Origin of the sequence: Duganella sp. CF458, assembly GCF_900113115.1 — a bacterium.
GTDB lineage: Bacteria > Pseudomonadota > Gammaproteobacteria > Burkholderiales > Burkholderiaceae_D > Rugamonas.
Window position 1 is genome coordinate 57,672 of the sequence record NZ_FOOF01000007.1, and the last position, 57,671, is coordinate 115,342.

Genomic DNA, 57,671 nt, shown 5'->3' on the forward strand with positions numbered 1-57,671 from the left:
TGGGTCGCGTGAAGACCGACGGTATCGACCTGAGCGCAACGGTCGGCTCGGGCCGCACCGAGTACGGCAGCTTCACCTTCACCCTGGACGGCACCTGGGTCCACAGCTACAAGTACCAGAACGAGCGTGACGGTGCCTTCCTGCAGAACGTCGGCACCTACGGCGACAGCGGCCCGATCATGCGCTGGCGCCACAACGCCTCGCTGACCTGGCGCAACGGCGACTGGAGCGCGACGCTGTCGCAAAACTTCAAGTCCGGCTACGTCGACCAGAACTTCGTGGAGCCAGAGTTCTTCAACAAGGTGGATGCCTACCAGTTGTGGAACCTGTCGGCCACCTACACCGGCTGGAAGGGCGTGACGCTGACAGGCGGGGTGAAGAACCTGCTGGACAAGGACCCGCCGTTCACCAACCAGGGGACCGTGTTCCAGAAAGGGTATGACCCGCGCTATTCGGACCCGATCGGCCGCGCAGTCTACCTGCGTGCCAGCTACTCCTTCTAAGCGCGCAGGCCAAAAGAAAACCGGGCCCAGGCCCGGTTTTTTTCATTCGCCCTTGATCAGGCTCGCCACTTTGGTGGTGATGATATCCACCGCCGGCCCGTTGGCGCCATGCGGCAGGATCACGTGCGCGTGGCGCTTGGTCGGTTCGATGAACTGCTTGTACATCGGCCGCACGGTTTCCATATACTGGTTGATCACGCTTTCCGTACTGCGCCCGCGCTCCGCGATATCGCGCTGCAGGCGGCGGATGAAGCGCACGTCGGCCGCGGTGTCGACGAAGATCTTCAGCGACATCTGCTTGCGCAGGTCGGCGTCATACAGCGCGAACAGGCCTTCGATCACGATCACGGGCGCCGGCTTGACGGTGATGGTCTGGGTGGTGCGGTTATCGATGGAAAAATCGTATACCGGCATCTCGATCGCCTCGCCTTCGCGCAGCCGGCGCACATGCTCCACCATCAGCGGCCAGTCGAAGGCTTCCGGATGGTCGTAATTGACCTTGCGCCGGTCTTCCGGCGACATATGGGTCTGGTCCAGGTAGTAGTCGTCCTGCAGGACAACGGACACCACCTCGGCGCCGAATGACTTCAGTACTTCGCGCGTGACCGTCGATTTGCCGCTGCCGCTGCCGCCTGCGACGCCAATCACGAAGGGTTTATTGTTCGAATTGTTCATGTGATTTCCGTCCCAGGCAAAAAAAACCGGGTATTTTACCCGGTCTTGGTACTGCAGCAGCGTTTAGGCGGTACCGCCGACTGTCACGCCATCCAGGCGCAGCGTCGGTTGGCCGACGCCGACCGGCACGCTCTGCCCTTCCTTGCCGCATACCCCGACGCCCGGGTCCAGCTTCATGTCGTTGCCGATCATGGTGATGCGGTTCATCACGTCAGGGCCGTTGCCGATCAGGGTAGCGCCCTTGACCGGGTAGCTCACCTTGCCGTTCTCGATCATGTACGCCTCGGAAGCCGAGAACACGAACTTGCCGTTGGTGATGTCGACCTGGCCGCCGCCGAAGTTGACCGCGTAGATGCCGTTCTTCACCGACGCCAGGATCTCCTCCGGATCCTTGTCGCCGCCCAGCATATAGGTGTTGGTCATGCGCGGCATCGGCAGGTGGGCGAACGATTCGCGGCGCGCGTTGCCGGTGACGTTCATCTTCATCAGGCGCGCGTTCATGGTGTCCTGGATATAGCCTTTCAGCACGCCGTCTTCGATCAGGGTGGTGCACTGGGTCGGGTTGCCCTCGTCGTCGATGTTCAGCGAGCCGCGGCGGTTGGCCAGCGTGCCGTCGTCGACCACGGTGACGCCCTTGGCCGCCACGCGTTCGCCGATGCGGCCGGAGAAAGTCGACGAGCCCTTGCGGTTGAAGTCGCCTTCCAGGCCATGGCCGATCGCTTCGTGCAGCAGGATGCCCGGCCAGCCGGGGCCCAGCACCACGGTCATCGGACCGGCCGGCGCCGGGCGCGCATCCAGGTTCACCAGGGCCGATTTGACGGCGTCGGTGGCGTACTGGTCCAGCAGCGCATCGGAGAAATAACCGTAGTCGTAACGGCCGCCACCGCCGGACGAGCCGACCTCGCGGCGGCCATCCTGTTCCACGATCACGGTCACCGACACGCGCACCAGCGGACGGATGTCGGCGGCCAGCACGCCATCGCTGCGCACCACCAGCACCACGTCGTATTCGCCGGCCAGGCCGGCCATCACCTGCACCACGCGCGGGTCCTTGGCGCGCGCCATCTTCTCAACGCGCTCCAGCAGCTTGACCTTGGACGCCGCGTCAAGCGACACCAGCGGGTCGTGCGGCATGTACAGCGAACGGCCGCCGACCGGCGTCATCTTGCCGGCCACCTTGATCTTGCCGGCGCCCGCGCGCGCGATGGTGCGCGTGGCAGCGGCAGCGTCCAGCAACGCCGCTTCGGAAATCTCGTCGGAGTAGGAGAAGGCGGTCTTGTCGCCCGACACGGCGCGCACGCCGACGCCCTGGTCGATCGAGAACGAACCGGTCTTGACGATGCCCTCTTCCAGGCTCCAGCCCTCGTTCTTGGTGAACTGGAAGTACAGGTCGGCGTAGTCGACCTTATGGGTGAACATGCTGCCCAGTGCTTTCAGCAGCTTGCCTTCGTCCAGGCCGAATGGGGTCAGCAGGATATCTTTCGCTGCGGCCATGGCGGACAGGTTGGGGTCGAATGGTTTCATATTAGAAAAATTCTTTTAAATGGGCTCTGAGCCGGATTTTAGAGGATTCGGTGCTTCAGCGCTGGCAAGCTTTCGCGCACGCCGTGCACGAAGGCCGGGTCCAGTTCGCCGGTAACGACGCCCTCGCCTTCCGCCAGCACCGCCTTGACCTCGCCCCACGGGTCGATCAGCATCGAATGGCCCCAGGTGCGGCGGCCGTTGAGGTGGCTGCCGCCCTGCGCCGCGGCCAGCACATAGCACTGGTTTTCGATGGCGCGCGCGCGCAACAGGATTTCCCAGTGCGCCTTGCCGGTGGTGTAGGTGAAGGCGGCCGGCACCACGATCAGGTCGAGCGGGCCCATGGCACGGTACAGCTCGGGGAAGCGCAGGTCGTAGCAGACCGACATGCCGACCTTGCCCACCGCGGTCTCGACCGTACCGACCGTCTTGCCCGGCACGATGGTGCGCGCCTCGTCGTAGGATTCGCTGCCCTTGGTGAAGCCGAACAGGTGGATCTTGTCGTAACGGCCAACATGCTTGCCCTGCGGATCATAGACCAGCGTGGTATTGATGACACGCTGAGGGTCGTCGGATGCCAGCGGCAGCGTGCCGCCCAGCAGCCAGATGCCGTGTTCGCGCGCCATCGCCGCCATGAAGTCCTGGATCGGGCCCTGGCCCAGCGCTTCCGCCTTCGACACCTTGTCGCTATCGCTCATGCCCATGATGGCCCAGTATTCGGGCAGCAGCACCAGCTTGGCGCCCTGCGCGGCAGCTTCCCCGATCAGGCGGCTGGCGCTGGCGATATTCTGTTCCACGACGGGGGTGGACACCATCTGGATCGCTGAGACTTTGGTCATGGCGCTGGCTCCTTTGGGTTCTCGATCTTGGTAATGACGGGGGCCTTCCACGGCCCGGTCACCTGCATCTGGTAGGTCAGCGCCTTCATCACCGGCGCGCTGAGGAATAACTGCGCCAGGTAGCTGCCGAGGCCAATCACCGGGTTGACGGCCAGCGCATACACCAGCGGCGCCGTGCCCAGGTTGACCTGCGGGATCACCACCACGCGCAGGTTGGTCGATTCGTTGGCAATGTCGGCGGTGCCGTCCATCAGCACCGTGGCCTGCACGCCGTGCATCTTCAGGTTGTCGGTCTTTACGATGCCCTGGTTGATGGTGGCGTTGGCGGTGATGCCGTCAAACTGCAAGCCTTCCGAGAACACGTCGGTAAATTCCAGCTTGAGCAGGCGCGGCAAGGCTTGCAGGCTCAGCACGCCGAGCAGCTTGGCGGCGCCCGGGTCCTGCTTCAGGAACTGGCCCTTTTCCACGTTCAGCGCCAGCGTGCCGGACATGCTCGGCAAGTCCATATGGTAGGGCAAACCCTTCCAGGCGATATCGCCGCTCAGCTTGCCCTTGCCGCTACGCAGCGTGTCCTTGAAACCGAAACGCTCCAGCAGCTTGCCGGCGTCATGGATATCCATATTGAAGTTGAGCGCGGTGTTGTGCTGGCCATCCTTGGTTTGCCAGCGGCCGGTACCGTTCAGCTCGCCGTCGGCATTGCTCAGCGACAGCTTGCTGATGCGCCATTCGCGCGCCGAAGTGATCAGCGCATTATAGGCATGCAGCTCCAGTTGACCCAGCGGGCGGTTGAACCATTCAAAGCGCTGCACTTCAATATCCAGGGCCGGAATGGTGGGTGCGTTGGTCGAGCTTTCCAGCAAGTCCTTGACCGCCGCGGCCTGCGATTCGGGGATGATCAGCGACGACAGCCGCGCCGTCACCTTGCCCACGCCTTTGCCGGTGGCCGATTCGTTCCAGGTGATATAGCCGACCGCCTGCTGCGAATCGATGCTGGCCTGCCACACGCCCTTGCTATGGGTGACGCCAGCCACCACGTTATCGAGCTTGCGTTCGCCTACGATCAGTTCAGCGGCGCGCGCGGCCATGGTTTCCGGCACCACGTACTGCGCAATATCGGCGCCTTCGCCTGCGCCTTGCGCGGCCGCCTTGCCGGACGCGTCATGCTCGTCCTTGCCGGCGATCTCGCTCGCCAGGTCGATCCAGTCGTCGACGTTGAGCGACTTTAGGCTGGCCTGGATCATCATCCCGCTGTCCGGCTCCGGCGCCGGCACATTGACGCCGATGCCGCCGTTGACCAGCTTCCACGGGCCTTTGTTGACGCGCTGGCGATGGTAGCGCGCGGCATACGCGCTGCCCAAGGCGACGCGGATCTCGTCGCGCGCCACGCCCTGCTCATTGGCGCTGCCGCCATTCAGCTGGAAGTGCAGCAGCATGCTGTCGGCAGCAGCCTTCTTCAGCGGCGCCGGGAAGTCGAAGCTGGCGCCCTGCAGGCTCGAATCGATCGCCACTTCGTACTTATGATCCTTGGCGGTGATCAGGCCGGTGAACTTGCTGCCGCCACCGAGATGGTTGGCCAGGCGCTGCACCGCCGCTGTCGGGTATTGCTTGCGCAGGCCATCGACCGTCGCCACGCCGGCCAGGCGCACCTGGATGCCGCCGTCCTTCTGGCTGCCGCCGGTGACCGACAGCGGGCCGCCCAGCAGAGTACCGGCCAGGTTGTTCAGGTTGACGCCTTTTTCATTGAATTCGATCTTGCCGGTGGCGCCGGCGACGGTCGGCATGTCGTGCCACAGCGTCACGTCGTTGCCTTGCAATTGCAGGCTGCCCTGGACCTTGGCATCGATGATGTGCGACAGCGGCAGGTGCAGGCTGAGCGCCAGCCTGGCGTTGCCGCTCGCCGTGGTGTCGTCGGTGAAGTGGCCGATCCACTCCGGCACCGGGCTGGCGCTCACGTACTTGAGGAACTCCTGCATGGCGCCGGCGGCAGTGCCGTCGATGTCGAGCATGCTGTCGTGGCTGCCCAGGTCGGCAATCACCGCCTTCACATTGCTCAGCGCAACGCCCAGGGTGCGCGCGGTATCCGCCTTGATTTCCATGCGCGCGCGATCGAACACGATGCTGCCGCGGATCTTTTCCGCCAACGGCCACACCGGCGTCTTGCCATCCTTGGCGAAATAACCGGGTTCGTAATTCAGGCGTCCGTCCACGATGCGGCCGGCCACGCGGAATTCACCCTTGGCCTTGTCCGGCGCGCCCTCCCTGAACGGGAAATGCGACAGGTCGCCGCGCAAGCGCAGCGAAGTCTCGCGCAGCATGCCGTCTTCCAGCGCGCCCACCAGCCAGCGGCGGGTGTGTTCCGGCGTCTGCTTCGGCAGGTAGCGGCCGATGCGGTTGATGGTGAAATCGTCGATGCTGCCGCTGAAGTCGGCCACGCCCGGGCCCTTGGCGCCGGGACCGCGCGGCAGCGTGTGGCTGCCGGCCAGCTTGAACTTCATGCCATCCTGCACCAGGTCCAGTTGCTCCAGCTTGACCGCCACCTGCCTGGCATCGGCCAGCGACCAGCTGCCATTCAGCTTGAACTGCTCGAATGCCATCGGTTCGTCGTCGAACCAGGCCGGCATCGCCAGCGTGAGGCCGGGCGCGTCGAGCGCCACGCTGCCGCCCTGCTCACCGGCCTCCACATGGCCGCTCAAATTGTCGAAGCCGGGGATGTTCGGCAGCGCCGGCATCGGCAAGGCCTTGGCCGAACGCGGCACGGCCGGGCGTGCCGCCAGCGGCTCCATCCCCAGCGCGTCGAGGTCGGCAGTCAGCTTGTAATCCTTGGCTGCCGACAGCGGGCCGCGCCATCCGGCCACCAGGTTGCGCACGCGGCCGCGCGGCGCGGCCTCCGCCAGCAGGTCGCGCTGCACCTGCGGCAGCGGCAGGCGGGTCGCCAGTTCGGACAGGATCTTCAAGTCCAGCGCGGCGGCCTTCACTTCGGTCCAGGTCGGCTGGTTGGCGGCCGCCACGTGGCGTGCCGACGCGGTGGTCGGCGCCAGTTCGACGCCGTCGCGCGTGCGCAGCGTCACGTCCTGCAGTTGCAGCGTGCGCGTGATGGCGGGCGGCGTGCCGGGCGTGGGCACCAGGGTGGCGGCAATTTCTTCGCCGGCCATCACGCGGCCGCGCAGGGCCGCCACGTCCAGTTGCGGCAGGTCGTTGCCAAGGGTCGCCACCACGTTATCCAGCGCCACGTCGGCCGTCACCGCGGTCGGGCGCGCATTGTCGATGCTCAACCATGCGCGCACGCCGCCGCTGGCCGATTTCACGTCGAGCTTGCCCGGCAGGTAGGGCTTCCAGCCCGCCAGGTCGGCACGCCGCAGTTCGGCGTAGACCTCGCCCTTCCACAGCTTGAGGTCGGACACACGGGCAAACGGCTGGTGGCTGAAATCGGCGCGCACATCGAGCGGCGCTGCCATCGTGGCGGGTGGCGTGGCCTGGAGGGCGAACTGGTGGCGGCGCCACTTGTTCAGCATCAGGGCCGTGACATTTTCAAGCTGCAGCGGCGCGCTGCCGCGCTGCATATCGGTCCAGGTGATGCGGCCTTCGCGCACCACCACTTCGCGTTGCGACAGCAGCCAGTCGGCGCTCTTGCCATCGCCTTTCTTATCCAGGTCGATATAGATGCCGGCGGCGTACAGCTTGCCATCGGCCTCGCGCCGCACGGCGACTTCGGGACGGTGGAATTCCAGCGATTCGAAGCGCAGGCCGCCGGCCGGCACGCTCCACCACGACAGCGTGGCCGACACGCTGGGCAGGTGCAGCGCCTGCTGGCCGCGCGCATCGCGCATCACCACGTCGCCCAATATCAGTTGCGGACGCAGGCCCTTCCAGGAAGCGTAGACGCGGTCGACGACCACCTGGTTGCCAACCGCGCGGCTGGCCAGGCGTTCGATATCGCCTTTGTAATGGTCGATATTCGGCAGGATCACCCAGCGCAGCGCCAGGAACAGGATGGTGAAGGCAAAGTACAGCAGCAACGCCAGCTTGATGGTGAAGCCGAGGAGATGATGGGTGGCGAGGTTCCAGAAACGATAGGCGGCCTGCAGGCGATGCCAGCGCTCTTTGAGCGGGGCCTCGACTGCCTCGATCTGCTCCACCAGGTTGTCCTTCAATACGCTCAAGCCAGGCCTTTATCAATACAGCATTTTACCGCACCGCCCCGTTAAACTATGTTCCAATAGGCACGGTTTCGCAGGCTTTTTACACTCTCTAACATCTGTCAATGAGCACTCCCGCACTCGTTTCCGCTTCCCGCTTTTACCAGCGCTGGCTGGCCGCCGATCCCGCCCGCCAGGCCAAAATAGATGCTTTAGCGCAATTATCGCTTGCCTCGCTTAACTTTGCCGATGTTTTGGCAAGCGAGCAGGGTGAGCTGCCGCTGGCGCGCGGCATGCGCCGCCTGCGCAACCTGGTGCTGGCCACCCTGATCCGGCGCGACCTGGAAGGCAAGGCCGACCTGGATGAGGTGGTGACCACCATGACCCGGCTGGCCGATTTCGTGATCCAGCGCCACCTGGCGGAGCTGGATGCGGCCATGCGGGCAGCGCACGGGGTGCCCGTCGGCGCCGACTCGGGCAGCGCGCAGCAAATGATGGTGCTGTCGATGGGCAAAGGCGGTGGCGGCGAACTGAATGTGTCGTCCGACATCGACCTGATCTTCGTCTATCCGGAAGACGGCGAAACCGCGGCCGGCCCCGGCCAGCGCCAGCTCTCCAACCACGAGTACTTTGTGCGCCTCGGCAAGCAGCTGATTGCCGCCATTGCGGAAATCACGGAAGACGGCTTTACCTTCCGCGTCGACATGGCCTTGCGCCCGAACGGCGCTTCCGGCCCGCTGGCGGCCAGCCTGGGCATGGTGGAAAATTACCTGATCGTGCAAGGCCGCGAATGGGAACGCTACGCCTGGGTCAAGGCGCGCGCCGTGACCGGCCGCCCGGAAGACATCGCGGCGCTGGACGCCATCGTGCGCCCGTTCTGCTTCCGCCGTTACCTCGACTTCGGCGTGATCGACGCCATCCGCTCCATGCACGCCCAGATCCGTGCCGAAGTGGCGCGCCAGGAAAGGCTGCATCCGGAGCGCAGCCACAACGTCAAGCTGGGCCGCGGCGGTATCCGCGAGATCGAATTCCTGGCCCAGGTTTTCCAGCTCATCCGCGGCGGGCGCGATCCCGAGCTGCGCGGCCGTTCCACCCGCGGCACCCTGCGCCAGCTGCCGGATAAGGGATTGCTGGGCGCCGACGTGGTGGCGCGCCTGATGGACGCCTACACCTTCCTGCGCAACCTGGAACATCGCCTGCAATACATCGACGACGCCCAGACCCACACCCTGCCGCCCAACGAAGCCGACCGCCTGGCGGTGGCGCAGATGATGGGCTTGCCCGACGTCGCCACCATGTTGGCCGAAATGGATGCTCATCGCCAGTACGTGGCCGAGCAATTCGACGCCATCTTCGCCGATAAGAGTGGCAACGGCAGCGAAGATGTCGACCCGGCCACCAGCAACGAGTGCGCCGATCCCGACAACCGCGAAGCCATCGAAGCGCGCTTCACCAGCCTGGGTTATGAAGACCCGGCCGCCGCTGCCCAGCGCCTGATCGCCACCTGGCAGGCACCCAAGCTGGCCAGCCTGCCCGACGCCAGCCGCCAGCGCCTGGTGGCCCTGGTCAACGCCGCCCTGCCCCAGATCGCCCGCGCTGCCGAGCGCAATAGCGCGGGCAGCAAACTGGGCACGCTGGGCCGCCTGCTCGACTTCCTGGAAGCGATCTCGCGCCGTTCCTCCTACCTGTCGCTGCTGACCGAATACCCGCATACGCTGGAACGCGTGATCACCATGATGCACGCCAGTGGCTGGGCCGCCAAATTCCTGACCCTGCACCCGATCCTGCTGGACGAGCTGCTGGACGACCGCATCCTGAGCGCCAGCTTCGACCCGGAAGCCGCGGCAGCCGAACTGGAGCGCCAATTGGCCACCGCCCCCGGCGATACCGAACGCCAGCTGGACATCCTGCGCGAAGTGCACCACGCCCAGTTGTTCCACCTGCTGGCGCAAGACCTGGCCGGCTCGCTGACAGTGGAAAAACTGGCCGACCACCTGTCCGCCCTGGCCGACGTGATCGTCGCCGCGGTGGTGAAAGCCGCCTGGCAGACGGTCGCCAAGCGCCACTTGGAAGTGCCCAGGTTCGCCGTCATCGCGTACGGCAAGCTGGGCGGCAAGGAACTCGGCTATGTATCCGACCTCGACGTGATTTTCCTGTTCGACGACGAAGACCAGGACGCGCCCGGCTTGTACGCCAAGCTGGCACAGCGCTTCATCACCTGGATGACCTCGCACACCCCGGCCGGCATCCTGTTCGACATCGATACCGCGCTGCGGCCGGACGGCGCCAGCGGCATGCTGGTGTCCAGCGTCGGCTCCTTCGACAAATACCAGCAGGGCTCGGCCTGGCTGTGGGAACACCAGGCCCTGACCCGGGCCCGTTTCTGCGCCGGCGATGCCGCCATCGGCCAGCGCTTCGAGCAGATCCGCTGCCAGGTGCTGCGCCAGGCGCGCCCCGATGCCGCCGCCCTGAAACAGGAAGTCCTGGCCATGCGCCAGAAGATGCGCGACGCCCGCCCCAACCGCAGCGAACTGTTCGACCTCAAGCAGGACGAAGGCGGCATGATCGATATCGAATTCATCGTGCAATACCTGGTCTTGCAGCACGCCGCGCATTACCAGGAACTGACCGGCAATATCGGCAACATCGCCCTGCTGCACCTGGCCGGCCAGCTCGGCCTGGTGGACGCAGTGCTGGCCGGCTCGGTAGCCGACGCCTATCGCGACATGCGCAGGTGGCAACACCAGCTGCGCCTGCAAGGCCAGGACCAGTCGCGCGTGCCGCAGGAGAAAGCTGCACGGCACGCCAAAAACGTGCGCGACCTGTGGGAACGTATTTTCCACGCCACGCCTTAGGGCGGAAATCGCCGCAAATTCGCTGTTTATCCCACAAAGTTATTGAGCTATTAACTTTGTATCACTAGATTGTAGCCTGCGGGTCGTGCAGAACATGCATGACCCTCATCAGTGATAACAATGGGAGAATAAATAGTGAAGCGAATCCTGCCAAAACGCAGTGTCATCGCAGTAGCGTTGACCCTGCCTGTATCGCCTTTCCTGCTGGCCCAGGAAGCTACCGACAAACCGATCCCGAAAGTCGTCGTGACCGGTTCGAACATCGCACGCATCGAGTCCGAGACCTCGCAACCGGTGCAAGTCATCCGTCAGCAGGACATCAAACGCCTCGGCGTCAGTTCGGTCAAAGAACTGATGGACACCCTGACCTCGTCCGACCGCTCGGCCCTGACCGATGCCGGCGGCAGCAATTCCTTTGCCGGCGGCGCTTCCTCCGTGTCGCTGCGCGCCCTCGGCAAGCAATCGACCCTGGTGCTGCTGAACTCGCGGCGCGTGGCGCCTTATCCGCTGGCCGACTACAACGAAGTCTTCACCAACCTCGACTCGCTGCCGCTTGACGCGGTGGAACGCGTCGAAATCCTGCGCAACGGCGGTTCCGCCATTTACGGTTCCGACGCCGTGGCCGGCGTGATCAACGTCATCACCCGTTCCGACTATCGCGGCCTGACCGTCAGCGGCAGCTTCACCCGCTCCGTCGAGCAGCAGATGATCCGCAATGGCACCGTCAGCGTGACCGGCGGCATGGGCGACCTCGACACCGACCGCTTCAATGTCCTGGCCAACGTCGAGTACTACAAGCGCAACGGCGTGTTCTGGCGCGAGATTGTGGACGATATCAACCCGACTTATGGCGATTACTTTGGCGCGCTGGCGCCGAAGAGCGGCCAGATGTTCGGCAACCGCGGCCTGCCTTCCACCTTCAGCTTCCCCGGCAACCTGATCAACCAAGGCCCGCTGCCGGGCTGCACCACCTTGAATGCAGGCGGCCTGTGTATCTATGACCGCTTCAGCCGCTTCCAGGCCCAACCGGCCGCCGAGCGTGTCAACAGCCTGATTTCCGGCCGCTTCAAGATCAACGAGAGCACCGAAGGCTTTGCCGAAGTGCTGTATTCGCACACCACCACCGACTACGGCGGCGCGTTCGCCACTTACGGCTCGACCAATCCAGTTGCGGTATGGGGCGACCCAAGCACCGGCCAGCAACGCAAGTTCTTCTTCCGCATGCTGCCGGACACCCATCCGCTCAATACCAGCGGCGTGGAACGCGAACTGCGTTACCGCTTCGCCGACGATCCGTCCTACCGCAAATCGACCAGCGACCAATACCGTGCGCTGACCGGCATCAAAGGCACGCTGCCGAACAAATGGGATTGGGAGGGTGCCCTGGGCGTGATGGGCGGCAAGACCAAGGACCGCAGCCGCGGCGGCTTCTTCAGCGTCAGCGGTTTCAGGCAGGTCATCGGTGAAGACCGCAATCCGGACGACTTCCCTGACCCTGCCTTCTTCAACCGCGATTACAAGCTGGGCCAGATGAACTCGCCCGACGTGATCGCCAAGCTGTTCCCGGAGAACGGCTATGACGGCAAGATCACCCAGACCTTTATCGACCTGAAAGCCAACGGACAGGTCGGCAGCATCGGCAACCGCCCTGTCAGTGTCGCAGTAGGGGGCGATGTACGGCACGAAAAAATCCGCATCATGCCAACCGCCAACTTGTTGGCCGGCGATATCGTCAGCAATGGTGCTTCCGCTGCCAATGCCAGCCGCACCAATGAGTCGCTGTTCGCCGAAATCAGCCTGCCGGTGCTGGAAAAACTTGAGCTGATCGGCGCCGCGCGTTACGACAAATTCCCTGGTTTCGCCGGGCGCTTCTCACCAAAGGTGGCGGCGCGCTGGCAAGCCGCGGATTCCTTCCTGGTACGAGCGACCCTGGAATCGGGCTTCCGCGCACCGAACCTGACCGAAAGCGCGCAATCGAGCAAGTTCGCCTTCGATAACGGCGTCACCGATCCGAAACGCTGCAACCAGGCACAGGCACTGGCAAACGACTTGCGTGCACAGGCCGATGCGCTCCCACCGACCGATCCGCAAGTGGCGATTAATCTTGCGCGTGCCGATACTGTGGAAGGAAACGAGTGCGCCGCCGGCGTGGCGTCCATCGTGCGCAACAATCCGAACCTGAAGCCGGAAACATCGCAAAGCGCCACCGTGGGCTTCGTGTTGGAGCCGGTGAAGGGTACCTCTCTTGCGCTCGACTACTTCCGCATCGAACGCAAGAACGAGATCGGCTTGAAAAACACCTCCGAGCTGTTGTCGGCGGAAGACTCCCTGCCTCTGGGGACCATTGAACGCCTGCCACTCGCAGAAGACACGACCTTCACTGCCGCCGAACGCACGTTATATGGCGTAGGTGCCGGCCCGCTGGCATCCACCAACGGCATGTTCGAGAACGTGTCGAAGACCAAGACCAGCGGCGTCGACCTGGGCCTGGCTTCGCGCTTCACGGTGCCGGTCGGCCGCCTCGACATCAACGGCAATGCCACCTACCTGATCGACTTGCGCAACTTTGCACCGACGCGCAATGGCGGCAGCTGGGGTGACAACCTGGCCGGGCGCTATGGCTACTCCAAGTTCACCGCCAACCTGATGGCGGCGCTGACCACCGGCGCCTTCACCAACAGCCTGCGCGCGGTGTATTTCAGCCCGCAAAAGCTGCAGGGTGACTACTTTGACGAGGAATACACTAAGGAAGCTTGCGAAGCGAACGAATGGGGCTCGGGTGTATGCCGGGTCGGTTCCGAAGTGCGTTGGGACTACAACTTCACCTATACCGGCATCAAGAACCTGACGCTGTCGGTGAATATCCGCAACCTGTTCGACCAGCGCCCGCCGCTTGACCTGAAGGCCATCAACCGCGACGGCGGCGGCATCATCCCGCAAAACCTGGATGACGTGGCCGGCCGCCGCATCCGCCTGACCGCAGAGTACCGCTTCTTCTGATCAGGCAGCCATGGGCAGCGCATCGACCGATGCGCTGCCCAGGTAGCGGCCGCTGCTCACCGCTGGCCGCTGCGTTTCAATCGCATCCGCAAAGAACACGGCAGGATCCGCATGCAGCTCCATCACATGGCGCTGCAATGCCGGATACGCCGCCAGCTCCAGTCCCGCCTCGCGCTGCGCCCAGCGTACCGCCGCCACCAGGCAGGCATCGGCCACGGTGCGCTTGCTGCCGTCGATCCATTCCTGGCTGGCCAGTACTTCATCCAGCGCAGCACAGCTCAGCGCCATGCGCGCCGGGCCGCCATCGAAACCTTCATGCAGGTAGTCGAGCAGGGTGTCGAGCCTGCGCGCCTCCGCCGTGCCGGCGCGGTAGCCCAGCAGGTAGCGGCGCTGCTGGCCGATATGGCGCAGGATGCCGCGGCAATCGCGCAGCAGCTTGCCGCCCGCCTGCAGCACCGGTACCGGCAAGCCCGGCAGGTCGACCTGCACCAGGCGGTACGGCCGGCATAGCCATTCGAGAGCGACGATCACGCCGAATGCACAGCCCTGCGGTGCGCGGTGGTACAGGATGGTTTCCATGTGCTTGCCTCATTGTTCTTGTTGGGGATGAGGCATTGTCCAAGCAATATAGGACAATATCCGCCCTGTTTTCATGCAATGATGGCAGCATCATGTCAAAACCCGCCATCAAAGCCCTTTCCATCCTCGAACTGCTGCAGAGCCAGCGGCAGATCTCAGGCGCCGAGTTGTCGGAGCGCCTCGGCATCGACCGCCGCACGCTGCGCCGCTATATCGCCATGCTGGAAGAACTGGGCATCCCGATCATGGCCGAACGCGGCCGCTATGGCGGCTACATGCTGGTGCCCGGTTTCAAGCTGCCGCCCCTGATGTTCACCAACGACGAAGCATCGGCTGTGGCGCTGGGACTGATGGCGGTGCGCTCGCTGCGCCTGGCCGATACCGCGCCCTCGGTGGCCAGTGCGCAGGCCAAGCTGGAACGCGTGATGCCGCCGGCGCTGCAAGGCAGCGTGCAGGCGCTGCGCGAGACTGCGGTGCTCGACACGCCCGAGCAGCGCTGGACGTATTCGGGCACGGCCCGCCCTGCCCTGACCGGCGAGCTGACAGCGCTGGCGCTGGCGGCGCAGACCCAGCACCGCGTACGCTTCCGCTACACGCCGCAGGACGGCGAGTCAATGCAGCGCGAGTTCGATCCTTACGGGCTGGTGTTCAGCCATACGCGCTGGTATGTGGTGGGACTATGCCGCTTGCGGCTGGCGATCCGCTCGTTCCGGCTGGACCGCATCGCGGAAGTGGCCGAAACCGGCGCCGTGTTCGACAAGCCCGACAGCTTTGACGCCGCCGCGCAACTGCAGCACGCCATGGCGACCTTGCCCCGCCCCTTGTCGGTGCAGGTGCTGTTGCACACCGACCTGGCCAGCGCCGCGCGTGAAGTGGGACGCTATATCGGCCCGCTGGCCGCAGTGGAAGGCGGCGTGCGGCTGAAGACCACCACCACCAGCTATCGCTGGTTCGCGCGCATGCTGGCCTCATTCAACTTCGACTTCACCATCGAAGGCCCGGAAGAATTGCGCGAGGCCATAAAAGAAGAGGCGCGCCGGTTGGCGCGCCTCGCTAGCTAGCTAAACTGCTCCAGCTATTACCAGAACTTGTACTCGGCCGACAGGCGCAGTACGCGGCCGCGCAGCGGCAGGCCGAGGGTACGCACGTTGACGACAGACTGGCGGTTGAACACGTTGTCCACGTTGACGTAGATGCCCAGGTCCTTGATGCCGGTGTAGCCGAAGTTCGCGTCAAATACCACGTCCTTCTTGATGCGGCAGTAGTCAGCCGGGATATCACGTGCTTCGCAACCTTCCGCCGTGTTGTTCTCGTCGTACTTGTTGCTGATCAACTGGGTACCCGGACGGTAGGTCATGGCGCCACCGGCTTTCCATGGACCGCTGTTCCAGTTCGAGGTCGCGCGCACGGTGTAACGCGGGTTGCCGTACAGGCCAGCCAGGTTCTCCGTGAAGTCGTTCTCGACGGTGTCCCAGCTGCGGTAGTCGAGCTGGTAGTTGGCGCGCACAGTGTTGCGGAACTTGCCGTAGGAGCCCAGGTTGATCTGGTGGTTCAGCTCGAAGTCCAGGCCGGAAACCTTGGTGCGGTTCAGATTCTGGTAAGACATCGAGATGGCCGACATTGGACCGGTGGTATGTTCGATGCGCTTGCCCGACAGTTCGAACACGCGCTGCGACAGGTTGCGGTCGTCGTCGGTCACCGGCAGGCGGTTGACCAGGCCAGGTTTGCTGTCTTCCATGGCCAGGATCTGGTCGACGTCGAGGGTGCCGATTTCATTGCGGCGCTCGATGCGATAGTAGTCCAGGCTCATGGACAGGTCCTGGCTCGGCTGCCATACCACGCCGCCGTTCACGCTCTTCGACTTTTCCGGATCCAGGTCCGGGTTGCCGGCGATATCGACTGCGGCGCTGGCGGAGCAGCCTGCGTCGCGGGCACGAATCGCGTCGGCCTTGTCGACCGCGTTACCCTTCAGCAGTTCGTTGTACAGCTGGGTCGCGGTGGCGCAACGCTTCGGATCCTGGATGCGGTTCTGGAAGGCGGACAGCGCCACCTTGCCGGTTTCCGCAGCGTTCGGGGCGCGGAAGCCTTGCGACACGGTACCACGCACCATCAGGCTTGGGTGCAGCTGGTAGCGGGCGCTGAACTTCGGCACCACGTTGGCATCGGTCTTGCCGACCTTGTCCATGCGCAGCGCGCCGCTCAGTTCCAGGTCCTTGATCACGGGAGCCGACACCTCGGTGTAAGCGGCGTACATATTGCGGCCGCCGGTCACGTTGATCGAGCCGTAGCCGACCAGTTCCGCGTTGGCGATATTGTCGCTGACCCAGGAATCAAAGCTGTCACGGCGGTATTCCGCGCCAACCGCCACCTGCATCGGGCCGCCCGGCAATTGCATCACTTCACGCGATGCACGCAGATCGATGAAGGTTTGCTTCGACTTGCCGTTGAAGCTGTTGGTCGGGAACATGCGCTGCAGCAGCTCGTCGCTGTTCACCTGGCCGAATTTGTACTCGCCGCTCAGGACAGCAGCCAGGTAATTCTTGGCGTGCTTGGCGCCACGGCCTTCGGCATCCGAAGTGTTGGCCATGGTGCCGATGGCGCTGTTCCAGTCCCAACCGAAGTGGGTGCCTTCCAGGCCTGCCATGACGCGGTACTGGCGGGCATGCGCTTCGTTCTTGTACATTTCCAGCGAATCGGCATAGCGGTAGCGCAACTGGATCGGGAAGCTGTACGGGTTGTACGGGTGGCCCACCGGCAGCATCGGCTCGGTGAAGGACTCGAGCTGGCGGGTCTGGGCGTTGAACCAGCGCGACGGCGTGCCGGTGTACGACATGGTCGCCGGCGCATTGTAGAAGGTGGTCTTGGTATCCGACAGCGTGATTTCAGCGAAAGCGTTCAGGTTGTCGTTGATCTTCAAGCGTCCCGAGGACATGAAGTTGGCGCGATCGGCTTCGGCGTGCGCGCCAACGCGGGCCCATTGGTCGAATTTGCACAGGCCATCTTCCAGCAGCTCAGGCGCGCAGCCAGGTGCAGCGGTAGCGATCGACTTGCCGGCCAGCGAAGGGTTGGCTGGGTATGGGTTCGGGTATTTTCCGAAGTAGTTGCCTGGGGTCGAGTAAGTCGACTTCACGCCAAAAGTTGGGCTGACGTGGGTGATGTACCAGTCCGGCAGGCGGTTCTTGATCGCGCGGTCGTCATACGGGCTGCGGTGGAACAACTCCAGGTGGTTGAACACGTTCCAGCCTTGCGAGTTGAAGTCGCCCAGGCCCCAGGTGACGGAGGCAGTCTGATCACGATCCAGGTCGCCCTTGACCAGCGACTGGCGCGCACCGGCGCGCAGGGTCAGGCCGCTGAATTCTTTCTTGGTGATGATGTTGACCACGCCGGCAATGGCGTCCGAGCCGTAGATTGCCGATGCGCCATCCAGCAGCACTTCGACGCGTTCGATCACTTCGGACGGAATCGAATCGATGTTGACGAAGGTTTGCTGGCCGCCATCGGCGGTACCGAAGTTCGACACGCGGCGGCCGTTCAGCAGGGTCAGGGTCGAGCCCTTGCCCAGGTTGCGCAGGGACAGGCCGGTGGCGCCCGACGAGAACGAATTGCTGCTGGTGAGGTCGCTCAGGTCGCCGGTATTGGCGGTCAGGGTATCGACGATGTCCTTGACGGTGGACGCGCCCATGGCCTTGATCTCGTCACGGCCCAACACCTGCACCGGCGATGCGGTCTGCTCATTGATGCCGCGCTTGATGTTCGAGCCGGTCACAACCACTTTCTGGACAACTGGCTGGACGGTTGCGTCGGTTTGCGCGAACGCAAACTGCGAGCCTGCCAGGGTAAGCGCGACTGCGACTACGCTGCGCTTCAATACAAATTGCTTGTTCAACACATTCTCCCTAGATGTTTATTTATGCGTGCACCCTTTTGAGTTGCACCTTGGGAGTCTGCCATCGCGTTAATGTTTTTAGAAGGAATTGTTTAGCACAAAAGCAATATTGTGCGAGTTTGTTGGCAAATGACAACGAAAGTTTCGATAAGTGAAAGCTGGCCGATACAGAAACTTACGTTTTCCATACACAAAAAGCGCCCATATGGGCGCTTTTTGTGGTCGATGCAGGACGATCAGAAGGGATAGTGGTATCGGCTGCAGCCCATGAGGTCGAAGGTAGCGCAAGCCTCCTCGTCGCCGTACAGCGCGCAAGCTTCACGATAGCTGTAGCAGGTGTTGTAGTCAGGAATTGCAAGGGCCGTGGCCGAAGCGCCGACACCAATACCGAAGATGGCCAGGGCGATGGCTTTTTTGAAGGAGAGCGCCATCAGATGTCCCACCACCAGCAGTCCAGGCGCTCGAAGTCATAGCATGCTTGCTGGTCGCCCTCGTTGCATTGCTCCCACCATGCTTTGCAGGTTTCGTAGCCGGGGCGCGCCAGTGCAGCCGCCGAGGCGCCCACGCCGATGCCAAACAGCACCACGGCAATGGCTTTTTTATACTTCAGCATTTCATGTTCCTTTCAAATTAATATTTTCTAGGATTATGTCTCCGCGATATTTTTATCGCTGCGCCATTGTGAGGAAGATATTATATTCGGTCAACATTAATTGAATAAAAAACAAAAAGGGCGCCCACAGGCGCCCTCTTTTCACAACGAAGTGCGGATTACTTGGCGTTCATCAGTGCCACGGTGGTGTCCAGCATGCGGTTGCTGAAGCCCCACTCGTTGTCGTACCAGGACGATACCTTGACCAGCTTGCCCGACACCTTGGTCAGGGTGGCGTCGAAGTTCGACGAAGCCGGGTTGTGGTTGAAGTCGACGGAGACCAGCGGCTCGGTCTGGTAGGTCAGCACGCCTTTCAGTGCGCCTTCCGATGCTTCCTTCATGATCTTGTTGATTTCTTCAACAGTGGTGTCGCGCTTGGCGATGAAGGACAGGTCGACGATCGACACGTTGATGGTCGGCACGCGGATGGCGTAGCCGTCCAGCTTGCCGTTCAGTTCCGGCAGCACCAGGCCAACCGCGGCAGCGGCGCCGGTCTTGGTCGGGATCATGGACTGGGTGGCGGAACGGGCGCGGCGCAGGTCTTCGTGCATCACGTCGGTCAGCACCTGGTCGTTGGTGTAAGCGTGCACAGTGGTCATCAGGCCGGTTTCCAGGCCGATGGCGTCGTTCAGCGGCTTGACCAGCGGGGCCAGGCAGTTGGTGGTGCAGGATGCGTTCGAGATCACGGTGTCCGAAGCTTTCAGCACGCCGTGGTTCACGCCGTACACGACGGTCGCGTCAACGTCCTTGCCCCCTGGTGCGGAGATGATCACTTTCTTGGCGCCGCCTTTCAGGTGGGCCGAAGCTTTTTCCTTGGTGGTGAAGAAGCCGGTGCACTCCAGCACCACGTCCACGCCCAGCTCGCCCCATGGGATTTCAGCAGGGTTGCGCTGTGCGAACACGCGGATCGAGTCGCCGTTCACGATCATGTTGTCGCCTTCCACCGTGACGGTGCCAGGGAACTTGCCGTGGGCGGTGTCGTAGCGGGTCAGGTGGGCGTTCGACTCGGCGTTGCCCAGGTCGTTAATCGCCACGATCTGGATGTCCTGCTTTTTGCCGCCTTCGTAGAAAGCACGCAGGACATTGCGGCCGATACGGCCATAACCGTTGATTGCTACTTTGATCGTCATACTCGTTACTCCTGATGATAGAAATTAGATGACTGCTTTGACTTTTGCCACGACATTGTCGACGGTGAAGCCGAAGTGCTTGAACAGCACGCCAGCCGGCGCCGATTCGCCGAAGGTGTCGATACCGACCACGGCGCCTTCCAGGCCAACATACTTGTACCAGAATGCGCTGACGCCTGCTTCAATCGCCACGCGTGGCAGGCCCTTGGTCAGCACGGATGCCTTGTAGGCTGCGTCCTGGCGGTCGAACACGTCGGTCGACGGCATGGAGACCACGCGTACCGGGGTGCCGGCTGCCTTCAGTTCGGCGGCCGCTTTCATGGCCAGTTCCACTTCGGAACCGGTGGCGATGATGATGGCTTTGGCGCCGGCTTCGTCGGACAGCACGTAGCCGCCTTTGGCGACATTGGCCAGGACTTCAGCCGAGCGCTCGATGAACGGCAGGTTCTGGCGCGAGAAGATCAGGGTCGAAGGGCCGTCGGCACGCTTCACGGATTCGCCCCATGCCACCATCGATTCGACGGTGTCGGCCGGACGCCAGTTGTCCAGGTTAGGGATCAGGCGCAGCGAGGAAACGTGCTCCACCGACTGGTGGGTCGGGCCGTCTTCGCCCAGGCCGATCGAGTCGTGGGTGAACACGAACAGGGCACGCTGCTTCATCAGCGCGGCCATGCGCAGTGCGTTGCGGCTGTAGTCGGCGAAGGTCAGGAAGGTCGCGCCGAACGGGATGTAGCCGCCGTGCAGGGCGACGCCGTTCATGATGGCGGACATGCCGAACTCGCGCACGCCGTAGTTGATGTGGTTGCCCGGCACGCCGGAACGAACGGCGATGCATTCCTTCCAGTTGGTCAGGTTGGAGCCGGTCAGGTCGGCCGAGCCGCCCAGGAATTCAGGCAGGATCGGTGCCAGCGCCTGGATCGCGTTCTGCGATGCCTTGCGGGTGGCAATGGTTTCTTTCTTCTCGACGCAGGCGGCGATGGCGGCGTCCAGGGTTGCCTGGAAGTTGCCTGGCAATTCGCCCTTCATGCGGCGGGTCAGTTCAGCGGCCTCGGTCGGGTACTGGGCCGAGTACTTGGCGAACATCTCGTTCCAGCCGGCTTCGAACTGCGCGCCTTGCTGTTTGAAGTCCCATGCTTCCTTCACATCGTGAGGAATGTCGAACGGCTCGGCGCCCCAGGAAATGTACTCGCGCACCGCGGCGATTTCCTTGTCGCCCAGCGGCGCACCGTGCACCTTGTCGCCGCCTTGCAGGTTCGGCGAACCCTTGCCGATGACGGTCTTGCAGCAGACCAGGGTTGGCTTGTCGGATTTCTTGGCTTGTTCGATGGCGGCGGACAGCGCGGCGACGTCATGGCCGTCCACGTTCTTGATCACGTTCCAGCCGTAGGATTCGAAGCGCTTAGGGGTGTCGTCGGTGAACCAGCCTTCAACCTTGCCGTCGATGGAGATGCCGTTGTCGTCGTACAGGGCGATCAGTTTTTTCAGGCCCAGGGTGCCGGCCAGCGAGCACACCTCGTGCGAGATGCCTTCCATCAGGCAGCCGTCGCCCAGGAAGGCGTAGGTGTAGTGGTCGACAACTTCGAAGCCTGGCTTGTTGAATTCGGATGCCAGCAGCCATTCAGCCAGCGCCATGCCGACTGCGTTGGCGATGCCTTGGCCCAGCGGACCGGTGGTGGTTTCCACGCCCGGGGTGTAGCCCACTTCCGGGTGGCCCGGAGTCTTCGAATGCAGCTGGCGGAAGTTCTTGATCTCCTCCATCGGCAGGTCGTAACCCGACAGGTGCAGCAGCGCGTAGTGCAGCATCGAGCCGTGGCCGTTGGACAGCAGGAAGCGGTCGCGGTTGACCCAGGCCGGGTTGGTCGGGTTGTGGCGGTGATGACCGCTCCACAGTGCTACTGCAATCTCGGCCATGCCCATTGGCATGCCTGGGTGGCCGGAGTTGGCCTTCTGCACAGCGTCCATTGCCAGCGCACGGATTGCGTTGGCCATTTTGGTGAAGGGGAGCGAAGTTTTCATCGTGTATCGAGGAAGGTTGAGTATTTGGTGCACTGCGGCAGACGCCGCTTTCGGAACCCGATATTTTACCAGAGCGTGACACCAACGCTTAAAATTGGTGCAATTCAACCTTTCTCAAGTGACCATATGCCCCGTTTCCACGTGCCACAGCCCCTTGCCGCAGGCCAGCAATTGGAGCTGCCAGCCGACGTTGCCCACCATATCAATGTGGTGCGCATGGAGCCGGGCGACACGCTCACCATATTCAATGGCGATGGCGGGGAGTATACGGCAGTGTTGACAGAAGTGCAAAAGAAAAAGGCGTGGGCGGAGCTCAAGCTGTTCGATCCGCGCGAAGTGGAACTGCCCTTTGCCGTGACCCTGGCCCAGGCCCTGCCCGAAGGGACCAAGATGGACTGGATCATCGAAAAGGCGGTGGAACTGGGCGTAGCAGGCATCCAGCCGCTGGCGGCGCGGCGCTGCGTGGTGCGGCTGTCGGCCGAACGGGCGGAGAAGAAGCTGGAGCACTGGAATGGGATCGTGGTGTCGGCTTCGGAACAGTGCGGGCGCAACCGGCTGGCGCCGGTGGCGCCGCCGCTGGAATTCCGTGAATGGATTGCGCGCCAGGATTTGCATAAGCGCGTCATCCTGACCCCGCGCGCGACGGCATCGCTGGCGGACTGGGCAAGGCACCAGCCGGCGCAGGCACTCAGCATCATGGTCGGGCCGGAAGGCGGCTTTTCCGATGAGGAGGAGGCTGAGGCTTTGCGGCATGGCGCCCTGCCCTTGTCGATCGGGCCAAGGGTGCTGCGGACGGAGACTGCGGCGCTGGCGGCAGTGTCGATTCTTGCTGCGGCTTGGGGCGGGATCTGAAACCGGAAACCCGGGGTCCGACCCGCAGGGTCAGACCCCGATACGCGGCTGCCGCAGGCCAGGCGTCAGACGCTGCGGGCCTGACCCCGCCCTACCGGTTTAGAACTTGTAATTCCCCACCAGGTACAACTGCCGCCCCAGCGGATCGGTATACCGCGCATCAAACCCCATCTGGTTGCCGCCGCCCGCAATGCGCTGCGAGAACGGCGGCTCGCGGTCGAACAGGTTCTTGATGCCACCAGTCAGGGTCAGGTTCGCGTTGAAGCGGTAACGCGTCTGCCAATCCCACACCAGGTAATCGTCCACCTTGCGGTTCAAGGCCACGAAGTTGCCCGCCTCATCGCGCACCGCCTGGTTGCCCTCGCTGATCGGCATATCCTGGTAGCCCGACTTGTACACCCCGGTCAGCGAATGGGTCAGCACATCCGATTGCTTCCAGCTCGCCACCACCTTGCTGATCCAGCGGAAGGTCACCGTGTTATACGAGTCGAAGCGGCCCACGCTGTTTTCCACCGGATCGGTCGCCAGCGTCTGGAAATCAGCCTTCTTCATATAGGTACCGGTCCAGTTGAACGACAGCTTGCCCTGCTTATACGTATGGTCCCAATCGATGCCCTGGTAGTGCGACTTGGCCAGGTTGAACGGCGTCAGCGAAGCGGCCAGGGTGTTCTGCTTCTGGATCGGATCGTAGTAGGAAACGAACAGGCCCATATACTTGGCCGGATTATTGAACACTTCGTTTTCCGGCAGCTTGGAAATCTGGTCGCTGATCTTCACGTCCCAGAAATCGAAGCCGATCGACAACGCGCGGGTAGGCTCCACGCGCAGTCCGATGGAAGCCTGCCTGGAAGTCTCGGGCTTCAAGCCCGATGCGCCTGAATAAGGGTTGCCGCCATTGAGCAGGTTGTACTCCGAGTTGCCGTTACACAGCGGCAGCAGCGGGCCGGAGGTGATCGGGCATGGGTGCGCGTTCGACGAACCGCCGCCTTGCAGCGGGTTGGTAATGTCGGTCATCACCGGCGCCTTGAAACCGGTGCCGTAGGAGCCGCGTACCAGCACGCTTTCGGCCGGCCGCCAGGCGGCAGCCAGCTTGTAGGTGGTCTTGCTCGCCTCATTGCCCTTGGTCGCTGGAGCAATCAGCTTGCCGGTGCTGTCGAAGTTCATCTTGTCCTTCACCGCATCGTAGCTGTCGTAGCGCAGGTCGCCGGTCAGCTCCAGCCCTTTCACCACCGGCACCACCAGTTCTGCAAACGCGCCCCAGTTCTTGCGCGAAGCGTCGGTCGGCAGCGCGCCCGAAATGCCGCCGATCGGGCTGTCGGTGAAGCCAGGTTGCAGGCTGTTGGCGCCCATCGTGATCGCGCTCGGGTCGTAGACGTAGTTCTGGCGCAGGAAGTCGCCTCCCAGGGCCAGCATGGCGGAACCGCCCGGTGCTTCGAATACCGAACGCGAGCCGCGCAGGTTCACCACATCGATCTTGGACTTGGTTTCGTCCAGCTTCTGGTGCAACACGGCCGAAGCCAGCGCCGCGCGGGTTTCCGCCGTCGGCACGATGAAGGGGTTATAGGCGCCGGATGCCATCAGGGCGTCCAGCTTGTCGCTGCTGGTGTAGCCCGAGACCGCGTGGTCTTGCGCCATGGTTTCCGAGTGGGTGAAGGAGGCGTTCAGGTCCCATCCGCCCAGGCGTCCTTCGACACCGAAGGCCAGGTGCTTGGCCTCGGTCTTCCAGTCGTCGGTACGGCCGCCGGCATCGACCAGGCGCAGGCTCATGGTGGCGGAATTCACGGTGGCAGGATCGACGCCCAGCTTGACCAGGGCCGGCACCACATTGGCCTGGTACAAGGCGGAGTTGATGTCCAGCGACAGCGGCTGTGCCGGCGGCGCATAGCGCGCCGTGCTGGTGAACTTCGAGTACAGGCCTTCGGCAAAGAAGGTCCAGTCGGCATTGAGCTTGATATTGGTGGAAGCGAACAAGCCGTCGCGCTTCAGCTCCGGCAGCAACTCGACCACCGAACCGTAGTTGTACATGCAACGGTCGCCGACCTTGAAGGTGTTGGGCGCGCCGCATGCGCCGGTGTTGATCAGGCTGGGGTTGAACAGTACATTGCCGTTGCTGGTGCGCGCATTGACGTTGCCCGGAATCGAATTGGCCGACACCTGGTACAGCGAATAGCGCTTGCCACCTTCACCGAATTCATGCACGCCGCCGGGCGCGGCGAAGCGGCGGTCGCTGGCGCTCAGCTCCTTCTGCGTATCGTGGCTGTAGGCCAGCAGCACATTGAAGCCGTCGGTCTCAAGCTCGCCAAAGCCCTTGGAGATGGCGACATTGGAGGTTGCGCCTGCGCTGCCCTTGGTGGGACGATTGTAGGTCAGCTCGAGGTGGGCGTCGGTCTGGTTTTTCTTCAGGATGAAGTTGACCACGCCGGCAATCGCATCGGAGCCGTACAGCGCGGAGGCGCCGTCGGTCAGGATTTCCACCCGCTCCACCGCCGCCAGCGGGATCGATGCCAGGTTGACCGCCGAACCCGAGCTGTAAGGGGCGATGCGGCGCCCGTTCAGCAGTACCAGCGTGTAGCCGGTGCCGATGGCGTGCACCGAAGCGGTTTGCACGCCGCCGCCGCCGCCGTTGATCGACGCCGCCGACGTGACAAAGCCCTGCATCGAGGGCAGCGTGGCGACCAGGTCGGCCACGGTGGTAGCGCCGGTCTGTTCGATCTGCGCCTTGGACAGGGTCTGCACCGGCAGCGCGCCTTCAACGGCAACACGCTTGATTGCAGAGCCGGTGATCTCGACCCGTTGGATGTTCTCCTCAGCCATCACCGGCAGCGCTGCAACGCCCAGGCCGGCCATGAACATCAGTCGCACCGAGCGCGACAGGATGGTTTCTTTCATCATCGTTTCCTCTTTGACTCTCTGTTTTTGTACTTGCCGCGGTTGCGGCTTGTTTATCAGAGCATGTCAATTGGGCAAGGAATAATGAAAAAAGCGAATTGTGCCGGAGTCGACAGGAAGGCAGCCGCTAATCGGCAAAGCCTTATGGCGTGCAACCAACATAAAAAAAGGGACGCCGAAGCGTCCCTTTCGTTTGCCACAACGTCGATTAGAAGGAGTAGCTCGCGCCGATGCTGAAGAAGCGGCCAACAGCGCCAGCCTGGTGCAGCGAGGCGTTGTACGAAGTCAGGTTACCCGAGTTGCCGTAGGTCGCAACGTCGATTGGAGGAGCCTTGTCGAACGCGTTGATGATCGAGCCGCGCAGGGTCAGGTTCTTGCTGACTTTGTACGTCACGTTCAGGTCGGTAGACGCGAACGATGGGATACGGCAGTAGCCTGCTGGTACGGTGCCGCCGAAGAAGTAGGTACGGCTCGACACGTTGGTAGCGTGTGCGCAATCCATGCCTTCGTCGTCAGGCAGCGAAGGATCCAGTGCCGAGTAGTTGCCAACCCAGTTGGTGGTGCTGGTCACGGTCATCGGGCCCTTTTCCCACGACAGGGTCAGCTGGCCACGGTTCTTCGGGTTACCGGTGTTGCCGGAGATTACCGATGGGCCGTGGGTGCCAGCCAGCGAGTACTCAACGCCGTTGGACTCCAGCTTGTAGTCGATCATGTGGTTGAACGACAGCGTGGTACGCAGCTTGCCGGCTTCGCCCATGTTGAGGCGGTAGGTCAGGTCCAGTTCCACACCCGAAGTCGAGGTGCCGCCGGAGTTCACATAACCCGAAGTCGCGTAGGCGATCGTACCCACCGACGGCAGGCCTTGCGACGTGGTGCCGTCGCCATTCGAGATCTCGACTGGAGCGATGGTGTTACGCACATAGGTCGGTACGAAGCCAGGCACGCCGGAGGCGGTGTTGATCTGGTTTTTCACCTCGATGTTGTAGTAGTCGATCGTGGCGCTCAGCGACTTGATCGGCTCCAGGACCAGGCCCAGGGTGAAGGACTTCGATTTTTCCGGTTCCAGGTTAGGGGTGGTGACCTGGACGAAAGCAGGACCGAATGCGCAAGCGCTTGGCACGTTGCCGGCAGTGTTCGGGTTGCCGTTGGCGCACAGGATCGGGTCATTGATCGAGTGGAAAGTGAAGAAGGACGAAGCAGTCCCCACTTCAGCCGAGTTCGGTGCACGGAAGCCGCGCGCGAAAGTACCGCGCAGCGACGCCATCGGAACCGGAGTCCACTTGAACTTGGCGCTCGGGGTGAACGAGTTGCCGTAGGTGTCGTAGTGGTCGTAACGGGCAGCAGCGCCCAGTTCCAGGCCCTTGATCGGCAGTGCGCCGAGTTCGGCGAACAGCGCCGAGTTGGTTTCCTTACCGAAGGTGTACGCTTCACCGGAGCCCACCACGCCCTGCGACAGCAGCGGCGAAGGCAGCGCGTTGATTTCCTTCTTGGTGACGCTGACGCCGGTTGCCAGGCTCAGTGGACCACCTGGCAGCTGTGCCAACTCGCGCTGGGCAACCAGGTTAGCGTAGTTCAGTTTGCTTTCCGACTCATTGGTCCAACGCGGCGAGATCGCGTCAATGTCAGCCTGCGAGTTGCCGCCCAGTGGGTTGAACGGATTCACAGCGCGCTTCAGTGCAGTGTACAGCGCGCCACGGTTGACGTAACCACTGTAGTCGATCTCGGTCTTGACCTTGGTCATGCCGACGCCCGCATCGATATCCCAGCCCATCGCCGAACCTTTGACGTCAGCGGCAAAACGGGTCGACGTTGCGGTATTTTCACGCGAGTTGGCTGGGTCGATGCCAGGAATGTAGCCATACAGGCGAGCGGTGGCGCCCAGCTTGTTAAGCGGATAGCTGGCTGGGAAGGTCGTTGCGCCGAGATTGTTGACAATCTGCGGATTCTGGCCTGGTACCAGCGAGGTGTTGCCAAGGAACGAAGTTGGCGAGAAGGTTGCAGGCACGCCGCGGTTGTTCTGGCTCTCACGCTTGAACATGGATGCCTTCAGGTTCAAGGTCCAGTCTTCGCCCAGGGTCTTGGCGAAGCCCGCGATCACGTTCAGGTTGCGGGACTCAGGCTGAATGTTCGACACCGTGTCGCGGATCGCACAGCCGCCAGCGCGGTACTTGTTGAAATCGCAATCATTGGTCAGGAACTGGTAGTTGGCCGGGTTGTTGGCTGCGGAGCCGTTCAGGGCCGGGCCGGTCGGGTTGTAGAAGAACGGCGTGTTGGTCGCGATCAGGCGCGAGTTCGACGCATTCGGCACACCGCGACGCAGGTCGATACCGCCGCGCGAAGTCCAGTTGCCGTTTGCCCAGATCTGGTCGTCACGCTGGGAGACCTTGATCGGGTCGGCATGGCGGTATTCCAGGGAGGCGAAGGCGTTGTAGCCATCGTTTGCCAGGTCACCGAAGCCGTGGGTCAGGGCGACCTTGTGATTCTGGCCGCCACCGTGCTGGGAATTGCCGGCATCGACTTTGATGTTGGTGCCATTGAAGGTCTTCTTCAGGATCACGTTGACCACGCCGGAGACCGCGTCGGAACCGTACATGGCGGAAGCGCCGTCTTTCAGCACTTCGACGCGTTCAACGGCATCAAACGGGATCGACGACACGTCGACGAACTGACGCTGAGCATCGTCCGACAGCGGGTACGGCGCCATGCGCTTGCCATCGATCAGCACCAGGGTCAGGCCGACGGTCAGGCCACGCAGCGAAACGCCGGAACCACCGTTAGCAAACGCGCCGGCAAAACCGGTGCCCAGTGCGCCCTGACCATTGGCGGACAGGTTGCTCAGCACTTCCGCAATGGAAGTCAGGCCGGACTTGGCCAGGTCATCAGCGGTCAGCACTTGCACTGGGGATGGGGTTTCCTTGTCAGTACGGCTGATCAGGGAGCCAGTCACCACCACGCGCTGAACATTTTGCTCAGGGGACTGCTGCGCCATGGCTGGCATTGCTGCAATCACCGCTGCGCCGCCGAACGCGGTAGCCAGCGAGCGAACAAGAATCGTCTTTTTCAACATTTTGGTTCCTAAAATATTTGTTTGTCCCGACTAAACCAAAAAAACATGATCGCCTTTTGGGCGATACCGAAGCCAATTGCATCAATTGATTTCAGCGTAGGATAAGACCATGACCAACTTGTCTATGTCAATAAAAGCACCAGCGGTATGATAAAAAACAACAGTATTAAAGCATTACAGCGCAGGATTACGTAGATGAGTGCATTTCCCCACCAAAGCGCTGTGATGGCAGGAAATGCGCGGGATTTGTAATTCGCATAGCCACTTTTAACGATTAAGTGGGAATTCGTGAATATTAATATTCGGAATTAGTCGCCAGAGTCATCGGCGACAATTAGACAGCCGCCAAGTTAATCGGCGAACTAATTGAATTATTGCTTGAGTTAATCCACTTGCATATAAGCAAGCTGCGCAATTTATCAACTATTGCACCCTTCACCGGCAAAGTACAGTAAACGTTTGTAGCCAGGCACTATCTCGTTGCGTGATTACAACCATTGAAAGCAGGTAAAATGTCGCCTTTGGGCCCGTTGCGCGCCCCATCTTGCAGAGAAAGACCACCATGTTGCGACTGAACGAAATCAAGCTCCCCCTCAACCACGAAGAAGCGGAGCTGGCCCAAGCCATCCTGGCCCGCTTGCAGATTTCACGAGAGCAAATGCTGGGCTTTACTGTCTACAAACGCAGCTATGATGCGCGAAAGAAGTCGAACATCTGGCTAATCTATTCGGTCGACGTAGAAACGACGGACGATGCCGGCATCTTGGCGAAGCGTGCAGAGGACAGGCACCTGATGCTCTCGCCGGAAATGGCGTATCAATTCGTGGCCCAAGGCGTCAATGCCGACGGCAAGCAGCCGCGCCCGGTGGTGATCGGGATGGGTCCCTGCGGCCTGTTCGCCGCCCTGATCCTGGCCCAGATGGGCTTGAAACCCATCGTCCTCGAGCGCGGCAAGACCGTGCGCGAGCGTACCAAGGATACGTTCGGTTTCTGGCGCAAGCGCGTACTGAACCCCGAATCGAACGTGCAATTCGGCGAGGGCGGTGCCGGCACCTTCTCGGACGGCAAGCTGTACAGCCAGATCAGCGACCCCAAACACTACGGCCGCAAGGTGCTGACCGAGTTTGTCAAATCCGGCGCACCGGAAGAGATCATTTACGTCAGCAAGCCGCACATCGGCACTTTCCGCCTGGTCAAGATGGTGGAGAACATGCGCGAAGAAATCACCGCCCTGGGCGGCGAAATCCGCTTCGAGCAACGCGTGACCGATTTCGACATCCGCGAGGAGGGCGGCGTGCGGCAGGTGCGCGGCCTGCACCTGGCCAGCGGCGACTATCTCGAAACCAGTCATGTGGTGCTGGCCATCGGCCACAGCGCGCGCGACACGTTTGAAACCTTGTACCAGCGCGGCGTGTACGTGGAAGCCAAGCCCTTCTCGATCGGCTTCCGCGTCGAACACCCGCAATCGCTGATCGACCAGTGCCGCTTCGGGCCGAATGCCGGCCACCCTATCCTGGGCGCTGCCGACTACAAGCTGGTGCACCATGCCAGCAACGGACGCGCCGTGTACAGCTTCTGCATGTGCCCGGGCGGCACCGTGGTGGCGGCGGCATCGGAGCCGGGCCGCGTGGTCACCAACGGCATGTCGCAATACTCGCGCGCCGAGCGCAACGCCAATAGCGCCATCGTGGTGTCGATCAGCCCCGAGGAGGATTATCCGGGCCACCCGCTGGCCGGCATCGAACTGCAGCGCCGCCTGGAAGAGAAAGCCTATGTGCTGGGCGGCTCCAACTATAATGCGCCGGGCCAGTTGATGGGCGATTTCGTGGCGGGCCGCGCGTCGAGCGACGTGGGTGCCGTAACGCCCTCGTTCAAGCCGGGCATCACCTGGACCGACCTGGCCACCATCTTGCCGGAATACGCGGTCGTGGCGCTGCGCGAGGCCTTCCCGGCCTTCGACAAGCAGGTCAAAGGCTACTTCAAGCACGACGCCGTGCTGACTGGCCTGGAAACCCGCACCTCGTCGCCGATCCGCATCAAGCGCAATAACGACGACCTGCAAAGCCTGAACACGCGCGGCCTGTTCCCGGCCGGCGAAGGCGCCGGCTATGCCGGCGGCATCCTGTCGGCCGGCGTGGACGGCATCAAGGTGGCCGAAGCTGTTGCGCTGTCTATGCAGGCGGCAGACAAGTCTTGACCTCGAACGGCATATGCAGGTGGAAGCGGCAGCCCTGCCCGGGCTTGCTGTGCACTTCCACCGCGCCGCCCATCTGCTGCATGATCGTGTAGACGATGTGCATGCCCAGTCCTGAACCGCCCTGTCCGCGCTTGGTGGTGAAGAAGGGCTCGAAAATCCTTTCCCGTACCCCGGGCGCCAGCCCCACGCCCTGGTCGATGAAATCCATGTCCAGCCAGCCGTCGGCCTCGCTGGCGCGCACCGTTACGCTGCCGCCCTGCCCGTCCGGATACGCGTGGCGCGCGGCGTTCATCAGGAGATTGGACAGCACCTGCGAGAACTTCCCGGGCGGCAGGCGCGGCCGCAGCAGGTGGTCCATCTCCACTTCAACCCTGATGCGGGCCTTGCGCAATTCGGGACTATGCGCCGATACCACGCCCTGCACATAGTCCTTCAGCGCCAGCGTGCTGACATGCTCGGTCCCCTGGTCCACCGCCAGCTGTTTGAAGTTGCCGATCAGGGCCGCTGCGCGGTGCAGGTTCTGCTCGATCAGCGCCGCCGCGTCGTTCAGGCGCGCCGCCAAGTTGACCAGGTCGGAGCGGCTGACTTTGGGCGCCTCCAGCGCCTGCACCAGTTGCGCCGTATAACTGCTCATGGCCGATGCCGCCGTCAGCGCCACCCCGACCGGCGTATTCACCTCATGCGCCACGCCGGCCACCAGCGAACCCAATGCCGCCAGCTTCTCCTGCTCCACCAGGCTGGCCTGCGCAGCGCGCAAGGCATCGGTGCGGCGCGACACCTTCTCTTCGAGCAGATGTTCGCGGTCCTGGTGCTGCAGCTCGGCCGCCGCGCGCGCGGTGAAGATCGACAGCAGCGACAGCGCCAGCAGGCGCTTGTTCTCGTCGATCGGCTTGGTGTCGATCGCCGACAGGATGCCCAGCGTCTTGCCTTCGGTGTCGACCATCGGCATGCCGACGTAGCTTTCCGCCTTCATGTCCACCAGCAGAGTGTCTAGCGGGTAATCCTGCTGGATGCTGCAGCCATGGAAGCACATGGTCTGGTCGGTGACGTTGTGGCAGGGAGTGTGCTCCAGGCTGTACTCCATATTGGGCAGGAATTCTTCGCCGCCCCATACCGCCAGCGTGCGGATGCCCTCCTGTCCGTCCGGCAGGTGGATCACGCGGCCGGCGATCACATAGGTCACGTCCAGCGCCGCCGCCAGGTCGCGCACCAGCACGCGGAAAAATTCGTCGCCGCGGGCGCGTGCGGTGGAATCGGTAATCGAGCGCAACGCCGCTTCGGCCAGGGTGCGCGCGTCGTTGGCATCGAATAGTTGCATCGCAGGCTCCTAATGGGGTGGGTGGCGCCGATACAGGTCTTGCAAGTCGTCCTGGTGCTGCAGCAGCAGGTTGGCCAGCGCAGGGTCGAAGCGCTTGCCGCTACCCTCGCGCACCGCATCCAGTGCGTGCTGCAGGGTGTGGGCCGGGCGATAGCTGCGCGGGCTCACCATGGCATCGACGAAATCGGCCAGCGCGGTAATCCGCGCCACCAGGCTGATATCGGCACCTTGCAAGCCTTGCGGATAACCGGCGCCATCCCAGCGTTCATGATGTTCGTGGGCGATGCGCGCGGCCAGTTGCAGCACCGGCTGCCTCGACCCGGACAGCATGTGCCAGCCGATATCGCTATGGCCCTGCATGCGCGTGCGCTGCGCCGCATCGAGCGGACCCGGCTGGTTGAGGATCTCGTCGGGGATGCCGGCATGGCCGATATCGTGCAGCGGCGCAGCCTGGCGCAACTGGCGCACGGCGTTGTCGGGCATGTCGACCGCTGCGCCCAGCATGGCGGCAATCTCGCCGACACGCTCGACGTGGCCGCCGGCGGCCGCCGAACGGCGCTCCAGCGCTTCGCCAAGGATATGGATGATGGCGTCCTGGGTCGCCTCCAGCTCCTCCCGTGCCAGCAATCTTTCATAGGTAATGGCGACGTTGGCCGAGAACAGGCCAAGCAGCTCACGCTCCTCGCCTTCCAGCGGCTCGCTGAAGGACATGTAGAGCAGGCTCTCATTGCCGTCGCGCGTGCGGTAGTAGCAGGCGTAGTACAGCGGACCGTAATGGTCCGCCTGCTCCGCCATGCAGCGCACGAAGGCGTCGCGCACCGGCGCCGGCAAATGATCCAGGGTTTCCTCGAGCGCCAGCTCGGCATAGGCGGTGGTCACTGCCAGCACTTGCAGGCGCCCCGGCTGGCGCGCGGCCGCGTAGGCGTTCATGCGGCTGGCGCATACCCCTTCCGCTTCGCGCCCCAATAACGCGGAGGCCTGTTCCAGCACGGCCGAACAGAAGTGGCGCAGGTTGTCCGAGTCGCAGACATGGGTGATGGCCTCGATCGAGCGCCGCAAGCCCAGGCGGGCGCGCTCCAGCCGCATCAGGTCGCGGTAGGCGCGCAGGCCGGAATAGAACACGGTGCTGAGCTTGGCGTGCGTCAGCTCGGTTTTTTCGCGGTAGTCGTTGATGTCGTACGTTTTCAGCACCAGGGCCTGCGGCGCCTGGCCCGGCTGGCCGGTGCGCAGCACAATGCGCACATTGCGGTCGCCCAGCTCTTCGCGGATGTAGCGCACCAGCTCCAGGCCGGCATGTTCCGACTCCATCACCACGTCGAGCAGGATCAGGGCAAACTGGCCGGGCTGCGCCAGGCGCACACGCGCCTCGCTGCCGGAATAGCAATGGGAGAAGTGGACGCGGCGGCCATCGAACTCAAAGTCCGACATCACCAGCTCAGTGACCTGGTGTACCGCTTGCTCGTCGTCAACGATCAGGATTTCCCAGGGCGGGAGGGCCGCAGCCGGGGCGGGCGACTCATCATCGTCGAACAACATTGCGTCATCAACCATGCCCAGCCCCACGAGAGCTTGTTTATTGTAAATTATATACCGCTACAGCCAGCCCACCTTCTTAAAGCGTCGATACAATGCGCCGCAAACAACAGCCATTAACGTCAGGGCGGCCGGATAGCCGAAACGCCAGTCCAGCTCGGGCATGTGCTTGAAATTCATGCCCCACAGGCCGGCAAACGCCGTCAGCACGGCGAAAATCGCGGCCCACGCCGCCAGCCGCTTATTCACTTCCCCCTCTTCCAGCGCCACCATCGACAGGTTGACCTGGATTGCCGTGCCGATGGTCTCGCGCATGGTATCGAGGGCGGAATTGATGCGAAGCAAGTGGTCATGAACGTCGCGGAAATATTCCTGCGTATTGCTGCAGACCGCAGGCACCCGGCCGCCGTGCAGCTTGCCAATTGCATCGAGCAAGGGAGCGACTGTGTGGCGCACGGTCATCACCTTGCGCTTGAGTTCGTACAGCCGCTCGATATTGTCCTGCTGCGAGCCGCGGATGAAGATGCGCTCCTCGATTTTCTCCAGTTCCAGTTCGAGCGTGTCGATGATCGGGAAATAACGATCGACCACGGCGTCCATCAAGGCGTACAGCACGAAGCCGGAGCCCTGCTGCAGCAGGTGCGGCTCACGCTCGGCGCGGGCACGCACGCCGAGGAAGTCCTTGGTGGAATTGGAGCGGTTGGACAGGACGTAGTTGGGGCCGACGAAGATATCGACTTCGCCCACGTGCAGCTCGTCCTCGCGCAGTTCCAGCATTTTGACGACCACGAACAGGGAGTCGCCGTACTCCTCGATTTTCGGACGTTGCTGGCCCCGGCCGGCGTCTTCCACCGCCAGCTCGTGCAGGCCGAACTCCTCCTGCATCACTTCGAGTTCGGCCGGCGAGGCATCGCGCAGCGCCACCCAGACAAAGGCGTCTTCACGCGCCACGTAATCGCTGATGTCCTCCACCGGGATATCAGCCAGCTTGCGCCCATCCTGGTAGGCGACGCAGTTAATCAGCATGCAGGCTCCTCAAATTTCCAAGCCCGCAGCATAGCAACTTTTGTCCTCCTAGGGGTCAGGAACGAAAAGGACATTCTCTTCCTGTCGGAAAAAAATGTCCTCTTCGTTCCTGACCCCAAAAAGACAAAAGTTGCGCTAGTCGTCCTTCGCGCCGTCGATACCGAGTTCGGCGATCTTGCGGGTGATGGTGTTGCGGCCGATGCCGAGGCGGATCGCGGCGTCGTTCTTGCGGCCATGCGTGTACTTCAGCGCCGTGCGGATCAGGGCGGATTCGAACTGGCGGCCGAGCACGTCCATCACATCCTGCTGGCCGCTGCTCAGCATGCCGGCCGCTTGCAGCTCGAGCAGGCTGAGCCAGCCTTCCGGCGACGCGGCCAGCGGCGGCGGCGCCAGGGGCTGCACGCTGCCGTGATGCTGCGGCATCGCTGCCTCGGTGGCGACCGCCGCGGGGACATGCGCGGCGCTTGCCTGCCCTTGCGTCAGTTCCAGCGGCAGGTCCTTCACCTCCACCGTCTGTCCAGGCGCCATGACCGTGATCCAGTTGCACAGGTTTTCCAGCTGCCGCACATTGCCCGGCAACTCAAGCTGCTGCAAGAACGCCAGCGTCGGATCGCTCATGCGCTTGGCCTCCACCCCAAGCTGGCGCGCACTTTGCACCAGGAAGTGGCGCACCAGGATCGGAATGTCCTCGCGCCGCTCCCTCAAACTGGGCAGGCGCAGGCGGATCACGTTCAGGCGGTGATACAAGTCCTCGCGGAACAAGCCGTCGCGCACGCGCTGTTCCAGGTTCTGGTGCGTCGCCGTAATCACGCGCACATTGGCCTTCAACGGCGAGTGGCCGCCGACGCGATAGAAGTGGCCGTCCGACAGCACCCGCAGCAAGCGCGTTTGCAGGTCGAACGGCATGTCACCGATTTCGTCCATGAACAGCGTGCCGCCTTCAGCCTGTTCGAATCGGCCGCGGCGCGTGGTCTGGGCGCCGGTAAAGGCGCCGCGCTCATGGCCGAACAGTTCGGACTCCAGCAAGTCTTTCGGAATCGCCGCCGTATTGATGGCGATGAAGGGCTGCTCGGCGCGCGGGCTGTGCTTGTGCAGCGCGCGTGCCACCAGTTCCTTACCGGTGCCGGATTCGCCAGTGATCAGCACCGTCACGTTCGATTGCGACAGGCGGCCGATGGCGCGGAACACCTCCTGCATGGCCGGTGCCTGGCCCAGGATTTCCGGCGTGGCGGCCGGCCCGGATTCGATGCTCGATTCACGCAGGCTTTCATCCAGCGCACGGCGGATCAGCTCGACGGCCTTGTCGATATCGAAGGGCTTGGCCAGGTATTCAAACGCTCCGCCCTGGAAGGCCGCGACGGCGGAATCGAGGTCGGAGAAGGCGGTAATGATGATCACCGGCAGGCCGGGATGGCGCTGCTTCACCAGTTGCAGCAAGTCGAGCCCGGAGTCGCCCGGCATGCGGATGTCCGACACCAGCACCTGCGGCGTCTCATGTTCCAGCGCGGCGACCGCATCGCGCGCATTGGCAAAGCTGCGCGTGGCGAGGTTCTCCCGCGCCAGGGCTTTCTCCAGCACCCAGCGGATCGATTCGTCGTCGTCAACTATCCAGATTGGTTTCATGTATTCCGATCAAGGCAAAGGCAATAAGATTCTGAAGTCCGTTTGACCAGGCCTGCTTTCGCATTCGATAACACCCATGTGCTGCTGCACGAAGGTTTGCGCCAGCGTCAACCCCAGGCCGCTGCCGCCATCCCTGCCCGACACCAGCGGGTAGAAGATACGGTCGCGGATCTGGGGCGGGATGCCCGGTCCGTTATCGATGATATGCAAATCTAATGCCAGGGCATAACGCACCTTCGCCAACGTCATCTGGCGCGCCACGCGGGTGCGGAAAACAATCTCGGCATCGCCCTGCCCGATGCGTGAAGCCAGCGCCTGCGCGGCATTGTGGGCGATATTGAGCACCGTCTGGATCAATTGCTCCTTGTCGCCGCGGAATTCGGGCAAGGAAGCGTCGTAGTCGCGGCGGATGGTGAGCCCGACCGGGAATTCGGCCAGGATCAGGCTGCGCACCCGCTCCAGCACTTCGTGGATGTTGACATCGCCAACGATATGCGGCCGGCGGTGCGGCGCCAGCAGGCGGTCCACCAGGGTTTGCAGGCGGTCCGCCTCCTTGATGATGACCTGGGTGTATTCGCGCAGCTGCGTCAGGTGCAGCGGCGGCAGTTCCATTTCCAGCAGTTGCGCGGCGCCGCGGATGCCGCCCAAGGGGTTCTTGATCTCGTGCGCCAGGTTGCGGATCAACTCCTTGTTGACCTGGCTCTGGTCCATCAGCCGCTCTTCGCGGTCCTGCTTCATCTGCTGCACGATTTCGCGCAGCTCGATCATCACGGCGCCATCCGGTTCGTCGAGCGCGCTGGCGATGATGTGCAGGTGCAGCGCTTCGCGCCCGGCACGCTCCAGCACCAGCTCTTGCCGCACGTCGGAGAATTTGTGTTCGCGCGCCTGCGCGATGATGTTTTCCAGCTCCAGCGGCGCTGCGAACAGGCCGCCCAACGCTTGCCGCGCCAAGGCCTTCAGGGACGATTCCAGCAGGTTTTCGCCGGCGGCGTTGAGGTACAGGATATGGCCGCCGCCATCGACAATGACAACGGCCGATGCCAGCAGGTCCAGCCCTGCCAGTTCAGCGGGCCGGATGCTGGCAGGGCTGTCTGGGGTCATTTGATATTGGAAAGCTCGCGCTTCAGCGCTTCCACGTTCTGTTCCGCACGCGCGATGCTGTCCTTCAGGCCAGCTACGCGCTCCTGGTACTTGGCGGCATTGCGCTCGTCGGCACGGCGTTCGGGCTCGCCGTTGTTGAATTCCTTGCGCAAATCGGCCAGCTTACGGTTTTCGGTGTTGAGCTCATCGGTCAGGATGGCGCGGCGGTCCGCATCGCGGGCTTTCTGCTCCGAGCTGTCCACGCGTGGAAAGTTGGCTGGGGCTACGGCTGGCGCGGACGGCGCAGCGCCGCGCCGGGCACCACCCGGCGCGGGTATCGAGGCGCCTGGCAGGTCCAGCATCTTGCAATTCTTTCCCTTGCGGTTGCTATCGGTCAGTTCCTTGCGGCCATCGGCATCCACGCAGAGAAAAATTTGCTGCGCCTGCGCCGCGCCACTCACGGCCAGCAACGCCAGCCCATGTAATACGAGAGTGCGAGTGTTCATGCCCCGACTATACAACATCCGAAAAAAAACGCGAGGAAAGCAGCTGGCTGACCTCGCGTTTTAGTTGACTGCCAGTTAATCCCGGCAATCGAACCCTGATTACAGGGAGTAGTACATGTCGAACTCGACCGGGTGAGTGGTCTGGCGCATGCGGGTGACTTCGGTCATCTTCAGTTCGATGTAGGCATCGATCATCGAATCGGTGAACACGCCGCCGCGGGTCAGGAACTCACGGTCTTTGTTCAGGTGGTCCAGCGCTTCTTCCAGGGATGCGCAGACGGTCGGGATCAGTGCATCTTCTTCCGGCGGCAGGTGGTACAGGTCTTTGGACGCTGCTTCGCCTGGGTGGATCTTGTTCTGCACGCCGTCCAGGCCGGCCATCATCAGTGCAGCGAAGCACAGGTATGGGTTGGCCAGCGGGTCCGGGAAGCGGGTTTCGATACGGCGGCCTTTTGGATTGGCCACGTGCGGGATACGGATCGAAGCCGAACGGTTACGCGCGGAGTAAGCCAGTTTCACTGGCGCTTCGTAGCCTGGCACCAGGCGCTTGTACGAGTTGGTGCCTGGGTTGGTGATCGCGTTCAGTGCCTTGGCGTGCTTGATGATGCCGCCGATGTAGTACAGCGCGAAATCGGACAGGCCGGCATAGCCGTCGCCAGCGAACAGGTTCTTGCCGTCTTTCCAGATCGACTGGTGCACGTGCATGCCGGAGCCGTTGTCGCCAACCACTGGCTTAGGCATGAAGGTTGCGGTCTTGCCGTAGGAGTGGGCAACGTTCCACACCACGTATTTCAGGTTCTGGGTCCAGTCGGCGCGCTCGACCAGGGTCGAGAACTTGGTGCCGATTTCATTTTGGCCGGCGCCAGCCACTTCGTGGTGGTGCACTTCGACCGGGATGCCCATCGATTCCAGGATCAGGCACATTTCCGAACGCATGTCCTGGAAGGAGTCGACTGGAGGCACCGGGAAATAGCCGCCTTTGACGGTTGGACGGTGGCCGGAGTTGCCGCCGTCGATGTCCTTGTCGGTCGACCAGGAAGCTTCGTCGGAGTCAATCTTGACCATGGCGCCGGACATGTCGATCTTCCACTTCACGGAGTCGAAGATGAAGAATTCCGGCTCTGGGCCGAAGTAGGCGGTGTCGCCCAGGCCGGAGGATTTCAGGTAGGCTTCAGCGCGCTTGGCGATGGAGCGCGGGTCGCGGTCGTAACCTTTGCCGTCCGACGGTTCGATCACGTCGCACTGCATGAACAGGGTGGTTTCTTCGAAGAATGGGTCGATATTGGCGGTCGCTGGATCCGGCAGCAGGATCATGTCGGAAGCTTCGATACCTTTCCAGCCGGCGATGGAAGAACCGTCGAAGGCGTGGCCCGATTCAAATTTGTCGATGTCGAAATGGGACACAGGCACGGTTACGTGCTGTTCCTTGCCACGGGTATCGGCGAAACGGAAGTCCACGAACTTGACTTCGTGCTCTTGTACCATCTTCAGAACGTCTGCGGCGGTCAGTGCCATTACATATCTCCTAAGTGAAAAAACTGCCGCGACCACTTGGGTGCGGCGAACGCTGGTGGTACATTAAGCAGATATCATGCCAGGTAATTCCATGCTACCGACACGTAAACAACGCACCATGCGAGTGCGCTTGCCGATTATTGCACCGTTGTGGTGCATTCTTGCACCAATTGATGCAAATGCATCGTTGTGGTGCAGTCATCATAAAGGAAAAACCATGAGTTCCAATTCCGAAATCCTCGACCGTGCACGCAAACGCGACACTTCCCTGCCCTATGCCGGTGCGGTGACCCCGCATGAGGCATACGAGCTGTTGAAGTGCGACCCGCATGTGCGCCTGGTCGATGTACGGACCAATGCCGAGCGCGATTGGGTGGGACGGGTGGCAATTCCGGCGGAACAGCACCATGCGGCGCAGTGGAATGTGTATCCGGGCGGGACGCCGAATCCGGACTTCCTCGGCCAACTGGCGGCTGCGGTGCCGGGCAAGGACACGGTGATCGTGTTCCTGTGCCGTTCAGGCGTGCGTTCGCGCCACGCGGCCAAGGCGGCGACGGAAGCCGGCTATACCCAGTGCTACGACATCCTGGAGGGCTTTGAAGGCGACAAGGATGCCGAAGGCCATCGCAAGACCGTAGGCGGCTGGTGCAAGGCTGGCCTGCCCTGGGCCGGCGCCTGATTCATTTTGCTCACTCCCACAAGGCGAGGTATGCGCTCGAGCGATTGAGCAGGTCGCGCTCCATTGCCGCCAAGCGCTCCGGCGGCGGCAATGTGGAATGCTCGTTGAAGCCGCTGTAGCCCAGTCCCAGGCGGCCTCCCGGTACCTGGTAGCCGATGAACTCCATGATGGTCGGCAGCAGGTCGAAGTGCAGCAATTGCGGGCGGTTGCGCGCCGGCGCATCGTGCGCCAGGAAAGTGTTGAAGATGGTCCGGCGCGGCAGCTGCGCCAATTGCGCCGACAAGGGATTCTTGCGCGACAGGTGGTCGCCGATGATCACCACATTGGTGTTCTCCAGGTAGCCGTTGCGCTCCGCAAAGCGCACGAAGTCCGCCACCGCCGCTGCGGTGCACGACACGATGCCATCGAATTTTTCCGTATAACCTTGCTGCGCGCACTGCGCCGACAACATGCCCGCAGGCTCGTGCGTATCGACCGTCAGCAACGACAGGTTGAACTTCTGTTTCGAGGACGCCAGCGCGCGCAGCCTGTCCTTGGCCTCGCGGAATAGATCGGCATCGTACAAACCCCAGCCATTCATAGCGCTGGCGCTGGCGCCGCGCTGCAGCCATTCACCCCTGCCGTAGACCTCGTGATAGTGGTGCTGGCGCAGGAATTTATCCTTGCCGGCAAAGCTGGAGGACGCGCCGCCCATGAAGACGTTGCGGTAGCCGCGCTGGGCCAGCAAATCGCTCAGGCATACCGCCTTGCCAAGAAAGGACGCCATCATCTGTCCCTGCGTGTTGCCGTCGAAAATAGAGACCTTCTCCAGCGGCACGGCGCATTGGGTGGCGACCATCGCCGCTATCGTCCAGCCGGTGCCGGGCGCCTGCTCGTAGGCGGGAAAACTGCTGCCGTGCAGTGCGGTCAAGGGCTCAAGCAAGTCGCGTCCGAAGGCGCTGCGGTTGGCGTAGCCATTCTCCAGGCTCTCCACATAGATCAGGACCAGGTTTTTCGCCTGCCGCTCGTGCAGCGCAACCGAAGCAGGCGGCACATAGTTCGCGCCGAAATAGTCCGGGCCGAAGTTCGATTCGAGGTACTTGAGTGCCGACGCGTCCCACAGCCAGAAACCGATGGCGGCGAAAAGCAGCACTGGCGGCAAGCGCCGCTGCAGCCCCGGCGCCAGGTGGCGCTGCGCCAACCCAAGCAGCACAAAGAACAGCAGCGGCGCAAGCACGCACCAGCGTATGAAGCGCTTGGTAAATACCGGATCGGAAGACCTGGCGATATCGAGGCCGAAGTTCAGGTGATAGGCAATCTGGTGAATGTCGACCTGCCCGAAATACCGGTGGATCCAGTAGCTCAGGCAAAACAGGAAAATGGCGGCCAGCGCCAATGCGCCGCGAACGAAGTACTCGCGCTGGAAAGCGGAAAAGAGAATGGGCATCGGGATAGTTCAATATCGTCGACGCCCATCGTGTCAGCCTGATGTAACAGCCAATTGTCCAATACCCGGTTTTTTGTATCGCAGCTTTACCCTCTTGTAAGAATCCTGCGCAACTGTAAATCCAGGTTAAGCGAAGTTAAAGCGTGTAGTTCAAACGGGCGTACACGAAGCGACCGGAACGACCGAACGGCGAGTAATTGGAATACGGTGCATTGCCGGTACTGTTCAACAGGGCAGGATACGGATCCGGATACTGGTCGAACAGGTTTTCCGCTCCCACCGCTGCAGTCAGGCGCTGCGTGATCTTGTAGCGCCCTTCCACATCCACCAAAGTCTTCGGTGTCATCCAGTGGTCGCGCGCAGGATTTGCGTCCGGTTGCAACACTTTGCCATAGCGCGTGGCGCGGAAAGTACCACTCCAGCTGCCCAGCGTATGGTTCACGCTAGCGGTGAATTTGGTTTGCGGCGTGCCGTGTTCGAACGTCAGCACATTGACGCGGTCAAACAGCACCGGCGCCGGATTCAACGCGGACAACTGCGCAGTTTGAGGCACCTTGGTCACTTCGGTCTTGGTGTAATTGCCCGCCAGTGTGAAATCGAACTTGCCGACATTGCCTGCATTCCATGGATAGTTCGCCACCACGTCCACGCCACGCGTCGTGGTGTTCACACCATTGATGAAGAAGCGCCCGCCGGTAATGCCAATAAAGCCTAGCGAGGTGAGGTAGGCCCCCACGTTATCCTGCAGCAGGTTCTCCGACAGCACGATACGGTCACGAATCTTGATCTGGAACGCATCCACTGTCAGGCTGGCCTTGCCCATCTTGCCCACCGCGCCGAGCGAGAAGTTGGTCGACTTCTCGGCATCGAGTGGCTTGGCGCCCAATGCGACGGCAGCCGGATCGCTCGGTTTGAAGGTGATGATATCGGACAGTTTACCGCTAACGAGGTTTGTCGCTGTGGAGGTGAAGAACTGCTGCTGCGGCGACGGTGCGCGGAAACCATTCTGGGCCGAACCGCGCAAGGCAAACGATGGAGAGAAGTTGTAGCGGGCCGCCAGCTTGCCCGACCAGTTATTGCCGAAGTCTGAGTAATGCTCGCCGCGCACCGCGGCAGATGCCAGCAGGTTCTGCGTCAGGTTCGCTTCCACGTCAGCATATACCGAGTAGGCTTTGCGGTTGGCATCCGATTCATCACTCGGACGGAAGCCCGGGAAGACCTGCGAACCGGAGGCCGTTGGAATTTGCTGGTTGTTCCGCACTATCACCACCCCGCCGTTGCGCCAGGAGTCCGGCTCGCCGGCGTGCAACGAGTAGCCTTCGCGACGCGCTTCCGCACCAACGGCCACGTTGAGTGGCGACGACAGGCCCACTTCGTACTGCCGCACGCCAGACAGGTTCAAGGTGAGCTGGTCGTACTTGAAACCGCCCGCATCGAATACTCTCTTTGAGGATGGGCCAATGGAACGGTTCAGCGTGTTCTCGATGGTGAAGTCCATTCGGTTTTCGCCGTAGGTGACAGAAGTGTCCATCTCCCAATCGCCGGCGGTCCAGGTGGCGCCAAAGGCGGCACTGAAGTCCGATACTGCCGGCGCAATGATCGGCAGGAAGCCATCCGGATAAATCTCGATTGTATTGTTGTCCTGCTGGGCGCGGCGGAAGAAACCGGCCGAGCGCGCGTCGCGGTCCTGGTAGCTGGTCCAGCCATACAGCTTGACGCCGCCGACCAGGTTGTAGCCGGCATTGGCGAAGAAGGTGCTCTGCTTCAGCTCAGGCTCGCCATACCAGGCGTTGAAGCGGTTGAAGTTCGCTTCACGCGGGTCGAAGGCGCCGTTCACCAGCACGTATTGCTGGCGCACGTCCCAGCCCGCACGCTCGGTGTGGTCCTGGCGCTTGCGTTCCAGCGCAATGGTGAGGAAGCCGTTCTCGCCCAGCTCCATGCCCTTCCACAGGCTGATATTGAGCGTATTGCCGTCCTTGCGCTCGCGCGAATCCTGCACGCCCCAGGTGGCGCCGGCTGGCGGCGTGCCGGGATTGAAGTCGTATTCGGTATCGCGGCGGCCGTAGCTCACACTGGCCTCGCCGCCGCTGCGGTCCGTGCGCAGGCGCACGTTGATCACGCCCGCAATCGCGTCGGAACCGTATTGCGCGGAGGCGCCGTCGCGCAGCACTTCAATGGTTTTGACGATGCCGGCCGGGATGGTGTTCATGTCCACCGCTGCCGAACCGCGGCCGATCGTGCCGTTCAGGTTCACCAGGGAAGACGTATGGCGGCGCTTGGAATTGACCAGGACCAGGGTCTGGTCAGGCGCCAGGCCGCGCAGCGTGGCGGGACGGATGGTGTCGGTACCGTCGGCCAGGCCGGGGCGCGGGAAATTCAATGACGGCAGCGCCACGGACAGCGCTTGCGTGATTTCCGGCACACCGGCGTTCTTGATGCTGTCGGCGCTGATGACGTCCACCGGTGCGGTGGTGTCGAGCACCGTGCGGTTGGAGACCCGGGTACCGGTCACCACCACGGTGGCGGTTTCGCCGGGAGGCGCTTCCTGCGCCCATGCGGCATTGGTGAAAAGTGATGCAACTGCGATCGCGAGAACCTGTTTTTTTGGTGCCATAGCTACCCCTTTGTAGTTAAACCAGTTTCACTCCCCGGCTTATATTTGAGGTAACTGTGAGCAACTGTCAATTCAGGTTCTCCCGGATACAACACTTTCAAGTTGATTTACGTGTTTGTACGTAGCTTCTGGCGCACGAATTCGATGTGGTTGCGCAAGCCGTAGAACTCATCGGCAAAGGACAGCGGCACGGTCAGGCGGTTGACCCGTTCTTCGATCTGGTCCAGGCGATGCAGCAATTCTTCGCGCGGCTTGCCCTCGTCGACGCCCTGCTCCACCGAGCGCAGTTGGCCGTACCAGCGGTAGACGCGCGACCGGATGCGCCACACGTACAGCGGCGGCACCACTTTCGACAGCGGCAGGATCAAGGCGCCGGTGGCCAGCAGCACCACCCACAGGCGGTCGAACAGGTTGGCCAGCCAAAAGGTCATGTAGCGCTGCAGGAACGGCGGGCCGTCTTTGTAGAACTTGGCCGCTTCATGCGCGACCGGGATTTCCGTGTAGCGCGGCGACGGGAATTGGCCCTGCTGCTGGAACCAGCCCGCCCCGCTATGGATGCTGCTGGCGGCTTGCACGAACAGGTCGACCAGGGCGGGATGCAGGTCTTCGCGCGCCACCAGGGTCGCAGTCGGCGCGATCAGGTGGTAGTCGCGGGCGGGCAGGTCGCGGCCCAGGTCGACGATCCCGCGCGGCAGGGTGACGTGGGTCAGGAATGGCAGGCGGCGCGCGTAGGCTTCTGCCTGGGTGAAGTTGAACAGCTTGATCCCGGGCGTCATCAGCAGCATCTGGATCAGCGGGTCGTCCGGCGCGGCGGCAAAGACCAGGGCGTCGATGCGGCCTTCCAGCAGTTCCACCGTGGCGGGCGTGTTTTCCAGGTCGCTGGCCTTGATGTCGCCGGCCTGCACGCCGTTGATCTGCAATACCTGGCGGAACAGGCGCGGCACCCCGCTGCCCTCGGGGCCGAGGTTGACCTTCATGCCTTTGATGTGGGTCAGGCTGGTGACGGCTTTCTTTTCGCGCATGAAGAGCCACAGCGGCTCGGTGAACAGGCTGCCCAACGAAACCAGGCCGGTGCGTTCGGCCTCGGCTTCGTTGGTGGAACCGCTTTGCACGAAGGCGATGTCGGTTGCGCCTTTGTTCAAGCGCTGCAGGTTTTCCTGCGAGCCCTGGCTTTGCTCCAGGACGACCTTGATGCCGTGCTTGGCCATCGCTTGGGCATAGCGCTTGCCGATGTTTTCGTAGGCGCTGTTTTCCTGGCCGGTGGAGAGCTTGACCACCCGCGGCGGGGTGGGGTCTATGATCCAGTAAGCCAGCGCGCAGGCGCCGGCGATCAGCAGGACGGTGGGGGCGAACGAGACCAGCAGGTCGCGCAGGCTGACATTGGTGAACTTGGTGATGAGTTTCATTCGCGCATTTTAAACCGGTAAACTTGGGTCTGACCCTCGGGTCAGACCCAAGTTTACCGGTTTTAGCGGGCGCCGCAGGCGCGCAGCGGCGCCGCGGGAACAGCAGCGGAAGTGGCCGCCACCAAAGCAGCCGTGGCAACCGGCTGCACGCTGCTCGGCGCGCCAGCCGCCATTGCGGTGACAACCGGCGCCGCCTTCTGCGCGTTCGGCTCGATCAGCGGCATCAGCGAAGGCGCCAGCACCGTCAGCAACTGCACCGGCAGCGCCGAGGTGAAGTCGTAGTTCTTCGACTCTGGGCCATGCACATAGGCCGTCATCGAGCCAAAGAAGCGCTCCCCGATATTGAACACGAAGGTCGCCGAACGGTTCACATAACGCGACTCGATCAAGCGCCCGCCCGCCGCGTACACGTCAAAGCGCTGGTCGCCGGTACCGGTCTTGCCGCCCACCGGAATGATCTCCCCGTCCGAGCCGACAAAGGCCGCCTTCACGCGCCGCGCCGTGCCGTCCGACACCACCTCGCGGATCGCATCGGCCACCGCGCGCGCGACTTCCGGCGTCAGCACCTGCTCATTGGTAGACGACTTGTTGCGCGCCACCGTGGTTTCGTACGGCGTGCCTTCCGCGAAATGCAGCGACTCGATGCGCTGCGTGGTCTTGCGCACGCCGCCGTTGATGATAATCCCCATCATCTCCGCCAGCGCAGCGGGACGGTCGGCGGAAGCGCCGAGCGTGGTCGCATACGACGGCACCAGCGAATCGAAGGGATAGCCCATCTTCTTCCACTGGCGGTGGATGCCCATGAAGGACTCCATCTCCAGCAAGCCGGCGATGCGCTTGTCCTGCGCGTACTTGCGGTGGGTCTTGAACAGCCACTGATACACTTCCTGGCGTTCCTTCTCACTGGCTGCGACAACGTCGGACAGCGAAGCCCCCTCGTTCTGGTGCAGGTAGGCGACCAGCCACAATTCCAGCGGGTGCACGGAAGCCAGGTAGCCGCGGTCGGCCAGGCTCCACTTGTCGATCGCGTACTGCTCGTACATCTTGGCCAGGCGCTCGTCCGGCACGTCGTTCTGCACCTTCAGGTTGTCGTTCACGAACTTGTCGAATTCCGCCAGCGTCGCGTTCGGGTACACGGTGCGGTGGATATTCGCCAGACGCACCGGCGTCGGACGGATCGTGTCGAGCAGGATGGCGTCCAGCTCCGACGTTTTCTTGCCTTTGTACTTGGCGTAGAAGCGGTACAGGAATTCCTTGCCTTCCTTGTCGGCGAAACGCGCCAGGTAGGCCGCCCGGCGCGGATCGTCGGCATCGGTCAGCAGGGTCTGCGAGGAACCCGGCATCTGGAATGAGTAGTACTTGACCACGTCGCGCATCAGGCGCACGAACACCAGGTTGGTGGAGCGGCGCAGCGCTTCGCGCACCGTCATGATCTTGAAGTCGTCGTCCTTGCTGAAGTTGCCGAAGTAATGCAGCCCGCCACCGGTGAAGAAGCCTTCGCCCGGATTGGCCGAATATTTGCGCTCCAGCGCCGCCTGCAGCATGGCCGGCAGGTCACGCTTGTCCATCGGCGTCATGGCCAGGTATTCGATGCCCCAGGTGGTCAGGCGGTCGCGCTGGTCGACGCTGACCTTTTTCAATTGCGCCACATCCATCTGGCCATACTTCTTGTGCAACTGGTCGACGATGTCCATATAGGTCACCAGGGTGCGCAGCTTGGCGGTCGAGCCCAGGTCCAGCTTGGCGCCTTCGTTGATGTCCAGCGGCTGGTCGTAGTTATCGGTCTGCACGCGCAGGTAGTTGGCATGTTCGCCGCGCTCCAGCAGCGTGAAGCTGTACACCACGTTGGCCGGGTCGCCGTTGCCCAGCATGCCCTTGCCGGTCAAGCCGGCCTGCACCGCGGTTTCCGGCTCGCGCAGTTGGCGCAGCATGGCGGTGACTGTCTTTTGCGTCTCCGCATCGAGCGTGGTGTTGACCGACAGGTCGAGGCGGTCCAGGTTGTACATGCGGTTGTCGCCCAGCAGGTTGGCCAGGTGCACGCGCACCGCATTCGACGCTTTCTTGGTCACATAGGTCATCGGCGGTGCGGCCTGCAGGCCGTTGCCCTTTGCCGGGTGCAGCTTTTCCTTCAGCGCCGCATCGCGCAGTTGCGGCGTGATGATGCCGGCGCCGGCCAGCAGGCGCAGGTGGCTGTTGGCCAGCACTTCCAGGTCCTCATCGCCTTCGCCCAGGTAGTAGCTTGGACGCCGCTGTGCAATCAGCAACGACAGCGCTTCCTTGAAGGCCAACGGGCTGCCCGCTTGGTCCATCTTGCCGCCCAGCAGGCGCTTCACTTCGTCGAATTCGCGGCCGTACCAGACCCACATGCCGTCGCCCACGCCGTTCACTTCACCGTAGCCGGGCTTGGCCGACAGCGGCACGGTATTCAGGTAGTCGACCACGATCTGGCGCCGCACCTTGGTGGTGTCTTCGCCCTGCTGATAGGCTCGCAGCGAGGCGGAAACCATCTGCTGCAGCTTGTCCTTCATCGAACCGGTGCGGCCTTCCGGCGAATGGCGGTACTTTTCGATCTGGGTGGCCAGCGTTGAGCCGCCCGCCGCGCGATGGCCGCCCGCGCCCACGGCGCTCATGGACTTTTCCAGGATAGCCTTGGACAGGCGGTCCCACTCGACGGCCGGATTGCGCTTCGGGTATTTGTTGTCCAGCAGTTCGCGGTTCTCGATGAACAGCAGGCTTTGCACCAGCGCGTTCGGTGCCTGTTCGAAGCTGCCGTAGATACGCTCCGGATAGCTGGCCGCGAACAATGGCTGTTCGCGGCAATCCAGGATCGACAGGCCGGTACGGGTCTTTTCACGATAGGTGGCAAACACGCCCATGTCGGACAGCTCCACCATCTTTGGTGAAAAGCGCGCTTGCGATGTGACTTCGTAATCGCGCGCTTTCAGCTTGTCCAGATAGTCGGGCAGGTTGGCGTAGCCAAGGCGTTCGTCGTAAGGGCTGTCGTGCGGGAAGCGGATCGACTTGCTCGGCCCAGGTTCCACCTTATAGGTCAGCTTGCCGACCAGGTCGGTGAACACCTTCGCCTGCATCGTCGAGGTGCGGGTCTCGTGATAGCCCCAAACTCCGGCCACTGTCAGCAGCACCAGGATCAGCACAATGAGCGCATTGCGCAAACGCGAACCTTTTTTCGGTTCGGATGGAGGTGGTGGTGCCGGCTCGGTTGGTTGGTTCGGTTCGAAGGAGCTTGATTCGTGATCTTGTTGGGAAGGCATAGGTACCGAGCGCAAACGCCGCCTGCTGCCGCCATATCCGATCGCTGCCGCGCCAGCACGCATCTTGCGCACCGCACGTACGACAACCCGGGGCCGGCGAAAACGACGATTGCTTAACATAGTGTTCAAACCGGACAGTACACGCAGAGTATTTCTGCTTGATTACCATTGCACCACATCGGCGCGCACTGCACGGGGCAACTCGCAAAATATTTAAACTTCGCGTATCAGTTTCGCAAAAAAACAACGGCGCTTCACACGTTTTGTGAGCGCCGTTACAGGAGCAATTAACACCCTTTTCACACTGTGGATTCAGGGCTTCACGTACTCCACTTTCAAGGCATCGAGCTCACGGCACATTTGGGAGAATGCAGCCTCGCATTGGGGCGGATCGCCTTTCACGCCAAGCTCGATGTGGCGCCTGGTCTTCGCGTCGCCCACGCTTGGCAGGCTGAAGACCTTGATGCGCGGCCAAGCTGCTTCCAGGGCCAGCATCAGCGGAGTAAGCGCTGCTTCCGCTGCTTCGTACACTAACACCGAATGCTCAGCGCGGGGCTCACGATTGAACAGGTCGGCGTAGTGCGTATCGAGCACCCATTCGATCATCGGCCACGCCATCACCGGGAAGCCTGGCACGAAGTAATGCGTGCCGTGCGCGAATCCAGCCACGTTGTTATACGGATTTGGAATAAGCGCCGCGCCTTGCGGGAATTCCGCCATCTGCAAGCGCTGCAGGTTTTCCGCCGAATCGAGGTCGGCCACCTCGCCTTTTTCCTCGGCCACCTGGCGCACGCGCTGCTGGATGCTTTCCTTTGCGCCTGCGTGCAACAGCAGCGGCAAGCCGAGCGCGGCTGCGGCAGCCTGGCGCGTGTGATCGTCCGGCGTGGCGCCGATGCCGCCGCAGGAGAACACGATATCGCCGCTGGCGAAAGTGCGCTTCAGCGTGGCCACAATGCGCTCGCGGTCGTCGCCGAGGAATTCAGCCCACGACAATTGCAGGCCGCGCGCCGCCAGTAGCTGCACCACTTTGGGGAAGTGCTGGTCAACCCGCTTGCCCGACAGGATTTCGTCGCCAATGATGATCAGTCCGATTCGCATAGGCTTTCCTCGAAAGGTGCATGGCGCAACTGCGCCAGCGCTTGCAGACAATAATACTGAAACCACAGGCCGGTGAAGATGAAAATCACCACGTACACCCAGATCGAGGCAGCCAGCAGGATCGGGAAGAAAGCAATCGCGGCAGCGGCGCCGCCCACCCACACCAGGGCCGGCAGCGAGCCCGCCAGGCCGGACACCACGCCGATCGACATCAGTTGCCAGCGGTGTTCACGCTGCAGCTTGGCCAGTTCTTCGGCGCTGGCGTAGTCGGCCAGCGCGTCATAGCTCATCACGCGGCTGGTGAGCCAGCCCCACAGCAGCACCGTGGCCAGGCCGGCCAGCGGCGGGAAGATATACATCGGCAGGATGCACAGCCAGGCCAGCACGAAAATGCCGAAGGCGCCCAGCGCCTTGATCACACCGCCCAGGATGGAGCCGCCCTGCTTTTTCTCCAGTTGCGGGAAATGGCGGCCGCCCACGTGGCGCACGATGAAGGGCATGGCCGCCACGCCGATAAAGATCATGGCGGTCACGATCATCAGCGGCAACAGCAGGAGCAGGGCAAACAGCGGCACCACGATCGAGCGCAAGCCCGCCAGGCCGATCGATTGCAGCCAGTCGCTGGTCACGCGGTAGATCTCGAAATCGACGAAGTGGCCATGCAGCCAGTCGAGCAGCGGCTGCAGGCCAAGCCACAGCAGCAGCGCCCACAGGGCGACTGACAGAATGAAAGGAACAATACTCAGCAATAAGATCTTGCCGTGCAACTGGGACAGCAGGGCCCTGCCGTAAGCGTGGATAACAGCGCGCATTCGTTAACTCGGTTTCTTTCTCATAAATTCAAACATCCGTTTCAGGCCCAGCCATTGCTGGGCCCAGAAGCCGCGGCCATAGTCGCGGCCCGCCAACTGGTCGCGCACGCCGGTCGCTTCGAAGCGCGGCGTGAAGTTGGCGGTGCGGAAAATGATGTCCCATATCGGGAACAGCACGGCGAAATTGCAGCCGCCCAGCGTGCCCTGCCCTTTCGATTCATGGCCAACGCCGATGGCGTGGTGCATGCGGTGGTAGCGCGGCGACACCAGCAGCCGTTCGCCGATGCGGCCGAAGTGTATACGAACGTTGGCGTGTTGCAAGCTTTGCACGATACGGGACAGCGATACGAGGAGCACGTACTGGCTTGGCGGCACGCCGATGGCCAGCGCCAGCAGCGCCATCATGATATCGCGCAGCAGGTCGTCCAGCAGGTGGTTGCGGTCGTCGCTCCACAGGTTCATGTTCTGCTGGCTGTGGTGCAGGCTGTGCAGGCCCCACCACCAATTGAACTGATGCTGGGCGCGATGGAACCAGTAGTCGGCGAAATCCAGCACCAGCAGGTAGATGGCAAAGCTGGCCAACGGGTGCATATCGGTGACCAGGTTTTCCAGGTTGAAGGGCTGCACGCCTTCCATATGCAGGGCGCCGGAAATGGCGTCCATCAGCGGGTCGAGCGTGAAGAACAGCAGCAGCGGGATCAGGCCGATCCGCTGCAGCACGGTATAGATGAAGTCATTCCAGCGCGCGCGCCGATCGGTGAACTGGTGCACCGGGATGGCCGCCTCCAGCGGGCGCAGCACCAGGTAGATCAGCAGCAGTTCGGCCATGCCGATCAGCAGCCATTCGGTGCCTTCGAAGGCTTCTTCGGTGATGTCGCCCATGCCGGTGCAGTAGATGGCCGGCTGGATGGCGTTTTCAAACAGCCAGCCCTGGGCTTGGCCCAGCAGGTCCAGGAAGAATTGAATCATTTGCGGTAATCCGGGTGCTCTCTCAGGGTGGCGAAGCAGAAGCCTTTTTGCTTGAGGCCTTCTATCAGCGGTTCCAGGTTGGCCGGCGCCCAAGGGTCCTGGCGCGACCAGATGCCCATATGGGCCATGAAGATGTCGCCGTCGCGCAGGCCTTCCAGGGCGCGCTTCAGCAATTGCGCGTTGGAGGCGCGTTCGACCGGCAGCTCGTCGCCCGAGAAGCCGGCCGGCGTGGCCCAACCAGCGTGCTGGTAGCCGCAGGCCTTGCCGGCCGCCAGCGTGCGCGGGCTGGTCTTGCCGCCGGGGGCACGCCAGAACGGGTCCAGCGCCTTGCCGGTCAGCTCGTGGAAGCGTCGGTCGACGCGCCGCAGCTCATCGCAATACTGCTGCGGCGACCAGTCCCGCTCCTTGCCGGCATGGGCGCCGAACTGCGGCTTGACCGTGATCTTGCCGTTCGCGCCATCGCGCACATAGTAAGTATGGTCGAAGGTATGGCTGCCGAAAGCGTGCCCTTCGGCGACGCGGGCGCGCCAATAGGCTTGCCAGGACGGGTCCAGGCTGTAGTCGCCCTTGACGGTCTTTTCGTTCGCCAGGAAGAAGGTGGCCTTGACGTTCTGCCGCGCCAGGACGGCGGCGATCAGTTCGGCCTGCGACTGGCTGCCGGTATCAAAGGTCAGGTAGACGGTCGCGCGGCACTGCGGGGCCGCCGACGCGCCGGCGGCCACTGCAGCGGCCAGCACCAGCACGCAAGCCTGCCGGCGCATCACATCCTCGCGGACGAGTTGGCGAAGAATACGCCGTGCGGCGAACGGCCGACCGGTATCGTCCTGACGACCTTTTTCTGCTGCAGGTCGATCACGGCCACTTTTTTGATCCAGCGCAGCGTGGCCCACATGTATTTGCGGTCGGCGGTGATTTCCATGCAATCGGGGCCACCCGGCACGTCGATGGTGCCGACGTTTTCCAGCGTCTTCTGGTCGATGATGTTGATGGTGTTGGACACCCGGTTCGACACATAGGTGTAGCGGCCATCGCCCAGGGCGCGGAAGTTGTGGGTGCCGGCGCCGGCCTTGATGCGCTTGACCGTGCGGCGCGCGCGCCAGTCGATCACCTCGACATAGTCGCTACCCATGATCCCGACCAGCAGGTACTTGTCGTCCGGCGTCATGGCGATACCCGCCGGCAGCTTGCCGACCGGGAGAGTCCACAGCAGGTTCTGGGTCTTCAAATCGATCGCGCTGACCTGGTCGCTGCCCTGCTGGGTGACAAAGACGGTGCTGCTCTTGGCGTCGAAAGCGACGTGGCTAGGCAGCTTGGGCAACGGAATCCGCTTGGCCAACTTCATTTCCTTGCCGTTGTACGAATAAATGTCGATCCGGTGCAGGCGCAGCGAAGTCGCGACGAACCATTTCTGGTCCGGCGAGAAGCCGATCTGGTAAGGGTCGAGGATGTCCTTGACGTGGCGCTGCACCTGGCCGGTCACGGGATCCAGGAACACCAGTTCATTACCCACCGCGCTGGCGACGATCAGCGACTTGTTATCGGGGGTGGCCATCAGGTGGTGGGGCTCTTTACCCACCGGGAAAGTCTGCAGGCTCTTGTAGCTTACCTGGTCCAGCAACTGGACCGTGGCGTCGCGCGAATTGAGCACGACGACGACGTTTGCCTGGACAGGCTGCACGCCTGCCAGCAAACCACATAAAACTGCTGCGCTACGGATACTGCGGAACATGAAAACTCGCTTATTGGTTAAGCCAACCGGTATTTTACGGTCAAACGTCTTGTATTAAGTTATTGCCGACAACATTTAATGGGTATCGGCCGCGAATGCACTACAATCGCCGCCTAAGCCCCCACCTTTCTAAGGAATACAAATGACTATCATCACTAACGCATCCGGCCTGCAATACGACGACATCAAAGTAGGCGATGGCGCCGAAGCCAAGGCTGGCCAGAACGTCACCGTCCATTACACCGGCTGGCTGCGCAACGACGACGGCAGCAAAGGCCCGAAATTCGATTCCTCCAAGGACCGTAACGACCCGTTCGAGTTCGCCCTGGGCGCCGGCATGGTGATCCGCGGCTGGGATGAAGGCGTGCAAGGCATGAAAGTTGGCGGCACCCGCCAACTGATCATCCCTGCCGACCTGGGTTACGGTTCGCGCGGCGCCGGCGGCGTGATTCCGCCAAACGCCACCCTGATCTTCGACGTGGAACTGCTGGGCGTTTAATCAGCCCCTGGACGGAAGGCCTAGCGCAGCCACTTGCGCTGCACGGCCTCCTGCTCCGCTTTCGCATCCAGCGGTTGGCCGGCGATACGCTGGTCGATCGCATCCAACACCTGCGCCGGCATGTCCGACGCCGCCTGACGGTATTCCCCCTGCTGTGGCCTGCCCTGGCTTTGCACCGCCAGCTGCACCTTCCATACGCCACCCTGCTTGCAGGCCAGGCCCGACATCTCCTGCGACGTTATGAAGCTGCGGCAGTAGCTATTGTCCTGCGCCAGGAAGCTGGTGCCGATGCGCACCGGCCCGCCGCTGCCGGCCATTTGCTGGTCCAGCGCCGTCGCCAGGCGGCCTTGCGCCACCAGCACGCCATCACGGCTGGCCACCGTCTCGCCACGGTCGATCGGCAGCATGCCGACGCCGTAGTGGCCGGCCATCACGCCCACCATCAGCATGGCCGCCAGCGCCCCCCATTCAGGCCATGACCAGCGCCGGCCACGGCTGGCCTTGCGGGCAGCCTGCTGCTCCGCCTCGCGCCGGGCGCGCACGGAATCGAGGCTGACCACCGTGGCCTGGCGCAGCGGCTGCGCCAACCTGGGCGGCACCGCCTCCTCCGCCACTGGGGCAAAGGCGGCAAATACGTCATTGCGCATGGCCTTGTGCTGGGCCACGCGGCGCGCCAGCGCGGCATCCTTGTGCATGGCTTCTTCGACGGCGCGGCGGGTCACTTCATCCAGTTCGCCGTCGGCATAAGCCATCAGGACTTCGTCGGAAAAACTCTTCATACTGTCCTCGCTTGTTCCGATAACATTTCTTGCAACGCAGTGCGGGCGCGCGCCAGGCGGCTGGTCAGGGTACCGACCGGGATCTCCAGCACTTCCGCTGCCTCTTTATATGGCAGCCCTTCCACCAGCACCAGGCCGACCACCAGCCGGTGCTCCTCGCTCAGCAGGCTGACGGCTTTCTGCACCGCCATGCGCTGCTGGTGAGCCTCGGCAAAATCGTCCCCCACGTGCTCGCCCTCCTCTTCCGGCGCAAACAGCTCGCTGCGGCGGACGCGGGAACGCACTTCGTCGATCCAGGCATTCTTAATAATGCGGAACAACCAGCTATCCAGGCGGGTCCCCGGCTGGTAAGAGCCGCTGTGCACGATCGCGCGTTCCACGGAGAGCTGGACCAGGTCGTCGGCATCCTCGCGGTGCCAGGCCAGGGTACGGGCGAAACGCCGCAATCGCGGCAACAGTGTGGCGATTTCCTCGTGCAGGGCGCTATCGTTGTCCATCATATGAAGATAACGAATGGCGTGGGGATTTTCTTCCCTCTCTCCATCGTTAATACAGAATAGATACCGGTAGCTTATATTATCATCCGACCATGCCAACCTTGCGTCCGACACATTCCCTGTTGCGTACATGCCGCTGCCTGCTGCTGGCCACCGGCTTACTGGCGGGCGCGGGACCCGCGGCGGCACAAATCGGCTTGCCCGGCGTGCCGCAGTTGCCAGGCGGCCTGTCGTCCCGGCTTGGCGACAATGCGCTGGGCGATCGCCTGCGCGAGAAACTGCTGGATACCAGGGAGTTGCCGCGCAAGGCGGCGCTGGAGCAGCTTCGGTCGCTGAATGTGCGCGAACTGCTGCAGCGGCACCCGGCGCAGCTGGAGCCGGATCCTTCCGGCTTCCCGATCGTGCGCAGGGAGATCCTGGCGTGGTCGCCATCGCAAGCCGGACTTGCTGCGGCCGCAGCAGCCGGGCTGACGATAGCCGGCAGGCAGGACATGCCGGAGATCGGGCAGTCGCTGGTGACCTTGCGGGTGCCGGACAACGTTGCCACGATGGACGCGCTGGCCAGGCTGCGCATAGCCGATCCCGATGGCAGCTATGATTTCAACCATGTGTATACCGGTGCCGAGGCGGCGGGCGGCTCGGCTGCAACGCCCGTGGTTCGCGCGGTGCACATACAAGCCAGCGACGCCGGTGCTACCGGCACAGTTGGCGGCGAGGTGCGGGTCGGCCTGGTAGACAGCGGGATTGACGGCAGCCACGAAGTCTTCGAAAACGCCCGGATTGTGCGCTGGGGCTGCGACGGCGCGACGCGCCCTGCTCCGCACGGTACAGCGGTTGCCGCCCTGATGATCGGCAAATCGGAACGTTTCAGGGGCGCGGCGCCGGATGCGAAGCTCTATGCCGCCGATATATATTGCGACCAGCCGACCGGCGGCTCGGCCAGCCAGATCGTGCAAGCGCTGGCTTGGCTGGCGAGGGAACAGGTCGGCGTCGTCAATGTCAGCCTGGTCGGCCCGCCCAACCAGATGCTGGGCCGCATGGTGCAGGCGATGGTGGCGCGCGGCCACCTGCTGGTGGCGGCAGTCGGCAACGATGGCCCGGCTGCGCCGCCTTTATATCCAGCCAGCTACCCTGGTGTCGTCGGCGTGACCGGCGTCGACCCGAAACGCCGCCCGCTGCCTGAAGCGGCGCGCGGCCCGCAAGTGATGTTCGCCGCACCCGGCAGCCAGATGGCGGCAGCGGCCATCGGCAACCCACCGTATAAGCTTGTGCGCGGAACCAGCTTCGCCTCGCCGCTGGTGGCAGCGCTGCTGGCGCCGCGCTTGCCCTCGCCTTCCCCGGCGCTGGCCGTCCAGGCGCTCTCCTCCCTGGCGGCCAGTGCCAGCGGCGCCGGCGACGGTACCGGCCGCGGCGTCGTGGCGGAAAACCTGCGCATTGCCCCTTCCGCCTTTCGTTGAAAAGATTTTTCGAAATTTTTTCGAATGGATGGAAGGATTCGGGGTTCCGGTTCGTTCTCTGTATGTAAGCGGCGGATTTCCCGCAGCCAGACCAAGGAGAACTGATATGAAAACCAACATCGCAACCATCATCCGCGCTGCCCTTATCGCTGCCGCCAGCGCTGCATCGATCGCCCAAGCCGGCCCGCTCGGCGGCGCGCTTGGCGGCAATATCGGCGGCGGCATGGGCGGTGCTTTCGGTGGCGGCATGGGCGCCATGCGCGGCGGGATGACCGGCGACATCGCCGGCAGTACCATGCGCGGCAGCCGTGCCGGTGCGGACATCGCCGGCAATGCAGCTGGCAATGTCGCTGCCACCGCTTCCCGTGCAGCCGCTGCCGATTCAGCGGCAAACAATGCTACCCAGCGCGGCCTGGATGCCAGCGGCGCGGTCAATGGCGCCGCCAATGCGACCGGCTCCCTGTCGCGCAATGCCGGAGCCGCTGGCGCCAACAGCGACGGCACCGCAACCAGTGCAGCGAATGGTACGGCGGACGGCATCGCAGGCAAGCTGGCGGGCGGCGCCGCAAACAGCGCTTCCAACAGCACTGCGGGCAGCGCGCCAGGCGGCACTTCGAACGGCGGCAAATCCGCTTCGGCCACGGGCAACGGCAGCGGCGGCTCCAGCCTGGGAGCCAACCTGGCGCGCGGCGCGAATGCGGTAAGCGGCAGCGCCGATGGCACATCCAACGGCGGCGCACATGCAAACGCAAGCCGTTCCGGTCTCGGCGGTTCCGCGCAAGGCAAGGGCTCCGCGGACGGTTCCGCCAGTGCCAGCAAAGCGTTCCGCGGCAGCAGCGGTGGTAGCGGAAATGGCAGCACCGGCAGCCAGCCCGCACCGCAGCAATCGACGAAAAACGCTTCCGCCAACGGTAACGTGAATGCCGGTTTCAACGTCCAAGCGGGCAAGAACACCGCCGTTGAAGGCTCCGCGCAGTGACGCACCAGCCTGGGGCGGTGCGGCGAAAAAGCTTAAACTAGCTGAGGTTTTCGCCAA

Annotated in this window: 40 protein-coding genes (1 of these 40 only partly in view); 10 read left to right on the plus strand and 30 right to left on the minus strand. The window is 62.8% G+C overall.

The window, feature by feature from the left end:
* Positions 1–503: the final stretch of a TonB-dependent receptor gene (locus tag BM269_RS12215; protein WP_304443169.1), read on the plus strand. The gene continues 2,161 nt to the left of window position 1, outside the view; the window shows 503 of its 2,664 coding nt (coding positions 2,162–2,664); its start codon lies off the left edge, out of view; the stop codon is at positions 501–503.
* Positions 504–545: 42 nt separating this feature from the next.
* Here the strand turns inward: BM269_RS12215 and udk are convergent, their stop codons facing one another.
* The 4 genes from udk to BM269_RS12235 all read right to left on the minus strand — a co-directional run bounded on the left by udk (position 546) and on the right by BM269_RS12235 (position 7,698).
* The gene (udk, locus tag BM269_RS12220) at positions 546–1,178 is read right to left on the minus strand and encodes a uridine kinase (RefSeq protein ID WP_090437301.1); all 633 of its coding nucleotides are present in this window, start codon (positions 1,176–1,178) and stop codon (positions 546–548) included.
* Positions 1,179–1,241: 63 nt separating this feature from the next.
* The gene (tldD, locus tag BM269_RS12225; RefSeq protein ID WP_090437302.1) at positions 1,242–2,702 is read right to left on the minus strand and encodes a metalloprotease TldD; all 1,461 of its coding nucleotides are present in this window, start codon (positions 2,700–2,702) and stop codon (positions 1,242–1,244) included.
* A 38-nt stretch (positions 2,703–2,740) separates the two neighbouring features.
* Positions 2,741–3,538 carry a carbon-nitrogen hydrolase family protein gene (locus BM269_RS12230; RefSeq protein WP_090437303.1) on the minus strand — a complete coding sequence of 266 codons (798 nt, stop codon included), beginning with the start codon at positions 3,536–3,538 and terminating at the stop codon, positions 2,741–2,743.
* Entirely contained in the window at positions 3,535–7,698 is a 4,164-nt protein-coding gene (locus BM269_RS12235) for a YhdP family protein (protein ID WP_307153108.1), read from the minus strand. The genes BM269_RS12230 and BM269_RS12235 overlap by 4 nt, the downstream gene beginning before the upstream one ends.
* 101 nt (positions 7,699–7,799) lie before the next feature.
* Here BM269_RS12235 and glnE point away from each other — a divergent pair, with 101 nt between their 5' ends.
* Complete coding sequence (glnE, locus tag BM269_RS12240; protein WP_090437304.1) at positions 7,800–10,529, plus strand: bifunctional [glutamate--ammonia ligase]-adenylyl-L-tyrosine phosphorylase/[glutamate--ammonia-ligase] adenylyltransferase; 2,730 nt, start codon at positions 7,800–7,802, stop codon at positions 10,527–10,529.
* A gap of 135 nt (positions 10,530–10,664) precedes the next feature.
* The gene (locus BM269_RS12245) at positions 10,665–13,529 is read left to right on the plus strand and encodes a TonB-dependent receptor plug domain-containing protein (protein WP_090437305.1); all 2,865 of its coding nucleotides are present in this window, start codon (positions 10,665–10,667) and stop codon (positions 13,527–13,529) included.
* Here the strand turns inward: BM269_RS12245 and BM269_RS12250 are convergent, their stop codons facing one another.
* Positions 13,530–14,108, minus strand: coding sequence for a glutathione S-transferase family protein (locus BM269_RS12250; RefSeq protein ID WP_090437306.1), 579 nt, complete (start codon positions 14,106–14,108; stop codon positions 13,530–13,532).
* Between the two features lie 92 nt (positions 14,109–14,200).
* Here BM269_RS12250 and BM269_RS12255 point away from each other — a divergent pair, with 92 nt between their 5' ends.
* Positions 14,201–15,169 carry a helix-turn-helix transcriptional regulator gene (locus BM269_RS12255; RefSeq protein ID WP_090437307.1) on the plus strand — a complete coding sequence of 323 codons (969 nt, stop codon included), beginning with the start codon at positions 14,201–14,203 and terminating at the stop codon, positions 15,167–15,169.
* Between the two features lie 17 nt (positions 15,170–15,186).
* Here BM269_RS12255 and BM269_RS12260 read toward each other — a convergent pair whose 3' ends face one another.
* The 5 genes from BM269_RS12260 to tkt all read right to left on the minus strand — a co-directional run bounded on the left by BM269_RS12260 (position 15,187) and on the right by tkt (position 21,792).
* Complete coding sequence (locus tag BM269_RS12260; protein WP_170860359.1) at positions 15,187–17,994, minus strand: TonB-dependent receptor domain-containing protein; 2,808 nt, start codon at positions 17,992–17,994, stop codon at positions 15,187–15,189.
* 236 nt (positions 17,995–18,230) lie between these two features.
* Entirely contained in the window at positions 18,231–18,425 is a 195-nt protein-coding gene (locus BM269_RS12265; RefSeq protein ID WP_090437309.1) for a hypothetical protein, read from the minus strand.
* The gene (locus tag BM269_RS12270) at positions 18,425–18,607 is read right to left on the minus strand and encodes a hypothetical protein (protein ID WP_090437310.1); all 183 of its coding nucleotides are present in this window, start codon (positions 18,605–18,607) and stop codon (positions 18,425–18,427) included. The genes BM269_RS12265 and BM269_RS12270 overlap by 1 nt, the downstream gene beginning before the upstream one ends.
* A 158-nt stretch (positions 18,608–18,765) precedes the next feature.
* The gene (gene gap, locus BM269_RS12275) at positions 18,766–19,776 is read right to left on the minus strand and encodes a type I glyceraldehyde-3-phosphate dehydrogenase (RefSeq protein WP_028100703.1); all 1,011 of its coding nucleotides are present in this window, start codon (positions 19,774–19,776) and stop codon (positions 18,766–18,768) included.
* 24 nt (positions 19,777–19,800) lie between these two features.
* Positions 19,801–21,792 (minus strand): transketolase, encoded by a 1,992-nt coding sequence (gene tkt / locus BM269_RS12280; protein WP_090437311.1) that lies wholly within the window; start codon positions 21,790–21,792, stop codon positions 19,801–19,803.
* 126 nt (positions 21,793–21,918) lie between these two features.
* Between tkt and BM269_RS12285 the strand changes: the two genes are divergently transcribed.
* Positions 21,919–22,644: a 16S rRNA (uracil(1498)-N(3))-methyltransferase gene (locus BM269_RS12285; protein WP_090437312.1), complete on the plus strand. Its 726-nt coding sequence runs from the start codon at positions 21,919–21,921 to the stop codon at positions 22,642–22,644.
* A gap of 99 nt (positions 22,645–22,743) precedes the next feature.
* On the opposite strand, the gene BM269_RS12290 is transcribed toward BM269_RS12285, so the two are convergent.
* A complete protein-coding gene (locus tag BM269_RS12290) occupies positions 22,744–25,536 on the minus strand; it encodes a TonB-dependent receptor (protein ID WP_090437313.1) in 2,793 nt (930 codons plus the stop codon).
* A gap of 205 nt (positions 25,537–25,741) precedes the next feature.
* Positions 25,742–28,600, minus strand: coding sequence for a TonB-dependent receptor (locus BM269_RS12295; RefSeq protein WP_090437314.1), 2,859 nt, complete (start codon positions 28,598–28,600; stop codon positions 25,742–25,744).
* Positions 28,601–29,162: 562 nt separating this feature from the next.
* Here BM269_RS12295 and BM269_RS12300 point away from each other — a divergent pair.
* On the plus strand, positions 29,163–30,797 hold the full coding sequence (locus tag BM269_RS12300) for an NAD(P)/FAD-dependent oxidoreductase (RefSeq protein ID WP_090437315.1): 1,635 nt from the start codon (positions 29,163–29,165) through the stop codon (positions 30,795–30,797).
* Here BM269_RS12300 and BM269_RS12305 read toward each other — a convergent pair.
* The 7 genes from BM269_RS12305 to glnA form a co-directional block, all read right to left on the minus strand.
* On the minus strand, positions 30,772–32,115 hold the full coding sequence (locus tag BM269_RS12305; protein ID WP_090437316.1) for a GAF domain-containing sensor histidine kinase: 1,344 nt from the start codon (positions 32,113–32,115) through the stop codon (positions 30,772–30,774). The two genes, BM269_RS12300 and BM269_RS12305, sit on opposite strands and share 26 nt — an antisense overlap.
* Before the next feature lie 9 nt (positions 32,116–32,124).
* Positions 32,125–33,666 carry an HD domain-containing phosphohydrolase gene (locus BM269_RS12310; protein WP_090437317.1) on the minus strand — a complete coding sequence of 514 codons (1,542 nt, stop codon included), beginning with the start codon at positions 33,664–33,666 and terminating at the stop codon, positions 32,125–32,127.
* Between the two features lie 42 nt (positions 33,667–33,708).
* Positions 33,709–34,674, minus strand: coding sequence for a magnesium/cobalt transporter CorA (gene corA, locus BM269_RS12315; RefSeq protein WP_090437318.1), 966 nt, complete (start codon positions 34,672–34,674; stop codon positions 33,709–33,711).
* A 135-nt stretch (positions 34,675–34,809) separates the two neighbouring features.
* Positions 34,810–36,297, minus strand: a complete 1,488-nt coding sequence (ntrC, locus tag BM269_RS12320) for a nitrogen regulation protein NR(I) (RefSeq protein WP_090437319.1) — start codon at positions 36,295–36,297, stop codon at positions 34,810–34,812.
* Positions 36,298–36,306: 9 nt separating this feature from the next.
* Positions 36,307–37,398, minus strand: a complete 1,092-nt coding sequence (gene glnL / locus BM269_RS12325) for a nitrogen regulation protein NR(II) (RefSeq protein WP_090437320.1) — start codon at positions 37,396–37,398, stop codon at positions 36,307–36,309.
* On the minus strand, positions 37,395–37,883 hold the full coding sequence (locus BM269_RS12330; RefSeq protein ID WP_090437321.1) for a DUF4124 domain-containing protein: 489 nt from the start codon (positions 37,881–37,883) through the stop codon (positions 37,395–37,397). The genes glnL and BM269_RS12330 overlap by 4 nt, the downstream gene beginning before the upstream one ends.
* A 99-nt stretch (positions 37,884–37,982) precedes the next feature.
* Positions 37,983–39,398 carry a type I glutamate--ammonia ligase gene (gene glnA, locus BM269_RS12335; RefSeq protein ID WP_090437322.1) on the minus strand — a complete coding sequence of 472 codons (1,416 nt, stop codon included), beginning with the start codon at positions 39,396–39,398 and terminating at the stop codon, positions 37,983–37,985.
* A gap of 217 nt (positions 39,399–39,615) precedes the next feature.
* On the opposite strand from glnA, the gene BM269_RS12340 reads away from it, so the two are divergent.
* Positions 39,616–40,077, plus strand: a complete 462-nt coding sequence (locus BM269_RS12340; RefSeq protein ID WP_090437323.1) for a rhodanese-like domain-containing protein — start codon at positions 39,616–39,618, stop codon at positions 40,075–40,077.
* A 10-nt stretch (positions 40,078–40,087) separates the two neighbouring features.
* On the opposite strand, the gene BM269_RS12345 is transcribed toward BM269_RS12340, so the two are convergent.
* From BM269_RS12345 to BM269_RS12385, 9 genes are all read right to left on the minus strand, one after another.
* Positions 40,088–41,503, minus strand: a complete 1,416-nt coding sequence (locus BM269_RS12345) for a sulfatase-like hydrolase/transferase (RefSeq protein WP_090437324.1) — start codon at positions 41,501–41,503, stop codon at positions 40,088–40,090.
* A gap of 136 nt (positions 41,504–41,639) precedes the next feature.
* Positions 41,640–44,117: a TonB-dependent receptor plug domain-containing protein gene (locus tag BM269_RS12350; RefSeq protein WP_090437325.1), complete on the minus strand. Its 2,478-nt coding sequence runs from the start codon at positions 44,115–44,117 to the stop codon at positions 41,640–41,642.
* A 107-nt stretch (positions 44,118–44,224) separates the two neighbouring features.
* Complete coding sequence (locus BM269_RS12355) at positions 44,225–45,523, minus strand: TAXI family TRAP transporter solute-binding subunit (RefSeq protein ID WP_090437326.1); 1,299 nt, start codon at positions 45,521–45,523, stop codon at positions 44,225–44,227.
* A gap of 62 nt (positions 45,524–45,585) precedes the next feature.
* On the minus strand, positions 45,586–48,795 hold the full coding sequence (locus BM269_RS12360; RefSeq protein WP_090437327.1) for a transglycosylase domain-containing protein: 3,210 nt from the start codon (positions 48,793–48,795) through the stop codon (positions 45,586–45,588).
* Positions 48,796–49,107: 312 nt separating this feature from the next.
* Positions 49,108–49,893, minus strand: a complete 786-nt coding sequence (locus BM269_RS12365) for a competence/damage-inducible protein A (RefSeq protein ID WP_090437328.1) — start codon at positions 49,891–49,893, stop codon at positions 49,108–49,110.
* Positions 49,878–50,705 (minus strand): EI24 domain-containing protein, encoded by an 828-nt coding sequence (locus BM269_RS12370; RefSeq protein WP_090437329.1) that lies wholly within the window; start codon positions 50,703–50,705, stop codon positions 49,878–49,880. The genes BM269_RS12365 and BM269_RS12370 overlap by 16 nt, the downstream gene beginning before the upstream one ends.
* Positions 50,706–50,708: 3 nt before the next feature.
* A complete protein-coding gene (locus tag BM269_RS12375) occupies positions 50,709–51,674 on the minus strand; it encodes a sterol desaturase family protein (RefSeq protein WP_090437330.1) in 966 nt (321 codons plus the stop codon).
* A complete protein-coding gene (locus BM269_RS12380) occupies positions 51,671–52,435 on the minus strand; it encodes a polysaccharide deacetylase family protein (RefSeq protein WP_090437331.1) in 765 nt (254 codons plus the stop codon). Before BM269_RS12380 ends, BM269_RS12375 begins: the two co-directional genes overlap by 4 nt.
* Positions 52,435–53,403 carry a YVTN family beta-propeller repeat protein gene (locus BM269_RS12385; protein WP_090437332.1) on the minus strand — a complete coding sequence of 323 codons (969 nt, stop codon included), beginning with the start codon at positions 53,401–53,403 and terminating at the stop codon, positions 52,435–52,437. Before BM269_RS12385 ends, BM269_RS12380 begins: the two co-directional genes overlap by 1 nt.
* A 142-nt stretch (positions 53,404–53,545) precedes the next feature.
* On the opposite strand from BM269_RS12385, the gene BM269_RS12390 reads away from it, so the two are divergent.
* Positions 53,546–53,902: an FKBP-type peptidyl-prolyl cis-trans isomerase gene (locus tag BM269_RS12390; RefSeq protein WP_090437333.1), complete on the plus strand. Its 357-nt coding sequence runs from the start codon at positions 53,546–53,548 to the stop codon at positions 53,900–53,902.
* Between the two features lie 20 nt (positions 53,903–53,922).
* Here the strand turns inward: BM269_RS12390 and BM269_RS12395 are convergent, their stop codons facing one another.
* Positions 53,923–54,681, minus strand: coding sequence for an anti-sigma factor family protein (locus BM269_RS12395; protein ID WP_090437334.1), 759 nt, complete (start codon positions 54,679–54,681; stop codon positions 53,923–53,925).
* Positions 54,678–55,181 (minus strand): RNA polymerase sigma factor, encoded by a 504-nt coding sequence (locus BM269_RS12400; protein WP_090437335.1) that lies wholly within the window; start codon positions 55,179–55,181, stop codon positions 54,678–54,680. The genes BM269_RS12395 and BM269_RS12400 overlap by 4 nt, the downstream gene beginning before the upstream one ends.
* Before the next feature lie 89 nt (positions 55,182–55,270).
* Between BM269_RS12400 and BM269_RS12405 the strand changes: the two genes are divergently transcribed.
* Both BM269_RS12405 and BM269_RS12410 read left to right on the plus strand, forming a co-directional pair.
* The gene (locus tag BM269_RS12405; protein WP_090437336.1) at positions 55,271–56,635 is read left to right on the plus strand and encodes a S8 family serine peptidase; all 1,365 of its coding nucleotides are present in this window, start codon (positions 55,271–55,273) and stop codon (positions 56,633–56,635) included.
* A gap of 106 nt (positions 56,636–56,741) precedes the next feature.
* Positions 56,742–57,614, plus strand: a complete 873-nt coding sequence (locus BM269_RS12410) for a hypothetical protein (protein ID WP_090437337.1) — start codon at positions 56,742–56,744, stop codon at positions 57,612–57,614.
* The last annotated feature ends 57 nt before the right edge of the window (positions 57,615–57,671 follow it).

Excerpts from the sequence above, each read along its gene's own strand:
- BM269_RS12290 (WP_090437313.1), bottom strand. The coding sequence starts at position 25,536 with ATGATGAAAGAAACCATCCTGTCGCGCTCGGTGCGACTGATGTTCATG.
- corA (WP_090437318.1), bottom strand. The coding sequence starts at position 34,674 with ATGCTGATTAACTGCGTCGCCTACCAGGATGGGCGCAAGCTGGCTGAT.
- tldD (WP_090437302.1), bottom strand. The coding sequence starts at position 2,702 with ATGAAACCATTCGACCCCAACCTGTCCGCCATGGCCGCAGCGAAAGAT.
- BM269_RS12405 (WP_090437336.1), top strand. The coding sequence starts at position 55,271 with ATGCCAACCTTGCGTCCGACACATTCCCTGTTGCGTACATGCCGCTGC.
- BM269_RS12390 (WP_090437333.1), top strand. The coding sequence starts at position 53,546 with ATGACTATCATCACTAACGCATCCGGCCTGCAATACGACGACATCAAA.
- BM269_RS12340 (WP_090437323.1), top strand. The coding sequence starts at position 39,616 with ATGAGTTCCAATTCCGAAATCCTCGACCGTGCACGCAAACGCGACACT.
- tkt (WP_090437311.1), bottom strand. The coding sequence starts at position 21,792 with ATGAAAACTTCGCTCCCCTTCACCAAAATGGCCAACGCAATCCGTGCG.
- BM269_RS12265 (WP_090437309.1), bottom strand. The coding sequence starts at position 18,425 with ATGGCGCTCTCCTTCAAAAAAGCCATCGCCCTGGCCATCTTCGGTATT.
- BM269_RS12345 (WP_090437324.1), bottom strand. The coding sequence starts at position 41,503 with ATGCCCATTCTCTTTTCCGCTTTCCAGCGCGAGTACTTCGTTCGCGGC.
- BM269_RS12375 (WP_090437330.1), bottom strand. The coding sequence starts at position 51,674 with ATGATTCAATTCTTCCTGGACCTGCTGGGCCAAGCCCAGGGCTGGCTG.
- BM269_RS12270 (WP_090437310.1), bottom strand. The coding sequence starts at position 18,607 with ATGCTGAAGTATAAAAAAGCCATTGCCGTGGTGCTGTTTGGCATCGGC.
- BM269_RS12305 (WP_090437316.1), bottom strand. The coding sequence starts at position 32,115 with ATGCAACTATTCGATGCCAACGACGCGCGCACCCTGGCCGAAGCGGCG.
- BM269_RS12395 (WP_090437334.1), bottom strand. The coding sequence starts at position 54,681 with ATGAAGAGTTTTTCCGACGAAGTCCTGATGGCTTATGCCGACGGCGAA.
- glnE (WP_090437304.1), top strand. The coding sequence starts at position 7,800 with ATGAGCACTCCCGCACTCGTTTCCGCTTCCCGCTTTTACCAGCGCTGG.
- BM269_RS12295 (WP_090437314.1), bottom strand. The coding sequence starts at position 28,600 with ATGTTGAAAAAGACGATTCTTGTTCGCTCGCTGGCTACCGCGTTCGGC.
- BM269_RS12380 (WP_090437331.1), bottom strand. The coding sequence starts at position 52,435 with ATGCGCCGGCAGGCTTGCGTGCTGGTGCTGGCCGCTGCAGTGGCCGCC.
- BM269_RS12350 (WP_090437325.1), bottom strand. The coding sequence starts at position 44,117 with ATGGCACCAAAAAAACAGGTTCTCGCGATCGCAGTTGCATCACTTTTC.
- BM269_RS12300 (WP_090437315.1), top strand. The coding sequence starts at position 29,163 with ATGTTGCGACTGAACGAAATCAAGCTCCCCCTCAACCACGAAGAAGCG.
- ntrC (WP_090437319.1), bottom strand. The coding sequence starts at position 36,297 with ATGAAACCAATCTGGATAGTTGACGACGACGAATCGATCCGCTGGGTG.
- BM269_RS12400 (WP_090437335.1), bottom strand. The coding sequence starts at position 55,181 with ATGATGGACAACGATAGCGCCCTGCACGAGGAAATCGCCACACTGTTG.
- BM269_RS12285 (WP_090437312.1), top strand. The coding sequence starts at position 21,919 with ATGCCCCGTTTCCACGTGCCACAGCCCCTTGCCGCAGGCCAGCAATTG.
- BM269_RS12360 (WP_090437327.1), bottom strand. The coding sequence starts at position 48,795 with ATGCCTTCCCAACAAGATCACGAATCAAGCTCCTTCGAACCGAACCAA.
- BM269_RS12370 (WP_090437329.1), bottom strand. The coding sequence starts at position 50,705 with ATGCGCGCTGTTATCCACGCTTACGGCAGGGCCCTGCTGTCCCAGTTG.
- BM269_RS12330 (WP_090437321.1), bottom strand. The coding sequence starts at position 37,883 with ATGAACACTCGCACTCTCGTATTACATGGGCTGGCGTTGCTGGCCGTG.
- BM269_RS12410 (WP_090437337.1), top strand. The coding sequence starts at position 56,742 with ATGAAAACCAACATCGCAACCATCATCCGCGCTGCCCTTATCGCTGCC.
- BM269_RS12355 (WP_090437326.1), bottom strand. The coding sequence starts at position 45,523 with ATGAAACTCATCACCAAGTTCACCAATGTCAGCCTGCGCGACCTGCTG.
- BM269_RS12310 (WP_090437317.1), bottom strand. The coding sequence starts at position 33,666 with ATGGTTGATGACGCAATGTTGTTCGACGATGATGAGTCGCCCGCCCCG.
- BM269_RS12385 (WP_090437332.1), bottom strand. The coding sequence starts at position 53,403 with ATGTTCCGCAGTATCCGTAGCGCAGCAGTTTTATGTGGTTTGCTGGCA.
- BM269_RS12255 (WP_090437307.1), top strand. The coding sequence starts at position 14,201 with ATGTCAAAACCCGCCATCAAAGCCCTTTCCATCCTCGAACTGCTGCAG.
- udk (WP_090437301.1), bottom strand. The coding sequence starts at position 1,178 with ATGAACAATTCGAACAATAAACCCTTCGTGATTGGCGTCGCAGGCGGC.
- gap (WP_028100703.1), bottom strand. The coding sequence starts at position 19,776 with ATGACGATCAAAGTAGCAATCAACGGTTATGGCCGTATCGGCCGCAAT.
- BM269_RS12230 (WP_090437303.1), bottom strand. The coding sequence starts at position 3,538 with ATGACCAAAGTCTCAGCGATCCAGATGGTGTCCACCCCCGTCGTGGAA.
- BM269_RS12365 (WP_090437328.1), bottom strand. The coding sequence starts at position 49,893 with ATGCGAATCGGACTGATCATCATTGGCGACGAAATCCTGTCGGGCAAG.
- BM269_RS12250 (WP_090437306.1), bottom strand. The coding sequence starts at position 14,108 with ATGGAAACCATCCTGTACCACCGCGCACCGCAGGGCTGTGCATTCGGC.
- glnL (WP_090437320.1), bottom strand. The coding sequence starts at position 37,398 with ATGACCCCAGACAGCCCTGCCAGCATCCGGCCCGCTGAACTGGCAGGG.
- glnA (WP_090437322.1), bottom strand. The coding sequence starts at position 39,398 with ATGGCACTGACCGCCGCAGACGTTCTGAAGATGGTACAAGAGCACGAA.